The following is a 57,671-nucleotide window of genomic DNA, read 5'->3' as shown; positions in this document are numbered from 1 at the left end:
GGCCGCCTTGCAGGCCGCTCTGGTCAAGCACGCGGCCACCACCGGGGTGCGGTCGCTGATCAGCTTCCACCACCGCACCGCCGAGGCGATGGCGTTCGCCCGGGCCCTGCCCCAGACCGCGGCGCGGCTGCACGCGGAGGATCCGGCGCTGTATCCGCGGCGGGTGTGGGCCGACTGGTTGTGTGGGGAGCACGAGCCGGCCCATCGGCGGGCCGTGCTGGGCCGGTTCGCCGACGGCCTTGATGAGGACGGTTGGGAGACCGAGCTGGCGGTGCTGGCGAACGTCCGCGTCCTGGGCGAAGGCATCGACATCACCGGCCGGCGTGGTGTCGACGGCGTGGTCTTCGCGGACGTGCGCGGATCGGCGGTCGACATCGTCCAAGCCGTCGGCCGGGCCCTGCGACAGAAACCCGGCCAGGGCAAAGTGGCCCGGTTGGTGGTGCCGGTCTTCCTGGAGCCCGGGGAGGCGCCCGACGACATGCTCGCCTCCGCCTCCTACAAACCCCTGGTCGCCGTACTACAAGGACTGCGCAGCCACTCCGAGGCGCTCGTGGAACAGCTCACGGCTGCGTCCGCACCCAGCCGCACACCACGAGCGTCGGTGACCGACCTCGACCCCGCACGCGATGGCAGCGACGACGGCCAGAACGGAGGTACGGAGAGGGTGCCCCTGCTGCGGTTCTCCACCCCCCGCGACCCACAGCTCATCGCACAGTTCGTCCGCACCCGCGTCATCCGACCCGAATCCCACCTCTGGCTCACCGGACTCAACGCCCTCCGCAAATGGCACCAACAACAGGAGCAGGGCGGAGACGAGCACCAGAACCAAGACAAGGAACACGGCCAGGAGCACGGCGACGGAAACGAGGACGAGCGCCAGGACCAGGAGCAGGGTGGTAAGGAGCGTGGTAAGAGGGCGGTGGCGGTGCCGTTGGACGCCCGCGTCGGCCCCTTCCCCCTCGGTCAGTGGGTCAGTGAGCAGCGGCGTGCCTACCGGGCCGGAACGCTGGCCGCGTGGCGGGTGGAGTTGCTGGAGGAGGCCGGGATGGTCTGGTCCGTGCCCGACGCCGCCTTCGAGGAGAACCTCGCCGCGGCGCGCTCCTACTTCGCGGTTCACGGCACGCTGTGCGCGCCCCGAACGGCGGTGGCCGAGGGGCGGCCGGTGGGTCAGTGGTTGACCAACTGCCGCCGCCCCGGCGGGCTGGGCAAAGACTCGCAGCGGGCGGCGGAGCGGGCCGCCCGGTTGGCGGAGATCGACCCCGACTGGAACCCGGCCGCCCAGGGCTGGACCGTCGACTGGCAACGCCACTACGCCAAGCTGCGGGCCTGTATCGAGGGCGGGGCGACGCCGGCCGAGATCCGGCCGGGGGTGACCGTCGGTGGGGAGGACGTCGGGCTCTGGCTGGCCAGGCAGCGCACCGGGTGGGAGCGGTTGGCCGATGGGCAGCGCGAACGCCTGGAAGCGCTGGGCGTCCAGCCCACCACCCCGGCGCCGGGTCGTGAAGCCGGCGCCGCAGACCAGGCGGCGGAGGCGGTGGTAGTGCCCGCCAGCGCCACCGCCTGGGAACGCGCCCTGGCCGCGCTGCGCCAGTACCAGGCACGGGAGGGACACGTGAAAGTGCCCCGCAAGTGGGTCGAAGCCGTCCACGACGAGACCGGGCAGGAGCACCCGATCCGGCTCGGGGTGTGGATCAGCAACCAGAAACAGCGGCGCGGCAGGCTCCCCCACGAGCGGGCCAAGGTGCTGGAAGAACTGGGAGCGCTGTGACCCGGCGAAGGCCCGGCCCCGGCGGGTCCGAACCCTTCACCTTGGGTGGTTTGTCGACACGCGGCGCGTCCAGCGGACGCGGGGTCCTCCCAGGTCCCCAGCTCGCCTCCCAGGAGCGCAGTTACCTGGGGTTCTCGCCGTCAACCTCCCAGGTGAGCTGGGAGCCTGGGAGGTCTTCGCGGGCTCTGCCCCACCGATACTGGCCGGTCGGCCAACCGCAGCCACCGGCCACGGTCGGGGGACGTCGCCGCACCAGTCCCACCGGTCGGGGTCGCCCGGGCGGGGCTCACAGTCGGCGCGGCCACCGGGCCCGAACGCGCCAGCCTCGGCCATCAGCATCGCGCCTCCGGCCAACTCGTCCGCGCTCCAGCCGCTGGACGTCCGGCAACCGGCCGTCCAGCGGGCCGCCCACCAGCTCCCGGTAGACGTGGCCGGGCCGAAGGGGCCGGGGTCGGGATCGCCCGAGCCGGGGCCGTAGACCCGGGCGTGCAGGAGCTCGTGCGCGTCCATGTCCGGCAGCCTCCCGGCCCTCACCGCCGCGGGCCTCGGGTATGGTCGGGTCCGGCCTCCGGCGGGCGGTACGGGTCCTGGCGGTGGGCACGCGGTTTGTCATCGGCGGCCGGGCGCGGGCGTTGGTGTGTCCGTCGCCGTGCGGCGATGCCGGTCGCGGTGAACGCCTCGGTCATCCGACGCAGTTCGTCGACGGTGAACTGGAGGGCGTCCAGGCCGGTACGCAGCGCCTCCAGATCGACCGGGCGGCGGTCCGCGCCCGCGGACGGGCCGCCGGGGCCGACTTCGAAGAGAGCAAGTTGTTCGAGCCCGGCGGCCGCTCAACAGCCTTCAAGGGCCCATCCGGGTACGGATGGGGCCTTCTATATCCCCGTCATCACCCCAGTGGTGACCAGCAAAGGAGGCCCCTGCGCACCGATCTCGTCATCGACGCCCTGGCCGCCGCCGAACTCACCCGCGGCAGCCTCGCCGGGGCGGTCCTGCACACCGATCACGGCACCCAGTACACCAGCGCCGCCTTCGCCGACGCCTGCCGCGCAGCGGGCGTCCGCCAGTCCATGAGCGCGGTCGGCAGCTCGGCGGACAACGCACTCGCCGAGTCCTTCAACGCGACGTTCAAACGCGAGACCCTCCAGGGCCGCAAGCACTGGTCCGGCGAGCGCGAGGCCCGCCTCGACGCGTTCCGCCGGCTGCACCGCTACACCACCCGACACCGCCACTCCCGCCTCGGGCACCGCAGCCCGATCGCCTACGAAGCAGCGTTCCGAGCAACACCAACTACGCTGACCCAAGTCGCACAACCAGTATCCAGGATTCCGGGGTCAAGGCCCCCAGCGTTTCCGGTGTCATCGCTCTCCGGCCGCCGCACAGCAGCAGGCACTACACCGTGCAGCGGCCATCCACGCCAAACCCGACCAGCCCAGCACAGCACCGCCTGTTCCCGACGTCCGCGCCCTCACCGCTCTCCCCTGCTCCGTCACCCCAGGGTCGGGCCAGACATCTGGGCCCTTACGGGCGGATGGGGTCTGCGGTCACCGCCTCCTTGACGTAGGAAGGCAGCACCAGGCTGGCGCGCAGGGCCTCCGCGACCACGGCGTGCAAGTCCTCGCCCCCGACCCCACACTACGCGCCGTCTGGGCCCGGGAGCGACACAACGTCTTCCACTGACTCCGCACAACCGACCACCAGCCCTACTACGGCGCCCTCAAGCCACTGCTCAAAGACCACGCCGAGTACCTGGCCAAGGCGATCGGCCACCGGCAGTGACGGCATGCACAATGCGTTCATGAGTCGCGACTACAGGCCCGGTGACGTGCTGTTGCTGAAGTGCCCGTTCACTGAGACTGTCGTCACCGGGGTCACCCGTTACCACGTGTCCTTGCGGTGGCCGTGGCTGGAAGTGGACCCGCAGGCCGAGAACATCAGATGGAACGGTCAAAGGGCGCTTCCAACGCCCGTGGCCCGCGAGTGGGAGATCTTCCGAACGGAACCGGCGGAGGCCACACTGAAGCCGGGCGATACCTGCCTGGTGGGAATCCCCGCGACCGTGGTGCACGTCCAAGCGGTCCACCGCTTCGTTCCGCCCCTGGTCACCGGCATGCTGCCCCGGCCCGCGTCCTACCTCGAGGTCCTGCAGCAAGGTGAGACTCACGACCCTTCCCTTGAGGACCAGGGCTACACGATCGATCCGGCCGGCGGCGAACCCATACACATCGAGCTGTTCTTCCGTCCGTACGCCTTCCTCGAACTGGGTGATGAGATTGCCGACCGGAAGGGGCGCGCCTGGCGGTTCGGTGCGGCCTGGAGCTGGCACCCCTTCGACGGCGAGCAGTCGGGCACTCCGACCTGGCCGCTGAAGTTGATCACCCGCCATGGTGAGCCGACACCGAAGGAAGCCGAAGAGGTCGCCCGGGCAACAGCGGCCGGCAGCCACGCGGACGAACTGGAGCGGTGGAGCGGACTCACTCACGCGCGACCAGCCACCCAGCAGCAGTAGCCTCTCGGGCTCTACTGGCTGCGCTTCGACAGGACGGTCGAGAAGGAGCATGTGTGACTGAGCACGGTTGTTGGTGCTTCGGGCCAAGTGGGTGCTCAGATCCGTTGCCTGCGGGTCAGCCACCGTGGAGGGCCCACTCGTCGAGGCCGCTGTAGATGTGCGCTTCGAGGCATTGCGGGGCGTCAAGGCCCACGGCCTCACCTCGGTACACGGCGATGAGGGAGTTCTTGCCCCGCCACCAGGAGTCGGTCACACCTTGCACTTCGGGCACCGGTTCGAATTCGCCGAGATCCAGTGCGTCGACGGCCTTGCGCGTGATCCTTGTGACGGTCGTGGCCCAGCGGCGGGCGTGAGCGGCGAGCGCCAGGGATTCCACCCACCCGTCAATGCTGGCATGCAGGGGCGTCCAACGGTAGGCGTCGATACCGAACGCACCGTCAGGGCCGATCATGAAGTTGTAGGCCATAGACACCCGGCAGTCCCCTGCCGGGAACGACCAGCCATCTGCGGCCATCTCCTCGGGGCAGTCGGCGTCCAGGATGCGCGGACCGCCCTCGTAGAACGGGGCCGGCGGCAGGGCGAGGCCGCCCCAGCGGTCCTGGAAGGCAGTGGCCCGTTCGATCTCCGCAGCGGGGATCCCATGCTCGATCCACGCGCCACGGTGTCGCCGGATGTCCTGCCGGCGAACGCGGATGCCTTCCGTCTCGATGAACCGCTGGGCCCTGCGGCTCAGGCCGACAGGCGCGACCGGGACGGGCGATACGGGCTGGTCAGCCATTACTGCTGCTCGCCGTCACCGGCGTGGAGCACGGCCGACGTGATCTCCCGCACGCGCTCCAGGCTGATCCCTGTGTGTTGCTCGATGGCGAGGGGGTGGTCGGTGGGCTCCAGTTCGACGAAGGGGCGCTCGCCGACCGGACGAGTATGGACGCGCGTCTTCAGGTTGAGTGTCGTCGCCGGGTACACCGGAAGGTCTGTGGTGAGCCAGCCGAAGTACGGCTTCTCAGCCTCGCGGCCCGGTCTGTCCCACAGATCTGAGGCCCGGGAAAAGCTCTCTCGACTGAGCGAGACCCAGACGCCCCACGAGAACACCTCGTCACTGCCGATGACCGGTATCTCGATCAGCCCCTTGACAAAGTAGTGCTGCCCGCGGACCACGCACTGATCCGTGGAAAGCAAGCAGTCATCGGCGTTGGCGAAGGCCGGATCCCACACGGCGGGCGCCTCGGCTGTGTAGTTCATCGGCAGCTCAGGGTGGTGGGCTCCGCAGCATGCGCAGGTGAACCCGAGATCACTGGTCATGATGCTGGAGCCTAACGAGCTCGTGCACGGTAGGCGGCGAGGACGTCGAAGGCTTCGGCGGAACTCGGTGCTCACGTCTGCTGTGCCGAGGCGAGGCCCGCGGTTTGTTGGTGGGACAGCAGGCTGGCGACGGCCTGGGCGATGTCACTCATGTGCTCGCGGCGGCCGAGGTGGCGGGCCGGCGCTCGCCAGTTCTTCAGGTGGGCGATGTCGTGCTCGACCCGGATGCGTCGTGAGGAGTGCGCCGTGCGCTGCCGCTCATACATCTCCTCGTACCAGTTGGGGGCGTTCTTTGTGAGCTTGCGATGCGGTGGTGTCACCACGCGTCCACCGGTCTGGGCACCCAGGCCCTGGTAGCCGGCATCCGCGAGGATCTCCACCGCGGATCCGTCGGCCGGGAGCTGAACCAGCCCCAACTGACGGGCGTGGGTGATGTCCGCGGACCGTCGGTGCCCTGGACCCCGACGGCGACGGCCGGACCGAACCACTGGTCGGCGCACCCGGCAACGCGGCCGGTACGGTCACCGTGCTCAAGGTTCGCCCCGGCAACCTGGAATCGGCCACCGCTTTGGCCGAGGCCGATCTGGGCCACCCCACCGGCAGCGACGGAGACGCCTTCGGTATCACCCTGCCGAACGGTCGCTGACCCGCAGCCCGCGCCCTCCCAGACCACGCGAGCCGTGCCTCGACGCGGCCCTGCCGACAAAGTCGGGTACTCTTCCGCCTGCGGATGCCCCTTGGCCAAGGCCGGAAAGTTACTGAGCCCTTTCAGTCTGGACCCCGTGTGGGTGATGGACGGGTTGGCCGCAACGTACAAAGCTCCCGTGCCGTTGAGTGAGGTGTTCAACGCCTCAACTCATCAGCACAGGAGCCTCGTTGGTTCCCCATCCTGCCGTACTCGACCTGCCTCACGCCCTGGTCGAGTGGGTCACCATACCCATCGTCACCCGCGAGGGTGACCGCCGTTGCAAGCTCCCGCCTCACCAGCGTGCTCTCGTCGCCCCGGTCTACCTGCGCCGGCACGACACCCTCGCCCAGACCGCCGCCGGGTTCGGCATATCCGTCGGTGCCACCCACGCCTACGTCACCGCCGCCGTCGACCACCTGTCCCAGCGGGCACCCGGCCTGCTGCGCGTCCTGCGGGAGACCGGCCCCGAGCACATCCTCCTGGACGGAACACTCGCCGAGTGCGGCCGGGTGGGCGACAGCCGGGGCGACTTCTCCCACAAGCACCGCCGCCACGGCGTGAACGTGCAGGCCGTGGCCGATCCCGCGGGCAAGCTGCTGTGGATCTCGCACGCCTTGCCCGGCCGCACCCACCGGATCATCCGAATCCGTGAACACCAAGGCGTGCCCGTCCTCGCCGACCGCGCCTACATCGGAGCCAACCCCTGGGTGACCACGCCGGTCCGACGCCCACCCTCGGAGAGCTCACTCCCACACAGCGGACGATCAACCGGGCCCTGTCAGCAGCCCGGGCACCGGTCGAACGAAGTGTCGCAAGGCTGAAGTCCTGGCGGATCTTCCGCTGAGCCCGATGCAGCCCGAACCGCCTGTCGTCAATCGCTGCCGCCGTCCTCACCCTGGAGCAGCACCGCTGAAAAAGCTCAGTCGAAGCGCCTGCTGTTCATCTGGGTGAGGTGGGCGCTCGGAGACTGTTGCACCTCTATCTCCCTGACCAGCGGAGGGTCTTGGACGAGGGGGCGGATGCTGGGGGACTTGTCATGAGGGTGTGCCGGCCGGCTGCGGGGATGGGGCCGTCGCGGTGCGCCGATACGCGCTGGGGCTGATGCCGCGGGTTCGTTTGAACGCCGCGCTGAACGCGAACGCGTCGGAGTAGCCCACGGCGCGGGCGATCTCCGCGACAGTCGCCGTCTCGCGCTCGGTCAGCAGGTCCGCCGCGAGCGTCATGCGCCAGTGGGTGAGGTAGGTCAGGGGCGGCTCGCCGACCAGATCGGTGAACCGCTTCGCCAGCGTGGCCCGCGACACCCCGGTCCGGCTGGCCAGCGAGGCAACCGTCCACGGCGCTGCCGGTTCCCCGTGCAGTAGGCGCAGCGCGTCGCCCACCACCGGGTCGCGCCCGGCGGAGTACCAGCCCGGCGGAGTACCGCCGGGCCGGTCGAAGTACTCGCGCAGCGCGCACACCAGCATCCAGTCCAGCAGCCGGTCGAGGACGATCTGCTGGCCCGGGGTGTCGGCGGCGACTTCGGCGGCGAGATGATCCCACACGGGGTCGGGCCCGCCGCCGGACCCCACGCGCAGTACGACGGGCAGCGCGTCCAGCAGCCTGCGACTGATCTCCCCACGCACCGGATAGGCGCCGACGACCAGGGTCGTCGTGTCCTCCCCGCCGGTACCGGCATCGTGCCAGCCAAGCCGGTAGCGGGTCCCGCCCTGCTCGGGCGTCGAGCAGAACGCGCCGCACTCGACGGGTTCGGCCCGAGTGCCCACCTCGTCGACGAAGAGGAACGGCGCGGGGCCCCGCACGATCACTGTCTCGCCGACGCCCAGACGCTCGGGAGGGCGGCGCTCCGGCACGATCCAGCCGCCTCCGGAGAGGACGGTGCACAAGGTCAGCGGCGCGCCGTCCACGAAGTGCAGCGACCAGGGCGGGGTCAGGGTCGAGCTGCCGAACAACGAGCCCTGGGCCCGCACTCCGCGCAGTAGGTCGCCGAAAGCATCCACCCGCCAAGGCTAAACGATTCAGACGATTACCCAGGTGATCTGGCGTATCACCTATGGAACCGTCCGGGCGCGTGCCGTTGACTCGCTGCCATGAGCAACGACATCACTCTTGTCCTCGGCGCGACGGGCAACACCGGCCGGCGGGTGACCGCCCGGTTGCGGCTACGCGACACGCCCGTGCGCGCCACCTCCCGTTCCAGTCGGATCCCGTTCGACTGGTTCCACCCCGCCGGCTGGGATCAGGTCCTGCGGGGCGTCACCACCGCCTACGTGGTGCCTGTGCCCGTGCCCGGTCCGGTGCACGACTTCGTGGCGCGGACCGAGGCCGCCGGTGTGCGGCGCCTGGTCCTGCTCTCCGGTCACGGCGCCGACGATTGGGGCGACTCCGCGTTCGGTCTGGACATGCGCTCGGCCGAGGACGCCGTGCGCGGCTCGGCGCTGGAACGGACCATCCTGCGTGCCTCGAACTTCGCCCAGAACTTCGACGGGCGCCCCTTCCGCGCCCCGTTGGCCGCCGGCGAGCCGGCGCTTCCGGCGGGTGCGGTCCCCGGGCCGTTCATCGACCTTGAGGACGTTGCCGACGTAGCGGCCGCAGTGCTGTCCGAGCCCGGACAGCACGCCGGTCGGGTCCATGAGCTGACCGGGCCGCGCGGGCCGCCCCAGGCGGAGGCAGTCGAGCCGATCTCCCGGGCGTCCGGGCAGCCCATCGTCCATCGGCGCATCTCCCCGGCCGAGTACACCGCGACGTTGGTCCAGGAGGGCTGGGGCGAGGACGAGGCCCGGCACCTCACCGAGATGTTCGTGCTGTTTGAACGCGGGACCGCCGCCTGGACGTCGGACGCCGTCGCCACCGTGCTGAGGTGCGCGCCGCGGACCTTCGAGGGCTTCGTCCTGCGGGCCACGGCAGCGGAAGCCTGGCGGTGCTGAGTCCCGCGGGCCTTGGCCTGGCGTACTGGGCTCCGGGAAGCGGAGCACCGCACGCCATCCCGCACATCCACACCACTTGTCTACGTCCGTATCTTCACGTAACCGGAGCCATCGATGCATGCCCTGCTGGTCGCCGCCAACCCCGACCCCCGGTCCCTGACGCATCATGTGCTGGGAAAACTTCAGGCAGCGCTTCAACCCGGTTCGGTCGAGATCGCCGACCTGGCCAAGGAGCGGTTCGACCCCCGGTTCACTCCGGCGGATCGTCGGGCGTACCACGACGGCGGCAACTATCCGGCTGACGTCACGGCTGAACACCGTCGTCTTGAGCGCGCCACCGATCTCGTGCTGATCTTCCCCGTGTACTGGTGGTCGATGCCTGCACTGTTGAAGGGGTGGATCGACCGTGTCTTCGTCAACGGCTGGGCCTTCGAATACTCCCCCGCTTCGGGTCTGCAGCCGAAACTGCAGGGCCTCACCACACATCTTCTCCCCATCGCCGGCGACGACTGCGGTGCATACGAGCGCCACGGATACGAGAGCGCACTGCGGACGCAGATCGAGCACGGCATCATCGACTACTGCGGCAGCCGGCGCGGCTCCACAGCGTTCATCTACGAATCCGAACAGCTCACTCCCGAGGCCACAGTGCGAGATGTTGACCGTGCGGTGCGGACCATCAGCGAAGCCATCCATGCCCGCCTGAAGGAATGAGGCAGGTCAGACAGTCTTTCAACCGGTGAGATGCTGCTGAAGAACCCGCCTGCTGAGGGCCGCCGGGCCGGCCCTTGTATCCCTCCGGACGCAGTCGGCGTGCCCTGCCGCCGCTTGGGGCGGCAGGGGTTCGTGGGGCGCTGCCCGGCGGCCGATGGTGCGGACAGGCGACCGGTATCGCGTATGGACGCCGCCTTCGCCGCCAGGATGCGCGCAGTGCGGCGGCGAGCTGCCCGACTGCGTTCGTGCGGGTCCTGCTGCCCCGCCTCGGCCGACCGGTACCAGGGGCAGGGGGTCGAGGGCCGTGTCCAGCTGTCGAGATGGACGGCCTCGCGCTGGTCCACGGCCTCGGCGGCTGGTTCGCCCTGCGCGACAGGCGACACCCTCGTACGGTCCCTGCCGGACGGCCTGGAGACGGTGGTCGGCGAACGCGGCTGCCGCCTCTCCAGCGGCGAGCGCCGGCGCACGACCATGCCCGGCTGCTGCCGGCCCGCCGGCACGTGGCCATCCTCGACGAGGCCACCACCCACCTCGACAACACCTCGGAGCCCGCCGTTCAGGAGGCCCTGACTGAGGCCCTGGTCGACCGCACCGCCCTCGTCATCGCCCACCGCCTGTCCACCGTCCGCGCGGCCGACCTCCTGGTGATCGAGAGCGGCCGGACCGTAGCACGCGGCGCCCACGACGAGCTCCTGGCGGCCGACGGCCGCTACACCGAGCTGTACCGGACACAGTTCGAGCAGCGGGAGAGCGGGGAGCCGGGGCCCGTCGCGGCCGCGGGGGGCGTGGCGTAGGGGAGGGCGGTCGTTTCGGAAGGTCCTTGCGCGCGGGGCGGGCCCACCGGGGGCGGTGCGGCCCGTGCCGCGCGGTGACCGGACCTGGCCCAACCCCCTACTCGGGTATCACCGCGCCTTGGCTCCCTGGTGTGACGCCCCGGCGCCCACCGCGTCTCTACCCTCTCGTCTTCCCACGGACGAGACAGAGGAAGACGGATGGATGCGCCGCTTCAGGACGTTGCCGACCACCGCCGTAGTGACCACGCGTGCCAGCAGCACACGGCGAAGCTCGCCTTCGCCGCACCGCGAGAACGCCACCGCGCGACAAGCTCCACCGGACGCGGGCAGCGAGTTCACGCCGCTGCTGCGTGACGTCGAGGGACAGGGGCTGCTCGACCGGCGCCCCGGCTGGTACGCGCGCACCATCGCGACCAACGCGCTGGGACTTGCCGCCATCGTCACCGGCACGGCGCTCATGGGCGGCTCCTGGTGGGTCGTCGCGCTGGCCTCCGTCCTAGCCGTCCTGTGTGCCCGCACGGCGTTCATCGGCCACGACGCGGGCCATGCCCAGGTCAGCGGCGACCGGGCCGTGAACCGCCGGATCGGCCTCGTCCACGGCGACCTGCTGCTCGGCGTGAGCCACGGGTGGTGGGACGACAAGCACGACCGCCACCACGCCAACCCCAACCACATCGGCAAGGACCCTGACGTCGCCCCCGACGCCCTCGTCTTCACCAGTGAGCAGGCTGCCACCCGCACGGGCTTCCGCGGCCTGCTCACCCGCCACCAGGCCCGGCTCTTCTTCCCGCTCGCCCTCCTCGGGGGTCTCGCCCTGAAGCCCTACGGCTTCCAGGACCTGTACCGTCGGACCGGCCGCGAACGGCCGGTGGAGGGCACGCTCCTCCTGACGACCATGCCGCTCACGCACGCACTCGTCTTCGTGGCGCTCCACCAGGCGCTGTCCGAGCTGCATCTGGGCATGGCCTTCGCGCCCGACCACAAGGGGATGGACATGCCCGACCTCGACGGCGAGAAAGGGGGACACCTGCGGCTCCAGGCCATCGCGTCCCGCGACGTCAGGGGCAGCTTCCTCACCGACTGGTTCCTCGGGGGCCTCAACTACCAGGCCGAGCACCACCTGTTCCCCAGCATGCCCCGCCCGTACCCGAGGCTCGCCCGGTCCATGGTGAAGGCCCGCTGCCGCGACCTCGGCAGCCCCTACGCGGAGACCGACCTCGTCGACTCCCACCGTCAGGCCCTGCGGCACATGGACGAAGTGGGAGAACCGCTGCGTGCCGACATGTGAGGAGCCGACGCCTTGCGCCACTCCGGACGCCGTCGCGGCGCACATAGGCTGGTGCGCATGACCTCAGTGGAGGAGGAACGCCCGCGCGCACTGCTCGCGGGGGCTTCGCGGCGATGGGTGCGGCTGCTGCCGTGGGCCGTGGCATTCGTGCTGTGCGTCGCCCTGCTGCCCACGACCATCGTGGTCCTCAGCGCCGACTACGGCCTGACCGGAGGCGTCGCCGGCGGGTTGGCCGTCGCGCAGGCCGCGCCGCTGCTGCTCGCCGTCGTACGGCCGCTGCAGGCCTGGTACGTGGTCTTCGTCGCGGACGTTGCCGGGGCGCTCGCCCTGCTCACCGTCGACTTCCAGGAGCGGCTGCTGTGGCCGTTCCCGCCCATGGAGATCGTCGGGTACGTCGGCCTCTGCCTCGCCCTGGGGCTGCGCGAGCGGCGCCGGACACTGCTGCTGGTGTGGCTGGCCACGGCCGCCGCGAACGTGGCCCTGGGGCTCGTCGCGCCCCATGGCTTCGGCGCCGTGGGCCTGCTGTTCACCATCCTCGGGGGCGTCGCGCTCCTGCTGGGCGGTGCGCTGCGCGAGCGGTCCGAGGTGCAGCGCAGGCTGGTCGAGCAGGAGACGATCAGCGAGGCCGAACGTGGCCGGCGGACGCTGCTGGAGGAGCGCGCCCGGATCGCCCGCGAGCTGCACGACGTGGTGGCACACCACATGTCCGTCATCACGGTGCAGGCGGACACCGCGGAGTACCGCCTCGACAGGCTGCCGCCGGACGTGCGGGAGGAGTTCACGTCCATTGCGGCGACCGCGCGTGAGTCGCTCGGCGAAATGCGACGGCTCCTCGGCGTGCTGCGCAACGAGGAGGCGCACGGCGAGCTCGTGCCCCAGCCGGGCCTGGCACAGATCGGGCAGCTGGTGGAAGTGACGGCGAGGGCCCGCGGGCCGGTGGAGTTCACCCCCTGCGACGTCGAGGTGCCCGAGGCGGTCGGTCTGTCCGCGTACCGGATTGTCCAGGAGGCTCTCTCGAACGTCGTGCGGCACGCACCGGGTGCCCGCACGCAGGTGTCGCTGTCGGTGACGGAGTCCGATCCGCAGGACGGTGCGCGGCTCACCGTCCTGGTCGTCAACGGACCGCCGCCCCAGCCGCCCGACCGGCCGCTCGAGGTGGGCGGCACCGGGCACGGCCTCGTCGGCATGCGCGAGCGGGTGCGGCTGGTCGGCGGCAGCCTCGACACGGGGCCGCTGCCGGACGGCGGCTTCCGGGTCGCCGCCCAACTTCCCCTGAACTTCCCCGACTGAAAAGGACTTCACGTGACGACGCGCGTCATCATCGTCGACGACCAGGCCATGGTGCGGGCCGGCTTCGCCGCCCTGCTGGCCGCCCAGAGCGACATCGACGTGGTGGGCGAGGCCCCCGACGGCGCGCAGGGCGTCGAGCTGAGCCGGCGTACCCACCCGGACGTCGTGCTGATGGACGTGCGGATGCCCGAGATGGACGGGCTGGAGGCCGCACGCCGCCTCCTGGAGTCGGCACCCGGTGTGACACACCGGCCGCGCGTCCTGATGCTCACCACCTTCGACGTCGACGACTACGTCTACGAGGCGCTCCGGGCGGGCGCGAGCGGCTTCCTCCTCAAGGATGCGCCGCCGGCCGACCTCATCGCGGCGGTCCGCGTCGTGGCCTCGGGTGACGCGCTGCTCGCCCCTTCCGTGACGCGCCGCCTCATCGCGGACTTCGCCAAGCAGCGTTCCGCCGTCCGGGGCAAGTCCGCGCTGCGGCTCAAAGGCCTGACGGAACGCGAGACCGAGGTCCTCACGCTGGTGGCCCGCGGGCAGTCGAACGGGGAGATCGCGCAGACGCTGGTGCTGGCCGAGCAGACGGTGAAGACGCACGTCAGCCGCGTCCTGACCAAGCTTGACCTGCGCGACCGCGCCCAGGCGGTGGTCTTCGCCTACGAGTCGGGGCTGGTCGTTCCGGGCGAGTAGGACCGCCCCCGCCCCTCCTCCACCCCCTACCGCGGTAGCACCCCCACATTGGCTCCCCGGTATGACGCCCGGCGCTCAGCCGTCCCCGCACTCTTCACCCGTCACAGAAAGTGCGCGTGAGAGGGAGACGGGACATGAGGCTACGCAGGGGCAAGCGGCAGAAGGCGGACAACCGGCCCGAGGTCCCGGCCGCCACGCCCGGTCTCGCCGTCGAACTGCGCGACGTCCGGCGGCAGTACGGCCGCGGGCCGGGCACGGTGCACGCCCTCGCGGGCATCGACCTCGCCCTGCCGCGCGGCACGTTCACCGCGGTCATGGGCCCGTCCGGGTCCGGCAAGTCCACCTTCCTGCAGTGCGCTGCCGGGCTCGACCGGCCGACGGCGGGATCCGTGCGCCTCGGCGGCACGGAGATCACCGGCATGAGCGAGAACGAGCTCACCGAGCTGCGCCGCAGCCGCCTCGGCTTCGTCTTCCAGGCGTTCAACCTGCTGCCGTCGCTGACCGTGGAGCAGAACGTGCTGCTGCCCATGCGCCTGGCCGGGCAGCGCCAGGACCGGCGCCAGGCGCAGGCGGTGCTCGCCCAGGTCGGACTCGCCGACAAGGCGAAGAGCCGGCCCGGAGAGCTCTCCGGCGGTCAGCAGCAACGCGTGGCCGTCGCCCGCGCCCTGGTCACCGGCCCCGACGTGATCTTCGCGGACGAACCCACCGGCGCCCTCGACACCGGCACCGCCGCCGAGGTCCTCGGCCTGCTGCGCAATGCGGTGGACGCTCTGGGCGCCACCGTTGTCATGGTCACCCACGACCCGGCCGCGGCCGCCTGGGCCGACCGTGTGCTGTTCCTCGCCGACGGCGCCTTCGTCGACCGCCTCGAGCGCGGTTCGGTGGAGCAGATCGCGGCACGGATGGCCGTGCTCACCTCGCGCGCCTCCCGCTCCGGTGCGATGACGGGGGTGGCGGCATGAGGCGCCCCAACGGACTCGCCCGTGAGGCTGTCCGCTTCAAGCCCGCGTCCTTCGCGGGGACCTTCCTCGCGCTGCTGATGTCCGCACTGATCGTCTCGGCCTGCGGAATCCTCCTCGAGACCAGCCTGCGCGCCTCCGTGCCGCCGCAACGGTACGCGAACGCGCCGGTCGTCGCGGCGGCGGACCAGAACAAGTACGTCGTCACCGGCAGCGGCGAGGACCGCGAGAAGGAGGCGACGCCCCTGCCGGACACGGCACGGATGGACGCCGGGCTGGCCGCGAAGGCCGCCGGGGCGCCGGGGGCAGCCACCGCCGTCGCGGACTTCACCTTCCCGGTGCGCGCGGTGGACGCCGGCGCCCGTGCACCGACTGTTCCGGGAGGTGTGCTCACCGCGCACGGATGGGGCTCGCACACCTTCACCGGCACCTCGTTGACCACCGGCTCCGCACCCCGCGAGGGGGAAGTCGTCCTCGACGCGGGAACGGCCCGCGCCGCGCACGCCGCGGTCGGCGACACCGTCGTACTGGAGACCGCCGCCGGCCGGCAGGACTTCCGCGTCGCCGGCGTCGCCGAGGCCGGCCCCGCGGAGACCGCCCGCGACTTTGGCGACGCGGGTGCCCTGACCTGGTTCGCCGACACCCAGGCCCCCCTGCTCGCCGGGCATCCCGGCAAGGCCGACGCCATCGTCGTGCTGGCGGAGGACGGCACCGACGCCGACGCCCTCGCCGGCGCCGTGAAGCAGGCCCTGGCCGGCTCCGGCGTCCAGGTCCACACCGGCGACGACCGCGGTGCCGTCGAGGACCCGGGCCTCGGGTACGCCAAGGTGACGCTCTTCGGAATCGGCGGCTCCTTCGGCGGCATCGCCGCCATCGTCGCGGTCTTCACGGCCGCCGGAACCGTCGCGCTCTCGGTCGGTCAGCGGGCCCGCGAGTTCGCCCTGCTGCGCGCCGTCGGCGCCACCCCGCGGCAGGTCCGCCGCGCGGTCGCCTCCGAAGCACTGCTCGTCGCGCCGCTCGCCGGGATCATCGGCTGCCTGCCCGGCATCGGGCTCGCCCACTGGTGGTTCGGGCAGCTCCAGGACCGGGACGCCATCCCGCGCGCCGTGGACCTGCACGTCTCCGGGCTTCCGCTGCTCGCCGCCGTCGTCATGGGACTGCTCACCGCGCTCGGCGCAGGCTGGATGGCCGGGCGCCGGCCCGCGAAGATCAAGCCCGGACAGGCGCTGTCGGACGCGTCGGTGGAGCGGCTGCGGCCCGGTCTGGTCCGTACCCTCCTCGGCGTCGGCGCCCTCGTCGGAGGCACGATCCTCACCGGCGTGTCCGCCCGCTCCGCCGGGGACGACGCGGCCGGCGCCGCCCTCGGCGTCGTCATGCTCTTCATGCTCGCCGTCGGGCTGCTCGGCCCGTTGGTGGCACGGCTGTGCGCCGGCCTGTTCGGCCTCCCGCTGCGCGGCGCGGGCCCGTCCGCCGAACTCGCGGCCGCCAACTCCCGTACCAACGCCCGCCGCCTCGCCTCCGCGATCACCCCGATCGTACTCGCCGTGGCCTTCTCCTCGACCCTCGTGTTCATGCACACGAGCGAGACCCACGCCGCCGACAAGCAGCTGCGCGCGGGCATCACCGCGGACCATGTGGTGACGGACCCGGCCGGGCTCCCGGTGGACGCGGCGGCACGCGCCGCCCGCGCGCCGGGCGTGGAGGCGGCCGTCGGGCTGCTGAACACGCAGGTGCTGGTGCCGACCGGCTCCGGCGAGTTCACGTCGCTCCAGGGCGCGACCACCCAGGGCGTCACCGGCTCTGGCGCCGAGCTGGCGAAGGTGCAGGACCTGGACGTACGCGACGGCAGCCTCGACCGGCTCGGCGAGGGGCGTATCGCCATCGACAAGGCCCTGGCGACCTCGGCGGACGCCGGTGTCGGCGACCGGCTCCCGCTCTACCTCCCCGACGGGACGGAGGTCAGCCCCGAGATCGTCGCGGTCTACGGCCGCGGCCTCGGCCTGGCCACGGTGACCATGGACCGGGCGTCCCTGGCCGGGCACGTCACCTCGAGCTTCGACAGCACGCTCCTGGTACGGGGCGGCTCAAAGAAGTCGCTCACCGCCCTGGGCGAGGTCACCGACGCCTCCGGCTACGCCACCGAGCAGAACCGCGACGCGAAGCTGGGCGCCTGGATGAACAACACCATGGCCGCGGTCCTCGGCGGGTTCGCCGCCGTCGCCGCGGTCAACACCCTGGTGATGACGGTCCTGGGCCGCCGCCGCGAGCTGGGCATGCTGCGCCTCGTCGGCTCCACCCGGCGTCAGGTGATGACGATGCTCCGCTGGGAAGGCCTGCTGGTCGCCGTGGTGGGCCTGGTCCTCGGCTCCGCGATCGCCGCGGCCACGCTGATCCCGATGATGAGCGGCGTGACCGGTGACATGCCGTACGTGCCCCCGCTGGTGTACGGATGCTTCGCGGTCGCCGCCGGCGGCCTGGCCCTGCCGGCGGTCACGCTGCCGGCCCGGGCCACGCTGCGCCGCTGGTCCTAGCCCATCCGGGGCGGCAGCGCCACATGCCGTGCGCGCCCCCCGTTGCCCCCTTCCTCACCCGGCAATGACGGAAAGGACACTCATGACCACAACCCTGGATCCCCCGGTCCCCATCGGGAAGGCCGCTGTCGGAGCCCTCGGTTTACTGGCACTGTCCACCGGCGCTCTGGAGTCGGTGGTGTCACCGACGATCCCGCTCCTGGAACGCGAACTGGACATGAGCCAGTCCGAAGGGGCACTGCTCAGCATCGTGCTCCTCGTCACCGGGGCACTCATCACGCCGTTGGCAGGCAAGTTCGGCGACCGCTACGGCGGGAAACGAGTCCTGATCCGGCTGATGGCGGTCGTCGCGGTCGGCGGCACGGTGTCCGCCCTGGCCCCGAACCTGCCCGTGCTGCTGCTCGGGCAGGTGCTGCAGGGGGCGATGGTGGGCGCGCTGCCCCTGTCGTTCATCGTCGTGCGCAAAAACCTGCCCCCGGGAGAGTCGAGGGTCGCCATCGGGGTGGTCAGCGGACTCTTCGTCGGAGGAGGGATGGTCGGCATGCTGTCGGCCGGGCCGGTGGCGGAAGAGCTCTCCCGGCACTGGATGTTCGCGTTGCCCACGATCGCGGTCATCGGGGCCACCCTGCTGGTGAACAGGCTCATGCCGTCCGACCAGCCGGGCGGGTCGGACGACGCCGGCATCGACTGGCCCGGCCTGCTGCTCCTGAGCGGGGTGCTGGTCACGCTCATGCTCGTACTCGCGCTGGCGCCCGAAGCGGCCTCGCAACCACTCGTGCTCGGCGCCCTCGTCGTGTTTCTGGCCGTCTTCGTCACCGGTTGGGTGTCCGTCGAACGGCGTGCGGCCTCTCCGGTGATCAATCTGCACATGCTGGCACGGCCCGCGATCTGGAAGGCGTGTGCGCTGACATTCGTGATCTGCCTCGGCACCTCGATGGCGGCCTATCTCGTTCCGCAACTGCTCGACGAGCGCGGCGACGGGTACGGATTCAGCGCCGGCGCCACCGAGATCGGCTTCCTCCTGCTGCCCGGCGCCGTCGCCGCGACGCTGGCCGGGCCGCTCGGCGGGATCGGGGACCGGCGTTTCGGCTCGCGTGCCGTGGTCAACACCGGGGTCGTCATGATGGCCGTCTCCCTGGTCGTCCTGGCGTCCGTGCACACCGAGGTCTGGCACGTCGTCGTCGGCAAGGCGCTGATCGCGCTGGCCAACGGCTTGTGCGTCACGGCGATGATGACCAGCACCGCCACGGCCGTCGATGCCAAGGACACCGGCATCGCCACCAGCCTGATCCTGGTGAGCCGCGTACTCGGCTACGCCGTGGGCGGGCAGCTCGGTGGTGCGCTCCTCACCGCCGCAACCCCTTCCGGGTCGGAGGTCGCGGCCGAATCGGCCTACGTCACCGGCTTCGTCGCAGCCGGCGTCGTCACGTCGCTGGCCCTGTTCGTCACTCGCACCATGCCCAAAGGAGTCAAGGAATGACCCTCACCGATCAGCTGACGGATGTCCGTGGCACGCCGAGGCGCAAGGTCCTGATATCCGGGGCCAGCATCGCGGGGCCCGCCCTCGCGTTCTGGCTGAACCGCTACGGATACGCGGTCACGGTCGTGGAGAAGGCGCCCACCCTGCGTGGCGGTGGCTATCCCATCGACGTGCGCGGCACCGCACTGGAAGTCGTCCGGAGAATGGGGATCCTGCCGCGGCTACGGGACGCGCACATCGACCTGCGGCGGCTGACCTTCCTTGACTCGGACGGCAGCGAGGTGACCTCCCTGCACCCGCACGCCGTCACCGGCGGCGTCGCGGGACGGGACCTGGAGGTACGGCGTGGGGATCTGACGGAAGCGCTGTACACGGCGGTCCGTGACGACGTGGAGTTCCTGTTCGGCGACTCCATCGACACCCTCGACCAGAGCGACCACGGGGTCGACGTCACCTTCCGCGGGGGTGGCAGCCGTACGTTCGACATGGTGTTCGGTGCGGACGGCATGCACTCGCGCACCCGGGAGATGCTGTTCGGCCCTGAAGAGCAGTTCCGCCGCTACCTCGGCTACTGCTTCGCTGTGTTCACCATGCGCAACACCTTCGGGCTCTCCCACGAGACCGTGATGTGGAACGCCCCGGGCAGGGCCGCGGCACTCTACTCCGTGGGGGACGACGACGAGGTGCACGCCTTTTTGAACTTCGCCCGGCCGGAGCCGCCCATGGACGCGTTCCGGGACCCGCAAGCCCAACGCGACCTGGTCACCAAGGTCTTCGCCGACGCGGGATGGGAGGTCCCGGGCATGCTGGCCGCCCTGCGCGAGGCGGAGGACCTGTTCTTTGACGGGGTCGGCCAGATCCACATGCCCCGCTGGTCCAACGGCAGGGTCGCGCTGGTCGGCGACGCCGCGTACGCGCCCTCGTTCCTCACCGGACAGGGCACCAGCCTCGCGCTCGTCGGCGCGTACATGCTCGCCGGCTGCCTCGCGGACCGGGGTCACGGCGCGGGCTTCGCCGCCTACGAACGCGACACCCAGCAGTTCGTGACCGCGAACCAAGAGCTGGTCGGCCAGGGCGGCGCCGTCCTCTTCCCCACCACCGCCCAGGCCCTGGAGCAGCGCAACGAACGGCTGCGCAGCCTCAGCGCCATGCCCCCAGCGGAGGGAAAACCGGCTCATTCGGCGCTCACTCTGCTCGAGCCCCTGCGCCGGCATGACCGCCGAGCCGGGTCGGGCCCTGCCGGCTGATGGAACTCCATCTGGAACAAGTCGAGCCGTTCCGTAAAGAACGGAGCACGGTCACGGCAGACGACCTCGCTCCCCGGGCGTTCGGCCGGCCAGGCCGCGACCGTGCCCGCCCGCAGTCCTGGCACGGCAGGGCCTGATGGACCGCTTCGGCGGCGGCCGCGGCCGCACGTTCGCGCTCCGCCTGCTCCTGGGCAGCCGCATGGGCGGCATCGCGGCGGGCCTGCTCCGCGCGGGCCGGCTCACGGCGCCGCACGAGGTCCTCCGCCTCGATGGCCGTCTGCTCGCGCAGCCGGTCCTCGAGGACGCGCCAACGCTCGCGGTCGGTGAGGCCGGGCAGCTCCCGGTCGACCTGGGCTGCGATCTTCGCTCGCCGGGCCCGCCGGATGTGGAGGAGGCCGGGCAGGTCCTGAGGCGCTTCACCCACGGCGGCCCCAAGTACCCCACCTGCCAGGCCCTCGAAGAACTCGGCCGCGCCGTGCGTACCATCTTCGCCTGCGGCTATCTCGCCAGCCCCGACCTGCGCCGGGAGATCCATGGCGGCCTCCAGGTCGTCGAGAACTGGAACAGCGCGAACACCGTGCTCCACTACGGCACGGGCGGCGCCCTGACCGGTCCGGGCAAGGAGCACGCCGAGGCGTCGATGCTCGTGCTTCATCTGCTCCAGTCCGCGCTCGTGCATGTCAACACGCTGCTGGTGCAGCAGGTCCTGGCCGAGCCGGCCTGGGTGAAGAATCTGAGGGACGAGGACCGGCGCGGCCTGACCGCACTGTTCTGGTTCAACGTCAACCCGTACGGCACCTTCCGCCTGGACATGGACAAGCGGCTCGACCTGGGGCTGACCGCTGCCGTGCCCCGCCCCCGCAACCCGGCGGATGTCGCCGACCGATCGAGTGCGGGGACACATCGAAGGGCTTCGTTGATCTCACCGGCCCCGGATGAACGAGACCGTGTGGCCGGACGTTCGACCCGGTGGCCTTCGGTTTCGAGGTGGTGTCTTGGCCGGATGACGGCCGGTGCGGTCAGGCGTCGTTGGTGTCGGTCGGTGTCGCCTCGCCGAGCATAGCGAGGGTGAGCACGTTACCGGCGATGCCCCAGCCGCCGTCGGCGACCTCTTCGACCAGAACCATGGTGTTGTTGCGGGCGCGCTCGCCGTAGATTTCGACGTACAGCTCGGTGGTGCGGGTGACGATCTCCTCCTTCTGCTTCGGGGTGAGGGTCTTCTCGGGGACCTTGAAGTTCGCAAAAGGCATGGCTGGTTGTTCCTTCTCTCAGTGGGGTGTTACAGGGAGCTGCCTGCGGTGAGCAGGCTGTCCAGTCCGATGCGGCGGAAGAAGTCGGCGCGGAGGCGGTCGGCGACCGCGGAGACGACTTCGCTGCCATCCCGGCTGGGGTCTATGTGGGTGCGCGGAGGCCGGGTGCCGTGCTTCATCGCGACCAGTCGCGCGACGGCTTCAGCGACCTCGGTCACATCGGCGTCCGAAGGGATGAGCGCGGCCAGGCGCTTGCCCAGGTCGTTCATAAGGGATTGGTGACGCTGGTCGTAGGCTTCCGCACGGTCGATGTCGGCGGGGGTGCCTGCGTTGGCGAAGTGGTTGGTGCCGGTGGTGAACGCACCAGGCACCACGATCGCGGTGTCGATGCCGAACGGAAGCACCTCGGCGGCGTAGCTGACGGCCAGGGCGTCCATCGCGGCCTTGGCGGCGAAGTACGGGGCCAGGAAAGGGGGCAACCGCCGCGGGTGCTGGAGCTGCCGATCCACACCAGCAGCCCCGAGCCCTGCTCCCGCAACTTCGGCAGGGCGGCGCGGTTGACGCGCTGGGTGCCCAGGACGTTCACGTCGTACAGATCCGCGAACTGCTCGGCGGTGAACGCCTCGGCGGCGCCCAGGACCATGTGCCCGGCGTTGTGCACGACCACGTCGAGTCGGCTGTGCTCAGTGACGATCCGGTCGATTGCGCCGTCGGCGGAGTCCTGGGAGGTGACGTCCGGCTCGACGGCGTGCACGTCGACCCGGTGGTCGGTGCCGTAGCGCACCAGGTCGGCCACCGCGGTCGCGTTACGGGTCGCCATCTGGCGGATGCCCGCGTACACGGTGTGACCGGCGAGGGCCAGAGCACGCACGGACAGCGCCCCGATGCCGCTGGAGGCCCCGGTGACCGGGATGGTCTTTCCGGTGCCGTCGTTCCTCATGACAGGGTCTTTCGTTGATCGATGGGGTGGCTGGGCGGGCGGTTCAGATGATTCCGCCGTTGGCGCGGACGACCTGTCCGTTGATCCAGTGGCCGACCGGGGAGGCCAGGAACGCGACGACCTCGGCGATGTCCGACGGGGTACCGAGTCGCTCCAGCGGGGGCTGGGCGGCCAGGCGGGCGATGGTCTCCTCGTCCTTGCCGTCCAGGAAGAGGTCGGTGGCCGTGGGGCCGGGCGCGACGGCGTTGGCGGTGACGTCCCGGCCCCGCAACTCCCGGGCCAGGATCAGCGTCAGCGCCTCGACCGCGCCCTTGCTGGCGGAGTATGCGCCGTAGCCCGGGAAGGCCAGCCCCACCACGGACGTGGAGAACGTCACGATCGCCCCGCCGGGGCGCACCCGACGGGCGGCCTGCTGGACGACGACGAACGTGCCGCGGATGTTGGTGCGGTGCAGGTCGTCCAGGACGGCCAGGTCCAGCTCGGCGATCGGCGCCAGGTGTGCCCGCCCGGCCGCGTGTACGACGACGTCGACACCGCCGAACTCTGCTTCGGCCGCGTCGAACAGGGCAGCGACGGCGTGTTCGTCGGCGACGTCGGCACGCACCGCGATCGCCCGGGGACCGTCGTTGACGGCCTCCTTCACGGCTGCTTCGGCCTCGTCCTGGTTGCCGGCGTAGCCGACCACGACGGCGTATCCGTCGGCGGCCAGCCGCCCGACGGTCCGGCGGCCGATGCCGCGCGATCCGCCGGTGACGATCGCGACACGGGGTGAGGCGGAGGGCTGAGCCGGGGCAGCGGTCCTGTCGAGGGAAGTGGGGATGGGCATTACTGACTCCTGTGGTGAATGCGGGTCGGGCCGCGGTCTCGCCGTCGCCCTGCTGCGTCATCCACGATCGGCCGGTCCCCCACCCCTAGCCAGGGGTGCGTTTACCCAGGGGATGCCACCCCCTGGCTATGGCTCGGTGCGCGCGCGACCATGAAGGGGTGAACCTTCCAGAACTCGGCGCCTTCCTCAGGACACGCCGCGACCGCATCCGCCCCGCCGAGGTCGGTCTCCCCCAAGGCCCGCGCCGGCGCGTCCCCGGGCTGCGCCGCGAGGAAGTCGCCCAGCTGGCAGGGCTGTCAGCCGACTACTACACCGAGCTGGAACGCGGCAGCGCAAAGAACGGCGTGCAGCCTTCGGCCCAGACCCTGGCCGCCCTCGCCCGAGCCCTGCGCCTGAACGGCGATGAGCGCGACCACCTGTTCCACCTCGCCGAACGGCCGGGCCCTCCGTCAGCGCACGGACCGTCGGCACACGTGCAGCCCGCGCTTCTCGGACTGCTGGACCGGCTGTCCAACACCCCCGCGCGCGTCATCACCGACCTGCACGAAACCCTGGTGGAAAACGACCTGGCCAGGAACCTGCTCGGCAGGTCCCCGGCACACCGCGGCCCGGCGGCGAGCTTCGTGTACCGCTGGTTCACCGACCCGCAGGCGCGCGAGAGGTACCCGCCCGAGGATCACCCACACCACTCCCGGGTGTTCGTGGCCGACCTCCAAGCAGCGGCCGCCAAGCGCGGTCGGGACGCGGAGGTCACGAAGATGATCGCCGTGCTACGCCGCCGCAGCCAGGAGTTCGCAGCCCTCTGGGACACCCACGACGTCGCGGTGCGCCGCATGGACCACAAAAAAATCGTCCACCCCACGCTCGGCATCATCGAACTCGACTGCTACAACCTCCTCAGCGAAGACGGACGCCAACGCCTGCTGTGGTTCACCGCCCCGCCCGGAAGCCCGGGAGCCGAGCAACTGGAACTGCTGTCCGTCATAGGGACCCAGGACCTGGGCATCACGGAGGGCACGGCACCGGAGGGGTTGTCCGCGGCGGAATCCGGATCGCAGCCCTGACCCGCGCCGCCGAGGGGGGCCGCCTTCCCGGCAAGGCGTGGCGGTCCCCACCCCCACAGAGATACGTTCTCCGGCCCGGGGCTCACGATGACCCCCTTGATTCCCGTTTTCCTCACGCTCACGGGATGGTCTCCGCAGCGGCAGGTTGACCGGGCGCGGCAGCGCCGGTGTTTCATAGGTGGTCGGTCATGGCGTAGCCGACGACCTCGTGGGTGGCCAGGTTCGGTCGGCAGGCGAGGGAGAACCGACCTCTGCGGTGGGCAGATAGGCGATGTCGCAGATCAGCTCGGTCCCGAGGCGCTCGGCATGGAGGTCGCGGCCGATCAGGTCCGGGGCGGGTTTGGTCGTCGTACAGGCCGGGTCAGCGAACACCGCCTGCGCCGGGTGACGCCGCGCTCACGCATCGCGCGGGCGACGTGTTTACGGTTCACCCGCCGGTACCAGCCGTGCAGAGACTCGAAGCTGATGCCGGGTTCCCGGGCGACGGCGGTGACCGTCTTGCCCGAGGAATCGGCGAGTGCGATCGCGTCCCGCTTGAACTCCTCGGTGTACCGCTTCGTGTACTTGTTTCCCACCTGGTGCTACTTCCTCCAGAACCTCAAGATCTCAGTTTCCAGGTGTCCAGCATCAAGGGGAAGCTTCAGCCATTCGTTGATGGCTGCGACCAAGCACCGTCGCTTCGTAGCGGACAGCGAGTTTGTCGTACCGCGTGGCCACGGCCCGGTGGCGCTTGAGCCGGTTGATCCCGCACTCGGCCGCGTGCCGCTGCTTGTAATCGGTCGTGTCGGACTTCGGTGGCCGACCGCCACGCGAGCCGCGCTTGATGCGGTTGCGGACCCGGTCCGCCGGGACCGGGATCGTCACCTTGATCCCGCGTCGGCGCAGGTAGGAACGGTTGCTGCGAGAGTCGTACGCCTTGTCGGCCCGCACCCGGTCCGGGCGCGTGCGCGGTCTGCCGAGTCCCAGCCTCGGAACCCGGATGGCTTCCAGGACCGCTTCGAACTGCGGGGAGTCGCCCTGCTGCCCGGCCGTGATCACGACCGACAAGGGCTTCTTTCTGCCCCTGCTCGACCGCGAGATGGATCTTGTTGGTCAGTCCGCCGCGGGAGCGTCCGAGGCCGTGGTCGGCCGGCTCGACGAAGATCCCGCCGGGCGGTTCCTTTCTGGAGGTCCCCCTTTTCACCGCTCCCGCGGCGTGCTGGTGGGCCCGGCAGACGGTGGAGTCGACGTTGACCTCCCAAGTGATCAGGCCCTTCGCGTCCGCCTCCGCCTGGAGCTGGGTCAGGATCCTCGCCCAGGTGCCGTCCCGCTGCCGGCGCCGGAACAGGTCGTAGACCCGGTCCCACGGCCCATAACGTTCGGGCACGTCCCGCCAGGGAGCACCGGTCCGGGTCCGCCACCGTATGCCGTCTATCAGCTGCCGCCGCATCCACAGTGCGGCCGGCCCGGCTCGATGCCCCGCGTCAGCAGCGGCTCAAGCCGGGCCCACTGGCCGTTCGTCAGATCCCCACGTCCCGCAGCAGGGGATCAACAACGAACAAGATCCACTTATGCAACAGCCCCTGGACGAGAGGGGCGAAGCCTCAACCGTAAGACAGTCCCTGCTCGCCCTGGTGCGTCCCCTCAGGAACGAGACGTTCGCCCGGCTCGGTGTCGGACTCGGCGTCTCGGAGGCAACCGCCTGGCACTATGCCGACAGGGCTCCGACCGGACTGGGCGAGGGCGATGTCGTCATCGTGGACGGCATCCTGATTCCCAACGGCCGTGTCGCGGCGGACGAGCCGTACGGACATGAGCGGTGGCGATCCTGCCGTACTCGCCGGGACCGGTGATGCCACGGACGCCTCCCTGGGGCGCTGCCCGGTCCGGTCGATACATCCGGTACCGCTCCAGAAGCACGGGCAGCGGCTCACGCCCTGTGCTGCCTCTCTGCGGGGAGGGGTGGGCTCATCTCTCCGGCGCCTCACCCGCATCCTTGATGCGTGCGGCCGTGCGCCGACGGCGCACACCGTCTGACCGCGAAGGGACTGAACGCATGGCAGGGGGACGTAGGCTGTCGACCGGGGAGCGACGGGTCGGAAGGATACGGGCCGGAGGTCTGGCCGTGCTCCCGGTCGGTCTTGTGCTCGTACTGGCGGGCCTCGGCCTGCTGGTGGGAGTGCTGCCGGCGAGGATGGCCGAGGAGGCGGCGTTCCTCTCGGCGCGCTCGTGCCCGGCGGAAGTGCGCTCGGGGGTGACTCCGGTCAGGACTGTCTGGAGTCACGGGAGTTCGTCGTCGAGGACATCCGGGTCCGGAAGGGGCGCGGCACGGTCAGCACGGTGCGGCTCGCCGATCCGGCCGGCGGCGGACTGACAGTGCGTTTCGGCAGCCCGGACCCCTTGCCGGAGCGGTTGCGCACGGGCGCGGTGGTAACCGCCGAGTTGTGGCGCGGCGAGGTGGTGTCGGTGAGCCGGCAGGGTGCGACCCAGGAGACGACCGGGCATCCCCTGGGCGGGGGAGCGATGGTGGCCGGGCTCGGGCTGCTCTTCGCCATGACGGGCGCGCTCGCGCTGTACGCGTCGTGGTGGTGGTTGATGCGGCCGGGTGCGTGCGTACGGGCCTCCCCACCGGCGTTGGCCGCCGTCGGACTGGCCGTACTGTGGATGGGCGTCGGAACCGTCCCCGTGATGTGTGTACTGTACGCGGCGGATGCGCCCGGCCTGCTGGTTCCGGTGCTGTGGACGGTGGCGGCGGTGCCGTCGGCGGTCGCGGCGGTACGCCGGGCGCGACGAGGGAACACCGCCGCGTCGCCGTCCTGACCAAAGGTGCCGACACCCAACGCGCCACCGTATGTCCTCGTGCTCTCCCCACCCGGGTGCGGGGCGGCGCCACAGAACGCGGGTGTGTTCGCCGGTTCGAAGGAACCGGAGGCTGAAGAGCACTCGCCGCCCTGGCTTCCGTGCTCACCGAAGCGCCGGAAGCCGTCGGGAGGGACGACACCTGCTGGACGGCATCCCGTTCCCCGACGGGATCCTGACAGGCCCGGAGCGGACGAAGCAGCGATCGCCGCAGCCGAGGAGCGGCTAGGGCTGCGACTGCCACCCTCATACCAGAGGTTCCTGGCCGCGAGCGACGGGTGGCACGTCGACCGGACGGCCGGGATCCATCAGCTCGGCGGCACCTCGGACATCGACTGGTTCCGGGATCCCTGCGGCATGGCCCCGCTGTACGAGCAGAACCTGGACGACACCCCGCGCAAGGAGGACGTCCCGCCGGCCGGGATGCGGCAACGAGCACTGCGGCTGGAGACGGACTCCGACATGTCCCACGCCCCGCTCGATCCAGGCGACAGCGACCAGGCCGGCGAGTGGGCGCTCTACGTCCACAAGGGCTGGAGCGGTGAACTGCCGGACCGATACCCGTTGTTCCGCGCATACACGGAGGCCGTGTACCGCGGCTTCCACGCCGACCGCGCGGAGAGGCCCGACTCCGTGAACGCGACCACACGCGCCCAGGACGCCCACGTGAAGCAGGCCCGCCTGCCGGCCCTGCGTGGACGGTACGAGGAGGCACTGTCCTTCGGAAGACCCCGAAGCGCCGTTCTGTTGGACCAGCTCCGACATCTACCGGCCCCGCGCGGCTCCTTCGACTACGGCAATCTGGCGGCGGACCCTCGACCGGTAGGGCTGGGGCGCAGCGCTTACTCCTTCAACGGCTTACTACCTGCCTTTGCGCCAGTATTTGAAGAACACAATGACGCCAACAAGGAAAACCGCAGCGAAGACGATAAAGTTCAAACCGTTCACCCAAAACCTCCAGGCCAGGGGATCCGGCTCAAGGTCCGGATCCCTGATGAATCAGAAGTACTGCTTTACTTTATTTTCCTCAAGCTGCCTGGGCCCCTGAGAAACCATGTCCCACAGCTCCCAGTGCAGCACCTCCGGCACACGCGAGTACGCTGTCTCCCAGATCTCCCCCTGTCCATGTTGCTTCCACCGCTCCCCCCGCGCAGCCGCCGACAATCGCTCCTCCGAGAGGCCCGATAACGGGAGTTAGAGCAGCAGTGACAGTTACTCCTAGAGTTCCTGCCGCGATCGAATTCAAGCCGTCCGACAAAGAAAAGAGACCGGTGGGGTCGGTGCGGTTGACGGGGTCGCCGGTGGCATAGAGGTAGGAGTTGGTCTCCCGGCCCGAAGGGTCGGACTGGGGGAAGCGGCCCAGGTGGGGGTCGTAGTAGCGCGCCCCCATCTTGTACGATCCCGTCGGATCGAGATAGGCGCCGGTGAAACGGTAGGGCTGGGGCACCGACTCGGTCGGAGAAGTTACCGTTATCCGATCGGTGCAAGATCGGAAGAACTCACTCCCTATACTCCCCCAGACGGCCAAGGGAGCCGGTGGATCAGATGTCTGGAAATGAGAAAAATCAATCCGCTATCAGCACTCCAACCAGCACGCCAGCTACAATGAAAACAAACCAAAAAATTACTTGCGACTTGCTCACCGCGCCTCCCGCGCCAATATATTCACTGATGACGTAAATTTGGTCATGCCTTCCGGGAGGTTCAGCGCTGCCACCATCGTGGATCTCCGAATGGCAACGCCGAACTTCTGACGGAAGTTAATTTCCAACAAAACCACTAAACGGGTTCGCGCACTCCCCTAGAGGTTGTCCCGTAACTGCTGGTCAGGGGTGGGATGATCTTGCCGTGGCTGGTGTGATCACGGCGTCGGAGCCGTCCTGGACAGCCCCGTTCACCGGACTGAGCCCGCGGCAGTTCACCAAGCTCATCACCGCGCTGCGGCGCGAGGGCGCCGATCCGGTCCGCCGGGGCCGGCCGTGGTCGCTGCCGCTTCAGGACCGGGTGCTGTTGGTGGCCGCGTACTGGCGCACCAACCTCACCCTGCGCCGGCTCGCCCCGCTGTTCGGCGTCTCGAAATCGGCGGCTGACCGGATCGTCGACCACCTCGGACCGGTTCTCGCGCTCCAGCCCCGGCGGCGGTTCCGCAAGGAGACCGTGCTGATCGTGGACGGCACGCTGGTCCCCACCCGCGACCGGACCGTGGCCGCCTCCGGCAAGAACTACCGCCACTCCACCAACCACCAGGTCGTCATCGACGCCGACACCCTCCCCCAGACTCCGTCCGGGGGCACCCCCATGGTCGTCGCCGTCGGCAAACCGCTGCCCGGCAACCGCAACCTCGCGTCCCAGGATGAAAGAGGTTCACTCAGCTTCTTTACTTCTGTCTACGTAGGCTGAGAACGTGTCCCTCGGCAGGCATTGTCGTCATACACGTCGCAAGCTACTGCCGCTACAGAGCTGGCCTGAGCGACTATCGGGCCTACTGTCCGGTCCGAATCGTCGCATTAGGATTGAGTCTTCCGACGCCCCAGGAAAACGAAGACCGCCAGAATTACTCCGCTGACCGAGGCGATCACTCCGAGCGCGATCGGCACAGCATCTCCAGTAGCCATTCCAGCAATGCACGCGCATATCCCTCCTATGATCAAAATCGCAGAAAAGGTTCGCACTCTCTTTATCGCGTCATCCATCGATGCACTCTTTCGTCGTTTTTCACGCGGCTCCCCACATACGCAGGGAGGCCGTGGGTCGGAAAGGAGTTCCCGACCCACGGGATCCGTGGTTTCCTGTACAGTTATTCTTCGTGTGTCATCCGTAGGTGATGATGTCCGCTCCGTAGTATCCTGCGGCGCCTCCGAGCGCACAGCTGCCGACTACGGCAGCACCGGCGCCTATAGCGCTGCCAACTCCGGCGCCGACCACGCCTCCGACCGCGGAGGCGTATGTAATGACGCCGGTCTCTGCCGCAGCCCCAATCCCCGCCACACAGCCTGTGACGACTCCGAAAATGTCACTGCCCGTGTCGAGGACGTCGGAGAAGCTGAACAGTCCGGTGGGGTCGGTGCGGTTGACGGGGTCGCCGGTGGCGTAGAGGTAGGGGTTGGTCTCTTGCCCGCTGGGGTCGGGCTGGGTGAAGCGGCCCAGGTGGGGGTCGTAGTAGCGCGCCCCCATCTTGTACAGGCCCGTGGGGTCGAGGTAGGTGCCGGTGAACCGGTAGGGCTGGGGCACCGTCTCGGTGGGGGTGGTGCGGGGCAGGCCGGTGGGCCCGTAGTCGTAGGTGTGGGTGCGCTCGCCGCTCGCGTCGACCAGGCCCATGACCGAGCCGAGTGCGTCGGTGAGGTAGTAGTGGCTCTTGCCCCCAGTGGTCATGGAGTTGAGGGTGCCCGTCGGTTCGCGGACGAATCCGGTGTCGGCGCCGGCGGTGGTCTGGGCGGCCAGGCCCAGGGGCCCGTGGTGGAAGGTGGTGGCGCCGAGCTTGACGCGTTCGGCATTGGTGGTGCCGGCGTACTGGGCGGTGTACTGGGTGCCGTTGACGGTCAGCAGCTTCAGCTGGGAGAAGGCGTTCCACTGCTCCTTGGTGCGAACGGCGGTGGAGGCGGCCACCGCCGAGGTCTCGTGCCCGGCCTTGTCGTGCGACCAGCCCGAGGAGTCGCCGTTGCGGGCGGTGAGTTGGTTGGCGTCGTTGTAGATGAAGCGGTCGCCGGCCGGGCAGGTGGAGTCGTTGCCGGACTGGGCGGTGAGGTTTCCGGCCGCGTCGAAGCAGTACAGCCAGGAGGCGGTGCGCTCGCCGTTCCGGGTTTCTTGGGCGTAGGACAGGCGGGCGGCGGAGTCGTAGGAGTAGGCGATCCTCTTGCCCGAGACGTGGTCGGTGCGGGAGCGGATCTTGGTGCCGTCGGTGATCCGGTCTGAGCCGGATCCGGTGGGAACACCGTAGAGGTAGGAGTAGGACAGGTCGATCAGGGTGGTGTCGCCGGAGGTGGCGGTGATGCGGGTGGGGCGGCCGGAGCCGTCCAGTTTCACCGACTGGGTGGTGCCGCCGGGGTAGACGGTCTTGGTGCGCTCGCCGTTGTTGTTGTACTCGTAGGTGGTCTTCCTGCCCGCCGGGTCGGTCAGCTCGGTCAGGCGGCCGGCAGCGTCCCAGCCGTAGTCCACGGTCCCGGTGGGATCGGTGTAGGTGTCCACGCTGCCGTCGGCGGTGTAGGCCAGCACCGTGGCCGAGCCGTCGGCCAGGGTGCGGATCGTCTCCCGTCCCAGGGCGTCGTAGAGCCAGCCGGTGGTGCCGGTGGCATCGGTGCGGGTGGTGCGGTTGCCGTCGCCGTCGTAGGTGAAGGTGACGGTGTCGTAGACCCCGTCGTCGACCTTCACCACCCGGTCGCGGTCGTCGTAGGTGTAGTGCAGGGTCCGGCCGCGGCCGTCGGTGACCTGGATCGGGCGGCCGAGAGCGTCGTAACGGTAGGTGGTGGCGCCCATCGGCGCGGGCGGGGCGGCCTTGATCAGGTTGCCCGCCTCGTCGTAGGTGAAGTGGGTGGTGTTGCCGCGCTGGTCGGTGGCGGTGCAGCGCTGGCCCTCGAAGCCGCCGCAGTCGGTGTCCTCGCTCTGGTAGGTGAACTTCCGGGTGCCGCCGGCGTCCCCGGTGACCGCGACGGAGAGGGTGTTGCCCTTGGTGTCGTAGGTGTAGTCGGTCTTGTGGCTGTCGAACGTGGTGAGGGTGCCGGGCAGGTCGGTGCCGGCGATGGTCTGGTAGCCGGTCAGCGATGCCGTCGCCCCGGTGGGCAGCTTGACGGAGGTGGGGTTGTTGCGGGCGTCCCAGCCGTAGGCGGTGGTGTTGCCCGGGTCGGTGCCCGTGCCCATCGCGTCGGTGGCCGAGACGACATTGTGGGCGTCGTAGGTGCGGGACCGCTCGTTGCCCAGCGGATCGGTGACCTTGGTGACCTCGCCGTCGTCGTTGTGGTGGTAGACGGTCTCGTCTCCGTCGGGGTCGGTCACCGTCGTGGTGCCCGCCCGCCAGGGATAGTCCGCGGAGTAGCTGTAGGTCCAGGTCGGGCCGCCGGGGCCGCCGCGGGTGAGGGAGGTGACCTCGTCGTGCTCACCGTAGGTGAAGGACACCACCCGCCCCTCGGGGGTGGTCACCTCGGTGATGCGGCCGTCGGCGTCGTAACCGAACGCCGTGGCCTTGCCTCCGGTGTCCACCGTGCGGACCAGGTTGCCGTCCGTGTCGAGGTGGTACTCCACCGTGCGGCCGGCCGAGTCCGTCGCCTCCCAGTGGTCTTCGTCGACCTCGGTCAGGTCGATCCACCGGCCGGAGCGGGTCTCGGTCAGCTTGAAGCCGGCATTCCGGCCGTCGGCCGTTTTGTGATGGTCGACGGTGATCGTGCCGCCGTTGCGATCGACCACCTTCGTCAGCTCACCGACGGCGGAGAAGTGATCCTTCGACCCGGTCTTGCGATCGGTGAGGGTGTAGGTGCCGTCGCCGTTCTTCCGGAAGTCCAGCGAGTAGCCGTCCGGGGTGGCGAAGGTGCCGTCTTCGTTCTTGTCGAAGCGGATGGTGCCGGCGGTGTCGTCGTAGACGACCATCATGTTGGTGAACTCGTCCAGCCGGCGCTCGTAGCCGGCCCACCACCGGTAGGGAAGCTGGCCGTAGGGCGGGCCGAAGGAGTTGTAGGTACGGGTCAGCTGAAGGTTCTGGCCCACGCCCGCGACGTCGAAGTCGGTGGCGGCCAGCATCAGGTTGCCGTTGGAGTAGTTGATCCGCGCCACCAGGGAGTCGGTCAGGCGCAGATCGGAGATCTCGTGCCAGGGCACCTCGCCCTGGCCGTCCGGCACCCACCGCAGTGGGGCCACCTCGTTGTCCTCGGCGTCCGGGCCATCGGAGCGGCGGGTCTCCTGGGCCTTGGCCCAGGCCCGTTCCTCCTCGGTCGGCTTCGCGGAGCGGACCGATGTCGGCGGCCGGTTCTTGCCCTCCTGCACCGGCGGGACCTTGGGCTTGCCGTCTCGGCCCCATGCGGAGGAGGCCGGCCTCTCCTCCCCCGGCGCGGCGGTGGCCGGGACCGCCGTCGCGGTGACCGCCAATGCGGCGGCCGCTGTCACCAGGAAGGTTCTGACCGGTCCGAGCGGTCTGCGGGCACGCCGATTCGGCGTGCCCCAGGCACGCGTGCGCAGCATCTTTCCCCCCTTGGAAAGAAGTCGCCCGGCGGCCCCCTGCCGCCGCGGCACGCACACGCTGTCACAGCAGCCTCACGAATCGCACACCTGTGCCCGCAAAGTCGATGTCCATGGGAGCCTGAACCGGACAGTCTCCAGCTGCATCCGCGACCGGATGAACAGCGGCAACGCCAAGACTTGCAGCAGCCGCTCCACAGGCACCGCCTCGGCCCCAGCCCTGCACATGGCCTGAAACCCCACCCCGGAACCACACCCTCCAGCCACCCGGCGGCAAGCTCGTCCGAGCGGTGGGACCGGTAGCGGTCGAAGCGTGATGCGCGCGGCTTCGCTCCGTCCCACCGCAGACGTGGTCCTCTGCCACGGGCAAGGACACACGTTCGTCACAGCACTCGGACGTTCCCTCACTCGCGACAGAGAACCGACGGGCGGGCCCGTGATGCCGCGCGGGGGCCATGCGGGCGCCGAGCCGGGTGGCACGCCGAGGTGCTCGCGCGGCCGCATCCGGGAACGGGCCGTGCGCGACGCTCCCCGCGCCGGTCCCGTTCGGCCTGCGGCTGCCTTTGCGCCCCGTGCGAGGTTCTTACGGTGCAGCGCTGCCGCGTACTGCCGGGCGTATGCGCGGATCGGCGGCACGGTCGTCGGCCACGCTGTTGAAGCGCTGTGCGGATTCCGCATGGTCCCCCGGGACGGAGGCCACGACAGCTGCGGCGGCACTCCCCAAAGACACCACCGGCCAGGCCCTGATCCTGCCTGGGCGTTCCACCGGTCCCAGGCGCCGTACCCCAGGTGCACATCGTGTGGGCAGCCTCCCCGGCAGGTCCCGGTCGGATCGGTTCGCGGCGTGGACGCAGATGCCGTGGAGCCAGGTCACGAGCACTGATGCCTCACCGAACCGCACCAGATGGGCGTCGTCTCCGTGCACGTGCTTCGGCCAGGGCGCGCAGAAGGTTCTGCGCCTGCGGGGTCTGGGGTCAGGACCGGTCCCACGTGTTCGGTGGCCAGACCGGTGAGCACGTCGATGTGGGGTTCGTACTCGTGCGGGTGGCCGCCGATCAGGGCCGGGAGCACGTCCGCGGCGTCGGTCTTACCGCTGCCGGCGGCAACGGAGCGGAGCCGGGAGGTGCCCATCACACTCCCGGGACGGGCGCGGGCGAAGGGGCCGGGTCGAAGGCGGCGTCGTTCAGGGCCTGCGGCACGGTGCGCTGCACGCAGGCCCGGTTCACCGAGCTTTTCGTGGTAGGCGTCGTTCTGCCCGAGTGAGAAGAGGCCCTCGCCCAGTGCCTCGAAGCCGCCTGGCAGCGGTGTCCTGGCCGGCGCTGTCATACCGAACCGGCCGATTTCGACCGGGCCGATCTCCTCGGCTCGGCGACGTGCGTCGCAACAGAGCAGGTGGAACGCCGTCTTGAAGTGGTGGCCGTCCCGGTCGTCCCGGACCAGGAAGGCTCCCCCCGGGCGCGAGGAAGCGGGCCGCGCATGGGCAGGCAGGACGGTGAACTGCACGGTTCTTCCGGAGGGCGCCTGGGCGCGCGGCCGGGCGCATCGGCGCAAGAGCCGGGGCCTCCGCACGGCCGGTGCTGTTCCCGGCGCCCCGGGGAGCGGCGCCGGGGCCGTGGGCGTCAGGTGGCGGTGGGCCAGGTCCGCAGCAGGGCGGCGATCTTCCCGGCGGTGCAGGCCGGGTCGAGGAGCAGGTCCTTGAGGGCGACGGCGTCCTCGCGGGCGGGCTTGACGGTGATCCCGGCGGCCTCCAGGTACATCACGCCGGTGGCGGCGGCGACGGCGAGGTTGGAGCGCTCCAGCCAGCGGCAGCGGCCCAGGGTGTGCACCAGGGCGGCGGCCTTGGCGTAGGGGCCGTCGTAGACGGGCTGCTCGAACAGCTCGGCCCGGTGGCGGGCGACGGCCGAGACCGGCACGCCGTAGTCGTCGGGGGCCGGGTCGTTCGCTCCGGCGGCCTCGGCGACCTGCAGGATCCAGGGGACGTCGATGTGCAGGTCCATCAGGCCGCGCGTGCTCCCCGGGGGGTGTGCCGGTCGTGTTCGGCTTCGTCGAAGACCGTCTGGTGCTCGGCCAGGAAGCGGGCGGCCGCGTCCACCGCGCGGGCGCGCAGCCCGCTGGTGTCGTCCTGCACCAGCCGGGCGAGGTAGTCGCCGACGCTCAGTCCCAGGTCGGCGGCTCGTTTCCTGGCGAGTTCCGCGACGTCCTCGTCCACGCGCGCGCCCAGTTGCGTCTTTGCCATACCAGAATGGTAACAGCTGTTACCCGACGGTGGGGGCAACACGATCCGGCGCGGTGCCGGCCGCGGTCCGATCGGGGGCCTGCCGGCCGGCGGTGGGTGTCGGGTGTCGGGTCAGGACGTGTTCCAGTGCCCGGGGAACGTGTCGGCCCGCCGGCTGCGCGGACTACCGAAGGCCTTCCGCCCGGCGGTCAGCGGGAGCAGCCAGTGCGCGCCGGTCGTCCGCATCCGGCCGACCGTGTGGCCTCGGTCGTCGCCGATGACGCCCGGGCCTCTCGGATGGCGGTCTCGATGGAACCGCGGCAGTACTCGCCTCCTGAGGTGTTCGTCTCGGCTTCGTGCGAGGTGACGGTCTTCCTTGTCGCGCGGCCGTGCGGGTGACGCGGGCGAGGCGGGTGGGTGCCCGTGGTGTCGGGCGGCTCGGCCGGACTCTACCCGCCGTGGTCGTTGCGCCAGATGGCCAAAATGGCCTGCGTCTGGGCCGAGGTGCGGCCGTGCTCGTCGGGGCCGGCCCACAGGAAGTCGTCGTGCTCGGTGAGGGTGACGGTGTTCCCTTCCGCATGGGCGGTGAAGTTCAGTTGCCGGGTGGGCTTGCCGCTCTTGGAGCGGTAGTCGAAGTGGCCGAGGTAGGTGGCGTCGCCGGTGATCCTCAGGCCGGTCTCCTCGGTCACTTCCCGGTGGAGTGCCACAAGGAGGTCCTCGGTCCCCTCGACGCCGCCGGAGGGGAGTTCCCACAGCCCGCCGAGGAAGTCGTCGCTGCGGCGGTGCAGCAGCAGGACTCTGCCGTCCGGGCGGGGAACGACGGCGCCGACGACGAGTTTGACGATCCCGTCGCGTCGCGCATCGCGCCGCAGCCGGTCGAGGAGGGCCATGTCGGCGGCAGGCGTCATGCGGGCGGCTCCTTGTGCGTGGTGGGTGACGGCCTCGGTGAGGGTGATGGCGTGCGCGTCGGCTGTGTGGTGTTCGCCGTCGCGGTGTTGCGCGGGGAGTGTCGGCGTCCTGGCACGGTGGGCAGGGCGACACAGGGCTCGGCCCGCGCCGAGGTGGTGCCGGCCGGGGGTCGGCTCACGCGGGTCGGCGTGGGGTGCGGCTGTTGGGACGGGCGGCCCGGGCGGCCCGCTGTGCCGGGGGCTTTCCCACGGGCCGAAGCCTAGCGGGACCACCCGGCGGGGCGGCACCGTAGCGCGGCCTGCTCACGCCGGCGACGACGCGGGCGGACCGGTGGGAGCCGAGCCATTCGGCATGGATCGTGTCGAAGGCGTGCCCATCACTGAGCGATGTCGGTGGCGTAGACGGTCACGGAGCTCAGGTGGTCGCGGTCCGCGCCGGCTGCGTCAGGCGGTCGTCGAGGTTGCGCAGGACCATCCGCACCTGTGTGTCGAACGGCTCGTCCGCTGTGGGGGTGCCGTCCGCGTAGGGCGGAGCCGGCCGGATACGTGGGCGACGCCGTTGTGGACCGCGACGTGCGATCAGTGGCCGAGTGGGGCGACCACGGTGGCGTTGTCGGCCGGCCGGATGGTGCCGGAGGCGGTCGTCCGGTGGGTCGGGGAGTTGGTCGTGGCGCTCCTCGTGATGGGGCATATCGCGGCCGGTTCCGAGGGCGCTCACAGGTCCGGCTGCTTCGCGTAGTTGTAGACGGTTGCCCGGGAGATACCGAGTTGGTCGGCAATGAGTTGTGCGGAGTTCCGGGTCTCGAAGAAACCCTCGCTGTGCAGCCGACGTACCAGCTCGCGTTTCTGGTCACGGTTGAGGCCGCGCGGGGTACTGGAGCGCCGCGCCGCGAAGGAGTCGATGACCGAGCGGAGTTCGCGTCCGCTGCGGTCGCGCAGCGTCTCCAGAGCCTCGCCCTGGTGTTCGACATCCGTCGCGACGAGGTTGGCGAGGGTCAGGGCCAGCGGGGACAGCGTGCTGACGTCCAGGTTCAGGCACAGGGCCGCGACGTAACGCCCCTCGGCGTTCCTGATGCCGATCGAGGTGCTCTTGGCCGGGCGTCCGTCGGGGAACTGGTTGCTGTAGTTCTGGATGACACTGGGGTAGTTGGGGTCCGCGATGCGGCGCAGGCCCAGTTCGGTGGCGGAGTCGCCGACCCGCCGTCCGGACAGGTTGTTCTCGATGACGCGAATGGCGCTGTCAGGCCGGCGCAGATCGTGCAGGACGACCTCGCACAGACCCGGGAACATGCGCCCGACGGCGACAGCGATGCGCTCGGCTTCGCGTACGAGATGCTCGTCTTCCGGTACGGCGGGCTGATCGGCGCGTTCCCCATCCGGTCGACCGGTGGAACGGGTCATCGAGCGCTGCTCGATTCCCGAGCTCCGTCACCGTGCCCGGCGAACACCGCGGCCATCTTCTCGGCGGATTTCAGCCCCGCACCGGTGAGCACGACCACGGTCGTCTCGTCCGGAGCGATCTCCCCGGTCGCGATGAAGTGATCGAGGGTCGCCGCGGCGACGCTGCTGGTCGGCTCGGCGTACAAGCCGCGCGCGCCCAGGGCGCGGACCGCGGCGTGGATCTCTGCCTCGGGGACGGCGTAGGCGGCGCCGTCGGAGCGGCGGATGGCCTCCACCGCCTCGGGCAGTCGGACCGGGTGGGCGATGGACGCGCCCTCGGCGATCGTCGGCATCCGCTTGCCGCGGCCTGCCGGGTCAATGCCGTTGAACGTGTCGGCGATGGTCGCCCAGTGCTCGGGCTGCCCGACGAACAGGCGCGGGCGCCTGTCGATCTGGCCGGCGTCGAGCAGTTCGCCGAACGCGATGTCGCACCCGATGATGTTGCTGCCGGCCCCGGCCACGAGGACGACGTTGTCGGGCGCGGCGAAACCGAGGGACTCCCACATTTCGTAGGCGATGGTCTTGGTGCCCTGGATGAACATGGGGTGCCAGTTGTGGCTGGCGTAGGGAATCTGCTCCGCCTGCCGGATCGCCTCGTCCGAGACCTCGTCGCGGGTGCCGCCCACGAGCTCGATCTCGGCTCCGTAGGCGCGGACCTGGAGGATCTTGGCCGCCGAGGTGGCGGCGGGGACGACGATCTTGGCGCGGATACCGGCAGCGGCGGCATAGGCGGCCACCGCGGAACCGCCGTTGCCCGAACTGTCCTCGAGCACGCGGTCGGCGCCGTGCGCCGCGAGGTGGGACATCATCACCGATACGCCCCGGTCCTTGAAGCTGGAGGTCGGGTTGAACCACTCCAGCTTGAAGTGGACGCGTTGGCCGGCCCAGTCGACCGGAACCATCGGCGTGCATCCTTCGCCCAGGCTCACCCGGCGGGCGGCCGGGACGGGCAGGGCCGCGCGGTAGCGCCACAGGGACCGTTCGGCGGTGTCGATCTGCTCGGGACGCAGGCCCGGCAGCGCACTGACGGCGAGGGGGCTGCCGTCCTCGCCCCGCCAGCGGGGGTCGTCCAGGGAGTAGCGCTGTCCGGACCGGTCGTACAGGTCGGGGGTGGCGACGGCTGAGTGCCGTTCGGCGTTCATGGGCGGTTCCGGCTTCCACTCACTCGACGTGTTGTCGTGCCTGCCGGGTCTCGCGTCCCGGCAGGCACCCTGGCATCCCAGCCTAGACTTCTTATCCAGATGTGAACAGCAGGTCCAAATATTCGTCGGTTCGCCGCACTGCGCACGGTTGGGAGCCGACCGATCCGACGAGGTCCGGCAGAGCGATCCGGGCCGGGACGGGAACAGCTCCGACTGCGCTGACTGCGGGCCTCCCGTTGGGAATCGGCCGCCGGCATCAGCTCGACCGACGGCGTCAGTGCGCAGCCCGAGGGCTTGAAGCGGACCGTCGAAGCCACCGTCGTCGGCGAGTCGCCATGATCATCGAATCCCGGTCCGTGGAAGCAGCCTCCACCGTCCCCCTGACAGGCCACCCTCCCCTCCGTGACCGCACCGGTGTCTTCGAGCGTGGAAACCACCGCCGCCACGGACGGGTGTCCGCGTTGTTGCAGGAGAAGAGGACAACCCACTGCCCTATCGAGGGGACTACACGGACCGGATTCGTTCCGCCCCCGGCGACGACCCGCACCGCACAGAAATCACCGAACGGGGCCTCACCACGGTCTGGCCGAACTGCGCGTCCCCGGCCGGCACCGACTCGTCTACGCCAACACGGTGAGCATCCTGGGACAATGGTCGGCCGGACCGGGGTCGGCGGCGATCAGCCCTCCGGAGCCTCCTCGAAGGCCCCGTACGGCTCCAGCCGCTTTGCCGGCTCACCCAGCCACGCACCGGTATCCGGTTCGAAGGCGATCGGCACCTCGCTCTCGGTCTCGGCGATGATGTGCAACTCGATCGTGTCGTGGACGAACTCGCGCAGGAAATCCGCGAACCCGCCCGCGAAATACCCCAGGTCACTGCCCCGGCCGGGGCGCCCGGCCACCGTCCAACGGTCCGGATCCGCACCCGACGTCACCCAGTACAAGACGTCACCGCCGGTGGTGAACGCGAACGGCAACCACCCGCCCGGCTCCGGAAAGAGCGGAAACGGCGGCTTGTACCGGCGGTTGATCTGCGCCCTCCGTCGCCGCCCCTGGTGCTCCCTGGCCAGCTGAGCCCCCAGCTCCACGCCACCGTTCTCCACGCCGGGAACGCACACGTGCAGGTAGTCGTCGAAGGCTCCCGGACCGAACCAGTACACATACTCCCGGTAATCCGCCGGCAGCCGGGTACCGAGCGACGCCTCGACGCGTTGCCAGTCCACGCGGTAGCGGCGCGGCCCGCTCAGCCCGGCATCGCGCGCCACTTCCGGAACACCCATTCCTCGTCCTCGCTCTCCCCCTGCCTGCCGACCCCCGCGGCCCGCCCCTCAGCCGACGGGCACGCTCGGCGCCAACCCGGGGAGGTCGGGCGGCAGACTGTACGGCTTGGCAATCCCCGCGATCAAACCGGTCGGGTACTCGGTGAGGCCGCCGTCGAACTCGTACCAGTCGTCGTTCCGGCCGCTCACCATCGCGGTCCGGAACTCGGGCACCTCGGGGGCGTACGCCAGTGCGGCACATCACCGTCGACGGAGTCCGCCCAGGGAAGTTCCGGAAGTCGGCGTGTCGGCCGGTGCCGTCAGCTGTTGCAGAACCAGCCGTTCTGGACGTAACCCCGGGCGTTGACGTTGCCCCAGGCGAAGCCGTAGACCCACTCACTGCCGAACTCCAGATCGACGTGCTCGACGGTGAAGGTCTGCCCGCTCGTCAGGTGGGCGAAGGGCGTCCCTCCCTTCGAGTGCCTGACCCCGAGATCCTGGGCACAGATCGTCAGCCGCTTGCCGATACTGCCGGCCGGGGCCCAGACGTAAGGCCCTCCGGCGTGGGCGGGCGTGGAGAGGCCCAGGAGCAGCACGGTGACCGAGGCCAGGACGGAACCGACGACGGCCCGCCGGGTGAGGCGCCCGCGGCGGCGCCGACCATCGCGGGACAAGGGCCGTGACGCGAGCCGTACCGCCGGTGTGGCCATGTTCTCCTCCTGCTGGTCATGACCGGCTCCCCGCCGGCCCTGTGGCGCCGTCCCCGCAACCACGGGGCGGGAACGGGCGTGCCGCCTCCGAGGCGACACGGGGACAGACTGCCCCGTCCTGCCGGACGGGGACAGTCGGAAACACGGCGAAATTCTTGGCTCCACGGGGGTCGGCGCGGCTTCGCCGACACGATCGTCACCCCGCCCCGTGACAGTCGGCCGGAACGTCCTCGCCGTCCTCGGCACGGCCGCCGGCTATGCCGTCGCGTTCACCTGCGCGGGCCACGTCCCGGCCGGCAGAGGCGCCCCGCCATCTCGCCCTGCCGCCCGGCGATGGGCGCCGGTATGCCACGGTGGAAGGGGATGACGCCCGTCTCCCCGCCCGGCTGGTTCGCCGTCCTGCTCACCGGACGGAGCCGCCGTCGGCCGGGAAGGGGAGAGTCGGTCCTCCGCCGTGTCGTTTCCGCCGGTTCAGCCGCGCAGAGCCCGGAACGCCCGGTCCACCGGGGCCGGCAGGTCTTCGGCGCCCTGGCCGTCCACCCACAGGGCGAGAGCGGTGTTCAGTGCGGCCGGTGCGGCCGCGGACAGGACACGGACGCGCAGGGCGTCGACTTCCGGCCGGCGGGCGGCGAGGGCTTCCGCGAACAGTCGCTCGGTGGCGTACCGGTTCTCCCAGACCCGGGCGAGGAGGGCCGGTGTGGTCGGGATGAGCCGGGCGCGGACCAGGAGGGCGTCCTTGTCGCCGGCACTCTTGTCCGCGGAACTTCAAGATCCTCGACAGAGTCGCTCAGTGGGTGACGCCCGGCGTCGGGCCCCCGGAGGGCCGGCACGGGTCAGACCCGAGGGCGGTCGGCCACGGGGGCGGCACCCGCCTGTGCGGGAAGACGCACCTCACCGTTGCGGGCGGGCAGCAGGCGTCCGAGCCGACCGGGCAGCCACCAGTTGGCGCGCCCCATGAGCCGCATCAGGGCGGGCGCCAGCACCATGCGGACGACGGTGGCGTCCAGCACGACGGCGGTCATCACCACGAAGCCGATCTGACGCAGGTCTTGGCGGTGGGTGCCGAGGAGGCCGGTGAGGCTCACCACGAGTACCCCCGCGGCCAGGCTGATGGGCAACGCGGTCCGACGCAGGCCGTGCAGGACGGCCGCGGCGTTGTCGCCGTGGATCCGGTAGTGCTCGGCGATGCGGTGGACGAGGAAGACCTCGTAGTCCATGGACAGGCCGAACACCAGGGTGAGCACGATCAGCGGGAGCAGCGGGTTGACCGCGGGGTATCCGAGTACAGGAGCCGCCAGGGCGAGCATCCCGAAGGCGGCGGCGATACAGAGCAGGTTCATGGCGATCGCCTTGAGCGGCACGACGATCGACCGGAAGGCCAGGAAGGTCAGCACGAAGGTGCCGCAGCAGATCACCACCAGTACCAGGCCCACCTGGTCGTCGACCTCGGACGTCAGGTCGTGGACGGTCGCGGCCGGGCCGGCGATCCGCACGGACTGCCCGGCCGGCAGCAGGCGTGGCACCAAGTCCTCGCGCAAGTGACGCTGGAGGGCCGCCGCTGCGGCGGTGTCCGGCGCCTGGCTCTCGCCGATCAGCAGCAGCGTCAGGTCGCGGCCGTTGTCGAGCGCGATGGCGATGGACACCCGCGGGTCTTCACGCAGTTCGGTGATCAGGGGCTGGGTGTCGACCGGCCCGGCGCCCTTCGGGTGCGGCAGCGCGACCAGCGTAAGGCTCGCGATCCGGTCGTCCTCCATCCGGGCCAGCCCGTCACCGAGTGTGGTCCCGGACAGGACCGCCCGGTCGAAGTGCAGCACCGTACGCAGCCCGAGCACCGGGGTCGCGGCAAGCAGCAGGAGCAGCACCGCGGCCGTGGCGTAGCGTCCCGGGTACCGCAGTAGGTGGCCGGTCCAGCGCTCCCAGGCGGTGGGGCCGGGCTTCGGACGGCGCCGTCCCGGCCGTGCCCAGGGCATCGGCCCCCATTCCAGGACCCGGTCGCAGGAGGCGAGCAACGCCGGCATGAGGGTGAGCGCGGCAAGTGTCGCGGTCGACGCGGCCAGCACGGCGGCGAGCGCCAGGGTCCGCATGTAGGCGATGTCCGTCAGCAACAGGCCGACGGCGGTCGTGACGACGGCCGTGCCCGCCAGGGCGACCGTGGCCCCGGCGGTGACGGTGGCCCGCTCGGCGGCCGGACCCGGGGGCAGGCCCACTGCCCGGCGCCGACGGTGGCGCAGCGTCACCAGCAGGGCGTAGTCCAGGCCCACGCCGAGGCCGACGGTGGCGACCACGGCCACCGCGGTCGCGTCCACGCCGTGGGAGAACAGCCCGGTCAGCGTCAACACGCCGAGGCTGATGACGATCGCGGTGCCGGCGAGCAGCAGGACCAGCGCGGCGGCCCCCGCGGAGCCGAGTCCCACGGCCAGCAGGAGGGCCGCCGCGGGCACGGCGTACGTCTCGGCTGACCGCAGGTCCTCTGTGGTGGTACGGGCCAACTCGGACAGGACCGGGTCCAGGCCGACCAGGGCGACGGACACCGCGCCGCCCGAGCGGTCGTGGGCGATCTCTTCCGCCTGTGCGCCCAGTTCCGGCAGCACCTGGCGGACGGTGTCCGTCGCACCGGTCACGCCGAGCATCACGTACGCGTGGCGAGGGTGTCGGCCTTCGGTGCGGGGAACCGGCAGGGCGGCTCCCACCCGCGCGTGCTGCGACATCGCGGAGGTGACGGCCCGGGTGGTGTGCCGGTACACCGGGTCGTCGGCCCGCAGCGAGCGGGACGTGAACGCCAGCATCACCTGCCGGGTGCCGATGTCCGGGAACCGCTCGGCGATCAACTCGGACGCGGCGGCCGAGGCGGACCGGTCGACTGTGATGTCCGGTGGTTGCAGCATCCGGGGCAGGGAGGTGAGGACGGCCAGGCTCGCGACGACCAGCACCAGCCACACGGTCATCACGGCGTACCGGTACCGCACCACGATGGCTCCGATTCGGCGCACCCGCGCCTCCCCTCTCCGTCGCTGTCGAGGGCCCTTGGCTACCACAGGCGAACAGGGACGTTCCGGGCGCTTGGACGTCCGTCTCGCGGCGGGGGCCGCCACCGGCCGGGCGGCACAAGCCCTTCGGCCCGTCGGGGGGCTCCACGACGACGACTCGAAGGGGTGATACGGGAAACAGGTGCGTTGACGACGGATCCGGGGCGCGACCGTCGGTTCGGGGCGGACGGAGGAGCCCGCGGGCATCCGTCCGAGCCCGGGAAGTCCAGTGGCCACCGAAGAACGTCGCCGTTGGCGGTGACACCTGCCGGTGTGCCGGTGTGAGAGGTCGCCCCGGAGGGTGAACACCTCCGTCGGGCATCACGGCGTGCAGCCGATCGGCTACGGTCCGACGCGTGATGCGTGCGATGTCCTTCCCGGCATCCCGTTCGCGTCCGGCGCGGACGCCGGCGGTCGGGTGCGTTCCCGTCACCGGCCGGACGGATGCCGGAGCACGGGAGCGTGCGTGCTGACAGCGATCACCGGTGCCACCGGGCTCCTCGGCCTGCACCTGGTGCGAGAAGCGCTGGCGCGTGGGAGGCGGCTGCTGCTGCTCGCACGTCGGCACCCGCTGCCGGCGCCCGTGCGCGTGGAGCGGTTCCTGCGGGCGTGCGGCGCGGGCGCGGAGGAACTGCGGGTGGCGCGTACGCGCGTGGAGACGCTGGAGATCGTGTTGGAGGACGGTTTCCTGGGGTTGGGACGCGAGCGCTTCCTGCGGCTGGCGGACCGGATCGACGTCCTGTGGCACTGTGCCGGCGACATCTCCTTCGCTTCGGACCTTCCGCGGGCGCGGCGCACGAACGTCGACGGGACACGGCATGTGCTGCGTCTTCTGACGGCCGGTGAGCGGGCACCGCTGCTGTGCCACGTCAGCACGGTCGCCGTGGCAGGAGCCCGGCCCGACGGGGTCGTCGAGGAGAAGGAGTTGGACGCCTCCTTCGGCTTCAACACCCCTTACGAACAGTCGAAGTTCGAGGGTGAGAGACTCGTGCACCGCTGGGTGTCCGAACACGGTGGCCGGGCACTGGTCTTCCGCCCGAGCTGCCTGGCCACCCGCCGTCCCGCGCACCCCGACCGCCCCCGCCATCCCCTCCAACTGCTGGCGGAGCAGGTGGGCGCCGTGCTCCGCCGGCATCCGGGGCCGGTGACGCTGCCGGTGCCCGAGGGCGCCCGCACGAACGTCCTGCCGGTCGAGCACGCCGCGTACGTGATGACGGAGGCCGCCGCGCGGCAGGGCGGGGACCGGCCGCGCGTCTGCCACGTCGTCAATTCCCGCGACCTGCCCGTGGACGAGGTGATCGCGGCCCTCGGCGACCACTTCGGCGTCCCCGTGGACACCACCTGGCGTTCCTCGCCCGGCTCGATCGACGTGCGCCTCGCGCTGCCGGCGTACGCGTGCTGGCTGTCCTTCTCCCGCACCTACGAGGACGACAACCTGGCCCGGCTCGGCCTCGCCTGCCCCGACCGGCCCGTCGTCGACCGGGACTACCTCGCGGCAGCCCTGGGCTGACCGGCCCGTTGCCTGAGGCGCCCCCGCTCCCCCACCACCCCAAGGAGACCGTTTTGCCCATGCCGCCTTCCCCCGGGCACGACATGCCGATCGCCCTCGTCGGGGCCGCCTGTCGCCTTCCCGGGGGCATCACCTCCCTGAACGGTCTGTGGACGGCCCTGAGCGAGGGCCGGGACCTGATCACCGAGGCCCCTCCGGACCGCTTCGACGCCTCCCGGTACCTCGACCGGGACCCCCGCCGGCCCGGCAAGACGTACACCGTCGCCGGCGGGTTCCTCCAGGACTACGACCGGTTCGACGCCTCCTACTTCGGCATTTCGCCTCGCGAGGCCGCCCACATGGACCCGCAGCAGCGACTGCTGCTGGAAATGGCGGTCGAGGCGCTGGACGACGCCGGGCTGGACACCGACCGGATCGCGGGGACGGACACCGCCGTGTTCGTCGGCTGCGCGGGTTCGTCCGCGCTGGCTCTGATGGGTACCGTGCCGGACGAGACGGGCCCCTACACCATGACCGGTGGAGCCAACTCCATCGTCTCCAACCGGTTGTCGCACGTCTTCGACCTGCGGGGCCCGAGCATGACCGTCGACACCGCGTGCTCGTCGGCCCTCACGGCGGTGCACCAGGCGTGCGAGGCGCTGCGCACCGGTCGCAGCCGCATGGCCTTCGCGGGCGGCATCGGCCTGCTGCTCGACCCCCACCCCTACGTCGGGTTCGCCAAGGCGTCGATGCTGTCCCCGACCGGCCGGTGCCGGACCTTCTCCGCCGACGCCGACGGTTTCGTACGGGCGGAGGGCGGGGCACTGGTCGTCCTCAAACCGCTCGCCGACGCGCTCGCCGACGGCGACCGGGTGCACGCGGTGATCCGGGCGACCGGCGTCAACAGTGACGGACACACCCAGGGGATGGCCCTGCCCAGCAGTGAGGCGCAGGAAGAACTGCTGCGCACGCTCTACCGGGACGCCGGGGTGTCTCCGGACGAACTGGTGTACTTCGAGGCTCACGGCACCGGCACGCGGGCCGGGGACCGCGCCGAGTGCCGGGCCGTCGGACGGGCCCTCGCCACGGCCCGCACCCGGGGGCCGCTGCCCATCGGCTCGGTCAAGAGCAACCTGGGGCACCTGGAGGCGGCGTCGGGCATGCCCGGCCTGCTCAAAGCGTGCCTGGTGCTGCGCCATGGACGCGTCCCCGCAAGCCTGCACGCCGAACCGCCGGCCACCGACATCGACTTCGCCGGGCTCGGGCTGGAGCCGGCCGTCACCGCCAGGCCGGTCCCGTCCTGTGCGGGCCGCGGCGTGGTGGGGGTCAGCTCCGCCGGCTTCGGTGGCGCGAACGCGCACGTCCTGCTGGAAGCGGCGCCCGATCCCCTCCCGACGCGGACCGCGGCCGCCCGGCCGGAGAGCTCGGTGCTGCCCGTGCTGGTCTCGGCCCGCACCGAGGACGCCCTGACGACCGCCGTGCACCGGATGGCGGACCATCTGGAGACCGTCGGACCGGACTCCTTCTACGACACCGCCTGGACCGCCTGCCGCCGACGGCATCTGCACCCGCACCGCGCGGTGGTGCTGGCCCGCACCCCGGAACAGGCCGCCGACAGGCTCCGGGACCGGGCGGCCTCCCCGGCCGTACCGCCCCCGCCCGTCACCGACCGGTCCGCGAGCAGCAAGGTGGTGTTCGCCTTCTCGGGCAACGGGTCGCAGTGGCACGGCATGGGCGCCGACCTCATGGCCGCGGTGCCCGCCTTCCGCGCCGCCGTGACGGAGGTGGACGCCGCGCTGGCCCCGCTGCTCGGCTGGTCGGTGGCCCGGGAGTTGGCCGCGCCGGGCGGGAACTCGCGCATGGAGCGCACAGAGATCGCGCAACCGGCTCTGTTCGCCCTGCAGATGGGCCTCGTGGCCGCGCTGGCCGAACAGGGGGTGCGCCCGGACGTGGTCCTCGGGCACAGCGTCGGCGAGATCGCCGCCGCCTGCGTCGCGGGGGCGCTGGACCTGCCCGCCGCCGCACGGGTGGTCGCCGAGCGCAGCCGGCTGCAGGGCACCACCGCCGGCAGCGGCCGCATGGCAGTACTGGGCATGCCCGAGCGGGAGGCCCGCGCCCTGCTCCTGCCGTACGGCGGGAAGCTGGAGATCGCCGCCGTCAACAGCGTGCGCGACGTCACCGTCAGCGGTGACGAGACGGCCCTGACGGAACTGGGTCACCACCTCGCCGACCGTGACGTGTTCTTCCGGCCGCTGGACCTGGACTACGCCTTCCACAGTCGGCACATGGACCCGCTCGCCCAGCCCGTGAAGGCGGCGCTGGCCGATCTGCGCCCGGGCGCGCTGCGGCTGCCGTTCGCCTCCACCGTCACCGGCCGGCTCCAGCACGCGCAGGACGGCACGGGCCTGGACGCCGGATACTGGTGGCGCAACCTGCGGCGACCCGTACTGTTCGCCGACGCCGTCGCCGCCGCGGTGGAGGGAGGCTGCGGGGCACTGGTCGAGGTCGGCCCCCACCCGGTGCTGACGGCCTATCTGCGCCGGGCCGCGGAGACGGCGCGGGTGCCGGCCGCGGTCCTGCCCACCCTGCGTCGCCACGGGCCGGGCCCGGAGGCGCTGGAGGAGACCGTGGGCGGCGTCCTGGCCGCAGGGGCCGGGGACTGGTCTGCGTTCTTCCCCGTGCCCGGAAGGGTCACCGAGTTGCCACCGTACGCCTGGCAACGCGAGAGGCACCCGTTGCCGTCGGCCGCGTCATGGACCCGTACCTGCGGGAGCGGAGTCCTCGACCACCCCCTGCTCGGCGAGCGGGCCGCGGCCCTGGAACCGGGCTGGCACCAGCGTCTCGACCCGGTCCGGCTGCCGTGGCTGGCCGACCACAAGGTGTCCGGCGCGGTGCTGATGCCGGCCGCCGGGTACGTCGAGGCGGTCCTGGCGGCCGGCAGGCGGGTCCTCGACGGGCCGCTGGAGGTCACCGCGCTGGCCTTCCAGCCGCTCACTCTGCCCTGGGACGACCCGGACCTGAACGTCTGGTTGCACACCTCCGTGTCCGACGAGGACGGGGTGGTGCGCGTGGCGAGCCGGGCCGGCGGACCCGGGCAGCCCTGGCGGCCCCACGCCCGCGGCCGGGTCCGGCGTCTGCTCGGTCGCGCCCCCGAAGGACTCGGTGACGCGCCGCACCGGAACTTCCCGCGGAGCGCCGCGGCGGACGAGGTGTACCGCCGGGCCCGCCGCAGCGGGCTGGACTACGGGCCCTGCTTCCGCGTCCTCGAGTACGTCCGCACCGACGGCCGGGAGTCGGTGGCCCGCTACCGGGCCGACCACCTCGACACCGCGGACTACCTGGCGCACCCCGCGCTCCTCGACGGTGCTCTCCAGGCGGGCGCCGTGCTGCTGGACGGGATGGACGGGGCGGCCTTCCTGCCGGCGGCCGTCGACACCGTCCGCCTCTGGCGGCCGCCGGCCGCCACCGGCCGTGTCCGGGTGCGTGGGCGGTCCGCCACCGCCGCCGAAGTCGTCTGGGATGTCACCGTCGCCGACGAGGACGGCACCGTGTGCCTGGAACTCCTCGGCTGCCGGCTGCGCCGCTTCGACACCGGCGCCGAGCCGTCGGTCAGCGAGTGCGTCACCGAACTGCGCGCCGCCCCGCGTCCGGGCCACGTCGCGGCCGCCGCCCCGCTGCCCCACCCGCGGGCCGGCGGGGCGGCGGCCGCGGCCCCGGTCGAGGTGCTCCTCTCCGAAGCCGAGACGAGCCGGGGGCTGGAACTCACGGACGCGCTCAAGCGCGTGACAGCGCACTTCGCGGTCCGCGCCGTCGAGGAGGTGCTGCCGGGCAGGACACGCCTCACGTGGGCCGAGCTGAGCGGCGCCGGTGTCCTGCCCGAGTACGAACCCCTGCTCGGCGTCCTGCTGGAGGTGGCCGAGGAGTACGGTCTCGTGGCGGGCACCGACGCCTTCCGCGCCGGGGGCGCCTGCCGGGTCCTCTCCCCCGGCCGCCCCGAGGAGACCGTGCGCGCCCTGGCGACCGGCCCCTTGCGGCGCGGTCCCGAGCTGGCCGCGTACGGCATGTGCGGTCAGCGGCTGCCGGACGTCCTGACGGGACGCTGTGATCCGCTGGAGCTGCTGTTCTCCGAGTCCGGCCGGTACCTGACCGAGGAGCTGTACACCTCCTCGTTCCAATCCGAGGCCGCCCACCGCGCCATGCGGTCCGAAGTGCGCGCCCTGGTCGGGGCGTGGCCCGCCGACCGCCCGCTGCGTGTGCTGGAGGTGGGTGCCGGCACCGGCGCCACCACGCGGGCGGTGGTGCCTCACTTGCCGCGCGAGCGCACCCGGTACGTCTTCACCGACGTCTCCGAATCCTTCTTCCCCCGGGCACGGGGACGGCTCGCCGCCCACGACTTCGTCGAGTACCGGGTGCTGGACCTCAACCGCGACCCGCAGGAGCAGGGCTGCGCGGAGGGCTCTTTCGACGTCGTCATCGCCTCCAACGTCCTGCACGCCACCGAGGACGTGCGGAGCACCCTGGGCAGGTTGTCGTTCCTCCTCGCGGACGACGGCCACCTGTTGGTGCAGGAGACGCACGACACGGCGGCCTGCGCCCTGGTGTTCGGAGTCCTGAAGAGCTTCTGGACCCGCACCGACCTCACCGAACGCCCCCGCACCCCGCTGCTGCCGCGGGAGCGCTGGCGTGAGTTGCTCAAGGAGACCGGCTTCGGCGACGTGACACACGCCGACGTCGGTGGCGGGCTGGAGCGGGTGGCCTCCGTGCTCAGCGCGCGGCGCGCGCCCCGCCCCGGTGCCATCGGGGCGGAGCCGCTGCCGCGGGTGCCCGAGGACTCCGCCTGGATCGTCGTCGGGGAACCGGGGTGCGACGTGTCGGCCGGGCTGGCCGCGCTCTTGGAGGTGGCCGGTGGCAGGGTGTGCCGGATCGGGCCGGACGCCGGCCCCGGAATCCGGGCGGGCCTGCTGCCCGGCGGCGGCCCGGACGCGTCCGCGGTCACCGTCGTCCTGGTCACCGACTCGGGCACCCCGCGCCCGGGTACCGCGGCGCCCACCGCCCGCGAGGTCACCGCCCGCTCCGTGCGGTACACGGCGATGCTGCGGAACGCGTCGGCCCTGCTGTCCCGCCTGCCCTCGGACGTCTCCCGCTCGCTGTGGCTGGTGGCGCCGGCGGCCGGTGCCACGCCCGCGCCCGAGCCCGCGGCCGTCCCCGCCGCCGCGGCCTGGGGCGCGGCACGCTCCCTCGCCAACGAACACGCCCGGATCACGGTGCGGCGACTCGCCGCGGACTACGCCGGCGGCGCGGAGGCCGTGCGGCGCATCGCGGCCGAACTGCTGGACCCCGGAGACGAGGACGAGATCGTCACCACTCGGCACGGCCGGTTCGTGGCGCGCGTGACCGACCGCCCGGCCGCGCCCGCGCCCGCGCCGTGCGCCCCGCCGGAGCCGGGCGGCTACGCCCTCCACGTCCGAAGGCCGGGCCCGGCCTTCGACCTGGTGTGGCGGCCCGCCCCGCCGCCCGCGCCGCCCGGCCCCGGCGAGGTGTCCCTCGAAGTCCGTGCGGCCGGTCTCAACTACCGCGACGTCCTCCAGGCACAGGCCGTGCTCCCGCCGCAGCCCACCGCCGACGGCAGCCGCGAACACCCCGTCGGCTACGAGTGCGCCGGAATCGTCACCGCTGTCGGCGACCAGGTGTCCTCCTTCGCCCCCGGCGACCGCGTCTGCGCCCTGTTCCGCGGCGCCCTGCGCTCGCACCTGACCGTCGACGCGCGGGCCGTGTGCCGGGTCCCCGAGGGGATGGACCTCACCGCGGCGGCCACGATCCCGCTCGCCTTCCTCACCGCCCAGTACGGCCTCGGTCACGTCGCCCGGCTGAGCCGGGGGCAGACCGTCCTCGTCCACGCGGCCGCCGGCGGCGTGGGTCTCGCCGCCGTCCAGTACGCCCAGCGGGTCGGTGCCCGCGTCATCGCGACCGCGGGCACGGAACACAAGAGGAACCTGCTGCGGCTGCTCGGCGTCGGCCTCGTCGCCGACTCGCGCACCCTGGATTTCGCCGAGCAGGTTCTCGAGGCCACCGGCGGGCGCGGTGTGGACGTGGTCCTGAACTCGCTCAGCGGAGAGGCCGTCACCCGCAGCCTGGAACTGCTCAAGCCCGGCGGTCACTTCGTGGAACTCGGCAAACGGGACCTCGCCGCCAACGAGCGCCTGCTGCTGGGACCGTTCCAGCGGGCCTTGACCTTCTCCGCCGTGGACCTCAACGAGATGGTCCTGCAGGATCCGGACGGGGCAGGGCACCACGTCGGCCGGCTCGCCGAGGGCATCGCCGACGGCACGCTCCGGCCGGTGCCGCACTGGGTGCGGCCCGCCGACGAGGCCGCGGAGGCGTTCCGGCTGCTTCGGCACTCGCACCACATCGGCAAGCTCGTCCTCACCTTCGACGAGCCCCCGTCCCTCACCCCGCACCCCGCGCAGCACTCGCCCGATCCGGAGGGCACCTACCTGGTGACCGGCGGACTCGGGGGATTCGGCGCGGCCACCGCGTGCTGGCTGGCCGAGCGCGGCGCCCGCCACCTCGCCCTGGTCGGACGTCGGGGAGAGCGGACGCCGGGGGCTCCCGAGATGCTGCGGAAGCTGCGCGACCGGGGGGTGCGGGTCACGGCGTACGCCGCTGACGCGGCCGACGTCGAGGCGATGCGCACCGTCTTCGCCGACGCCGACGGCCACGGGCATCCGGTGCGCGGTGTCGTGCACGCCGCGATGCACCTGGACGATGCCCCTCTCACCGACTTGGACGACGCACGTCTGGCGGCGGTGTTGGCCCCGAAGGTCGGCGGGGCGCTGGTTCTCGACGAGCTGACCCGTGGCAGGCAGCTGGACCTGTTCGTCATGTACTCCTCGGCCGCCGCGCTCATCGGCAACCCCCACCAGGCCCCGTACGTCGGTGCCAACGTTGCTTTGGAGTCCCTCGCCCGGGCTCGCCGTCGGCGGGGGGAGGCCGCGCTGGTCGTGCAGTGGGGCGGCATCGACGAGGCCGGTTACGTGGCGCGGCTGGAACTGACCGGGATGCTGGAGAGCAAGGGCATGGGCCTGCTGACGCCTCGTGAGGCGCACGCACGCCTGGGCCGGCTCCTCACGGAACCGGCCGAGGTCGTCGCCGTGGGCCGCATGACGTGGGAGGCGCTGCGCTCGTTCTGCCCGGCCGCGGACTCTCCCAGGCTGAGCCTGGTCCTGGCGCCGGCGCAGGATGTGGCCGGGCACAGCGGCGACGACCTGCGCCGGCAGCTGGCCGTCCTGGCGCCGCGGGAGGCCCGCGACCTGGCGCTGCGGGCACTGGCCGAGCTGGCCGCCACCGTCCTGCAGACCGCTCCGGAACGGGTGCCGATGGAACGGCCGCTGGGCGACCTGGGGATGGACTCCCTGATGGCCGCCGAGCTCGCGGTCCTGGTGCAGCGCCACTTCGACTGCGAGATTCCTGCCATCGAGGCGATGGCCAACCCCAGTCTCACGGCACTGGCCGATCTGGTCCTCAGGCAGCAGTCCGCCCGGAGCGCCGTCGGCTCGTTGCCGGCCCAGCAGGCAGGCCCCCGGCAGGCCGCGGCACCGTCCGCACGGCCGTGACCGAGGCCCGGTGCCCGCGCCGACACAGGCGGCCGCGGGCACCGGGCCGGGCCTTCACCCCGAGGGGCCGGCCCCCTCTCACCGATCACGAGGACAGTCCCGGTGACCCCATACGACGGCACCCGGCCCGCCACGGCCCTCTCCCCCTGGACCGCGGCTGCCGTACGCCGCCCCGGCGCCGAGGTACGCCTGTACTGCCTGCCCTTCCTGGGTGGGTCCGCCGACTTCTTCCTGCCCCTGGTACCCGAACTGCCCGACTGGGTGGAGCCGTGCCCCGTCGAGCTGCCCGGACACGGACGGCGCCTGCGCGAACCCGCGGTGCGCGACGTGCCGGAGCTGGCCCGCCGGCTGGCGGAGGAGGTCGACCGGGACGCGGCCGGCCGGCCATTCGCCTTCTTCGGCCACTGTGGCGGAGGGTTGCTCGCCTTCGAGGCGACCCGTCACCTCAGACGCCGGGGCCTGCCCCGGCCGGTGCTGCTCGGGGTCTCCGCCACCCCGCCACCGCACGAGTGGCACCTGTTGACCGCCGAGCTGAGGACGCGTCCGCTCCACCGTCTGATGCCCCTGCTCCGGGAGCTGGCCGGTCAGCGGGCGCTGCACGCGTCCGGCGCGAACGCGGTTCTCAAGCGCGAGGTGAGCGTCTACCTGCGTTACCGGTACCGGGAGGAGGCCCCGCTGGACTGCCCGATCAGCGTGTTCGGCGGCCGCCAGGATCCCGTCGTTCCGCAGGAGGCGACCCGTACCTGGTCCGAGCTGAGCGGCGGCCGCGTCCGCCACCGTGTCTATCCCGGGCGGCACTTCTACATCGACGACCGATGGCCGGAGGTCGCGCAGAACCTCGCCCGGGATCTGCGCGGTGCGCTCGGTCCGGCCCGCCTCCCCTGAGCGGTCGCTGCCGGTTCGGGGACGGCGGGCACCGGGTGGGAAAGCCGGTCAGGCGTCGACGGCGCCGTCCGGGTTCATCCGCGCGAAGACCGAGCGGAACCGGGCGGCGTTCCGCTGCACCTGCTCCAGGTGCAGCCCGATGCGTTCGCGTGCCTGGTCGCCCGTGGCGGTGAGGTCGGTGCGCCCCCAGACGCCGAGGGTGCGCAGCAAGGGCAGCAGGACGTGCTCGCGGTGGACGTCGAGGTTGTAGATGCCGGCCGCGGCGATCCGCAGGGACCGTTCCCGGAACCCGGGCAGTGTGGCCCCGGGCATGCGGAAGTCGCAGATGACGTCGGCCAGGGCGGTGATCGCGGCGTCCGGGTCGAGGTCGATCGCCGCCCGGTACAGGTCGCGGTAGAACAGCATGTGCAGGTTCTCGTCTGCTGCGATACGGGCGGTCAGCTGCTCGCCGAGAGGATCCCCGCAGGCCTTGCCGGTATTGCGGTGGGCCTCCCGGGTGGCCATCTCCTGGACGGTGACGTAGGCCAGGCTGTGCAGCACACCGGGCCGGCCGCTGTCGAAGCCACGCGACAGGTGCTCCATGCGCTGCTCCTCCAGGCGGACCGGGTCGAGGGCGCGGCGGGCGTGCAGGTAGCTGCGCAGGGCGTAGGCGTGCCGGTCCTCCTCCGCCGTCCAGCGGTGCACCCACGTTCCCCAGGCGCCGTCCCGACCGAAGACGGTGGCGATCTCGTGGTGGTAGCTGGGGAGGTTGTCCTCCGTCAGCAGACTGACGGTGAAGGAGTCCCGCACGGCCGCCGACATCGTGGACTGGCCGAGTCGCCACGGCTCGCCATCCAGGGGGCCGTCGTAGTCGGTGGCTTCGCTCCACGGCACGTAGGCGTGCGGAAACCAGGGTTTGGCAGCGGCGAGGTGACGGTCGAGCAGGCGTGCAACGACCGGTTCGAGGGCCGCGAGGAGACCGATCCTCGCGGGGGTGCGATCATCGGACACAGGGACCTCACAGAGCGGTGTCCGCCGGGCGACGGAGCGCAGGCCGGGCCGGACGAAGGCGGTGAGTGCCTGAGCCGGCCCGGCCGCGTGGGCGCGACGGTGGGGCGGGACGTGTGCCGCTGGTGGGGAGGGCGCGTTACCAGCCGGCCTTCACGCTGCCGTACGCCCGCCGGCAGGTGGCGTTGGTGGCTTCGACGGAGAGCGTCCGCATGGCGTTGCCCCACACCTTTTTGGCCACGGTCTCCAGGCCCCGGGTCTCCGCCGGGATGGTCGGCGCGTACTTCTTGAGCGCTCCGATAGCCGCGGTGGTGAACTTCGTGCACGCCAGGCCGTCGGTGTTCTGGTAGCGGGTGTCCAGATTCCGGGCCACGGCCGCCCCGTTCGTGGTGGCCCACTTGTTCCACGCCGCGCACGCTGTCTCGGTGAGCGCCTTCTGGTCGGTCTCGCCGAGCGCGGCCAGCTCGTCGAGGATGGCGGTCTTGGCCTTGTCGGGGACCGTGAACTGCTGGGCGGGGAACTTGTCCTGGGCCTCCGTGAGGGCCGCCTGGCACGCGGGAGGCAGTTCCACCGCCTGGGCGGGAGAGTGCCCCACCAGCAGTGTGGCGGGGATCACGGCGGCGGCGACGACAAAGCGCCGGAGAGCACGATGAACGGTCATGACAGGAGCTGCTCTCTGTGAGGGGATGTTCGAAGCGGGCCCGGACAGCAGCCCACACGGGTAAACGATCAATGCCCTCGCGGGTCACGTCCCCGCTCTCCGGGCGAAACGCCTCGCCGGCCGGACGTGGAGAAGGATCAACCGGCGAAGGCCCGGCCGTCCTCGGGGGAATTCCGTGCGCGTTGCGGTGGACGGCGAGTCCGCGGAACTCACCCACCCCGGGGTGGGAACGAGCGGTCAGGGGCGAGAGCGAGCGCCGCCCCCCAGACCGAACGCCGATAACGCGTTGGGCACCGCGCCGCCGATCGGGTGGCACCCCTCGTCGGGATGTCCCTCGGTGACCGACTCGCTCGTGAACGATCTGCGCCCAGCCGCCGTCATGACTCCTGCCCGCCGAGCCGAGCGGTGACGAGCCAGCCCCGGCCGGTGCCCTCGATCGTCGGGTCGAAGGCCGGCGGCGTCGGGCGCCCGAATGTCCCGACGACCACTCGGATGTCGTGCACCGTTGCCTCCCAACCGTGGCCTTCGAGCCACGTGTCCAGGTCGCCGGTGGGCCCGCCCCGCCAGAGCTCCACCAACTCCGGCGAGATCGCACCCCGCGCGGCACGCAGCACGTCGGAGTCCTCGATGTGGTCGCCGGCCAGCTCGCTGCCCGGCGCGGACAACTCGGTCACCCGCTCCAGCAGCAGATCCGCGGCCTCCTGCGGCAACCCGTACAGAATGCCCTCGACCAGCCACGCGGTGGGTACGTCCGGCTGGAAACCGGCCTCCCGCAGGGCCTGCGGCCAATCCTCGCGCAGGTCCGCCGCCACCTCCACGTGCTCGCAGCGTGGCACGGCTCCGCTGCCGACGAGCGCATGCCGTTTGAAGCCCAACACGTCGGCGAAGTCGAGTTCGAACACTCGCGTTCCGATCGGCCAGTCCAGCCGGTACGGGCGTGCGTCCATCCCCGAGGCAAGCAGCACGACCTGACCGCACGGCCCCCCGGCGGCGTCCAGCAACGACTCGTCCAGGAACCGCGTCCGCACCGCGACCTGATCGGCCACCAGCTCGAGGAACCCCGTCCCCGTCGCCGGCCCGACCGACCACTTGGCCGGATCGACACCGGCCGCGGCGAGGAACCTCCCCGCGTACGGGTCCTCGAAGAGCCGGTCGGGACGGTCGTTCTCCTTCGCCCGCAACGCCGCCACACCCAGCGACGTCTCACCGATCCCGCTCAACGAACGAGAACCCTCCGGCTGCTGCGATGCTGCCTTGCCCACTGCTACCTCCTGCGAAAAGAACGAACATTCAAGTCGTGCTGAACTGTCGAACACCATCGAGTGCTTCCCTGCGGGCCACCCGCGCGAGTGCGCAGGGGCGCCGCGGAAGCGGCGATTCCTTAACCTCCCGGCGCACGCCTGCTCAAGGCCGTGCGCCGGCAGCTCGCCCCCGACAGTCCGCTACAGCTGCCGGGGGCGAGGTCTTGGGTGCCGGAGCGAAGCCGGCCGCTTGGTCGGTCCGACGGCACGGGCCGGTCACGACCGCCAGGGCGGTGAGCGGCGTGAAGACGTCCGGCGCCGGCCGGACCGCGACGGCCCGGGGCAGCGCGGAGGCGCCACCGAAGGCGGGTCCGGAGGCAACGGCAACGGCGTAGGCGATGTTCCGCGCCTGCGGCGAGGCGGCGGTCGTCAGGAGCGCGGTGCCGAGGCCGTTCATGGCTGCTTCCTTCCGGCGGTGACTGGTTCCCGGGCTGCGAAGGTGTGTGGCCGGTCAGCGTCCGCGGGGCGTTGGCCCCGGCCGGTGTCCGTGGTCGCGGTGCCGGGCGGGCACCCGGAGCCCGGTCGGCCTCAGGCGACGCTCGAGGCGGGCCGTACTCCACCGGCGGGCTCGGGCCCGCCGGTGGTGCGGCGGCGCTTGACCGGCTCACCGAGCCGGATCAGGGACAGCCCGAGCAGGGCCCAGACGCCGAGGGTGAGCAGAGGTCCGCCGACGGCGTTGCCGTCGAAGTAGGCGACCGAACGGAGCAGCTGTCCGCCGGCTCCGGGCGGCAGCAACTGGCCGAGGGTGGCGGCCGGCTCGGGCAGGAGTTCCGGAGCG

The 57,671-nt window shown here is 71.4% G+C and carries 41 protein-coding genes and 9 pseudogenes (2 of these 50 cut by a window edge); 23 read left to right on the top strand and 27 right to left on the bottom strand.

From position 1 onward, the window contains the following. Positions 1-1,768: the 3' portion of a Helicase associated domain protein gene (locus F0L17_RS25990; RefSeq protein ID WP_162465601.1), read on the top strand. The gene continues 929 nt to the left of window position 1, outside the view; the window shows 1,768 of its 2,697 coding nt (coding positions 930-2,697); the start codon falls outside the window, past its left edge; its stop codon occupies positions 1,766-1,768. Positions 1,769-2,008: 240 nt separating this feature from the next. Here the strand turns inward: F0L17_RS25990 and F0L17_RS27915 are convergent. Beyond that, positions 2,009-2,278, bottom strand: a pseudogene (locus F0L17_RS27915) (hypothetical protein); the annotation flags it as partial. Positions 2,279-2,319: 41 nt separating this feature from the next. Between F0L17_RS27915 and F0L17_RS28580 the strand changes: the two are divergent. Next, the gene (locus tag F0L17_RS28580; RefSeq protein WP_155072951.1) at positions 2,320-3,324 is read left to right on the top strand and encodes an integrase core domain-containing protein; all 1,005 of its coding nucleotides are present in this window, start codon (positions 2,320-2,322) and stop codon (positions 3,322-3,324) included. Positions 3,325-3,563: 239 nt separating this feature from the next. Continuing rightward, positions 3,564-4,274 (top strand): hypothetical protein, encoded by a 711-nt coding sequence (locus tag F0L17_RS25980; RefSeq protein ID WP_155072950.1) that lies wholly within the window; start codon positions 3,564-3,566, stop codon positions 4,272-4,274. Between the two features lie 115 nt (positions 4,275-4,389). On the opposite strand, the gene F0L17_RS25975 is transcribed toward F0L17_RS25980, so the two are convergent. From F0L17_RS25975 to F0L17_RS25965, 3 genes are all read right to left on the bottom strand, one after another. Next, positions 4,390-5,052 carry a hypothetical protein gene (locus F0L17_RS25975; protein WP_155072949.1) on the bottom strand — a complete coding sequence of 221 codons (663 nt, stop codon included), beginning with the start codon at positions 5,050-5,052 and terminating at the stop codon, positions 4,390-4,392. Further along, complete coding sequence (locus F0L17_RS25970) at positions 5,052-5,516, bottom strand: DUF2199 domain-containing protein (RefSeq protein ID WP_238420971.1); 465 nt, start codon at positions 5,514-5,516, stop codon at positions 5,052-5,054. The genes F0L17_RS25975 and F0L17_RS25970 overlap by 1 nt, the downstream gene beginning before the upstream one ends. Positions 5,517-5,647: 131 nt before the next feature. After that, a complete protein-coding gene (locus F0L17_RS25965; RefSeq protein WP_238419619.1) occupies positions 5,648-5,992 on the bottom strand; it encodes a transposase family protein in 345 nt (114 codons plus the stop codon). Between the two features lie 460 nt (positions 5,993-6,452). Here F0L17_RS25965 and F0L17_RS25960 point away from each other — a divergent pair. After that, a pseudogene (locus F0L17_RS25960) lies at positions 6,453-7,177 on the top strand (transposase). A gap of 121 nt (positions 7,178-7,298) precedes the next feature. On the opposite strand, the gene F0L17_RS25955 reads toward F0L17_RS25960, so the two are convergent. After that, entirely contained in the window at positions 7,299-8,261 is a 963-nt protein-coding gene (locus F0L17_RS25955) for a cupin domain-containing protein (RefSeq protein WP_162466700.1), read from the bottom strand. 90 nt (positions 8,262-8,351) lie between these two features. Between F0L17_RS25955 and F0L17_RS25950 the strand changes: the two genes are divergently transcribed. The 11 genes and pseudogenes from F0L17_RS25950 to F0L17_RS27910 all read left to right on the top strand — a co-directional run bounded on the left by F0L17_RS25950 (position 8,352) and on the right by F0L17_RS27910 (position 21,241). Further along, positions 8,352-9,188, top strand: coding sequence for an NAD(P)H-binding protein (locus F0L17_RS25950; protein WP_155072947.1), 837 nt, complete (start codon positions 8,352-8,354; stop codon positions 9,186-9,188). Positions 9,189-9,302: 114 nt separating this feature from the next. Next, positions 9,303-9,902, top strand: a complete 600-nt coding sequence (locus tag F0L17_RS25945) for an NAD(P)H-dependent oxidoreductase (RefSeq protein WP_155072946.1) — start codon at positions 9,303-9,305, stop codon at positions 9,900-9,902. Positions 9,903-10,280: 378 nt separating this feature from the next. Then, positions 10,281-10,696: pseudogene (locus F0L17_RS25940) on the top strand (ABC transporter ATP-binding protein); the annotation flags it as partial. A 202-nt stretch (positions 10,697-10,898) separates the two neighbouring features. After that, on the top strand, positions 10,899-11,984 hold the full coding sequence (locus tag F0L17_RS25935) for an acyl-CoA desaturase (RefSeq protein ID WP_155072945.1): 1,086 nt from the start codon (positions 10,899-10,901) through the stop codon (positions 11,982-11,984). Positions 11,985-12,041: 57 nt separating this feature from the next. After that, positions 12,042-13,274, top strand: coding sequence for a sensor histidine kinase (locus tag F0L17_RS25930; RefSeq protein ID WP_155072944.1), 1,233 nt, complete (start codon positions 12,042-12,044; stop codon positions 13,272-13,274). A 12-nt stretch (positions 13,275-13,286) separates the two neighbouring features. After that, positions 13,287-13,961 (top strand): response regulator, encoded by a 675-nt coding sequence (locus F0L17_RS25925; protein ID WP_162466699.1) that lies wholly within the window; start codon positions 13,287-13,289, stop codon positions 13,959-13,961. Between the two features lie 134 nt (positions 13,962-14,095). Beyond that, positions 14,096-14,923 (top strand): ABC transporter ATP-binding protein, encoded by an 828-nt coding sequence (locus F0L17_RS25920; protein ID WP_155072943.1) that lies wholly within the window; start codon positions 14,096-14,098, stop codon positions 14,921-14,923. Further along, positions 14,920-17,451, top strand: a complete 2,532-nt coding sequence (locus F0L17_RS25915) for an FtsX-like permease family protein (RefSeq protein ID WP_155072942.1) — start codon at positions 14,920-14,922, stop codon at positions 17,449-17,451. Before F0L17_RS25920 ends, F0L17_RS25915 begins: the two co-directional genes overlap by 4 nt. A gap of 82 nt (positions 17,452-17,533) precedes the next feature. Further along, complete coding sequence (locus tag F0L17_RS25910) at positions 17,534-18,931, top strand: MFS transporter (protein ID WP_155072941.1); 1,398 nt, start codon at positions 17,534-17,536, stop codon at positions 18,929-18,931. Then, positions 18,928-20,178 carry an FAD-dependent monooxygenase gene (locus F0L17_RS25905; RefSeq protein WP_155072940.1) on the top strand — a complete coding sequence of 417 codons (1,251 nt, stop codon included), beginning with the start codon at positions 18,928-18,930 and terminating at the stop codon, positions 20,176-20,178. Before F0L17_RS25910 ends, F0L17_RS25905 begins: the two co-directional genes overlap by 4 nt. A gap of 136 nt (positions 20,179-20,314) precedes the next feature. Continuing rightward, the gene (locus F0L17_RS27910) at positions 20,315-21,241 is read left to right on the top strand and encodes a transposase (protein WP_238419617.1); all 927 of its coding nucleotides are present in this window, start codon (positions 20,315-20,317) and stop codon (positions 21,239-21,241) included. Here the strand turns inward: F0L17_RS27910 and F0L17_RS25895 are convergent. The 3 genes and pseudogenes from F0L17_RS25895 to F0L17_RS25880 all read right to left on the bottom strand — a co-directional run bounded on the left by F0L17_RS25895 (position 21,198) and on the right by F0L17_RS25880 (position 23,194). Continuing rightward, on the bottom strand, positions 21,198-21,428 hold the full coding sequence (locus F0L17_RS25895; RefSeq protein WP_155072939.1) for a tautomerase family protein: 231 nt from the start codon (positions 21,426-21,428) through the stop codon (positions 21,198-21,200). The two genes, F0L17_RS27910 and F0L17_RS25895, sit on opposite strands and share 44 nt — an antisense overlap. 29 nt (positions 21,429-21,457) lie before the next feature. Continuing rightward, positions 21,458-22,368, bottom strand: a pseudogene (locus F0L17_RS25885) (SDR family NAD(P)-dependent oxidoreductase). A 43-nt stretch (positions 22,369-22,411) separates the two neighbouring features. Next, positions 22,412-23,194, bottom strand: coding sequence for an SDR family oxidoreductase (locus tag F0L17_RS25880; protein WP_155072937.1), 783 nt, complete (start codon positions 23,192-23,194; stop codon positions 22,412-22,414). Between the two features lie 158 nt (positions 23,195-23,352). Here F0L17_RS25880 and F0L17_RS25875 point away from each other — a divergent pair, with 158 nt between their 5' ends. Beyond that, positions 23,353-24,258, top strand: coding sequence for an MmyB family transcriptional regulator (locus tag F0L17_RS25875; RefSeq protein ID WP_162466698.1), 906 nt, complete (start codon positions 23,353-23,355; stop codon positions 24,256-24,258). A gap of 323 nt (positions 24,259-24,581) precedes the next feature. Here the strand turns inward: F0L17_RS25875 and F0L17_RS25870 are convergent, their stop codons facing one another. Together F0L17_RS25870 and F0L17_RS25865 are read right to left on the bottom strand one after the other, a co-directional pair. Beyond that, positions 24,582-24,833: a transposase gene (locus F0L17_RS25870; RefSeq protein WP_162466697.1), complete on the bottom strand. Its 252-nt coding sequence runs from the start codon at positions 24,831-24,833 to the stop codon at positions 24,582-24,584. A 6-nt stretch (positions 24,834-24,839) separates the two neighbouring features. Beyond that, a pseudogene (locus F0L17_RS25865) lies at positions 24,840-25,761 on the bottom strand (IS5 family transposase). 92 nt (positions 25,762-25,853) lie between these two features. Here F0L17_RS25865 and F0L17_RS25860 point away from each other — a divergent pair. The 3 genes and pseudogenes from F0L17_RS25860 to F0L17_RS27905 form a co-directional block, all read left to right on the top strand. Continuing rightward, positions 25,854-26,063 (top strand): annotated as a pseudogene (locus F0L17_RS25860) (helix-turn-helix domain-containing protein); the annotation flags it as partial. Between the two features lie 403 nt (positions 26,064-26,466). Beyond that, the gene (locus tag F0L17_RS25855) at positions 26,467-27,057 is read left to right on the top strand and encodes a hypothetical protein (protein WP_155072934.1); all 591 of its coding nucleotides are present in this window, start codon (positions 26,467-26,469) and stop codon (positions 27,055-27,057) included. Between the two features lie 219 nt (positions 27,058-27,276). Continuing rightward, positions 27,277-27,915 (top strand): annotated as a pseudogene (locus F0L17_RS27905) (SMI1/KNR4 family protein); the annotation flags it as partial. A 208-nt stretch (positions 27,916-28,123) separates the two neighbouring features. On the opposite strand, the gene F0L17_RS27900 reads toward F0L17_RS27905, so the two are convergent. Continuing rightward, positions 28,124-28,543, bottom strand: coding sequence for an RHS repeat-associated core domain-containing protein (locus F0L17_RS27900; protein WP_420802456.1), 420 nt, complete (start codon positions 28,541-28,543; stop codon positions 28,124-28,126). A gap of 401 nt (positions 28,544-28,944) precedes the next feature. On the opposite strand from F0L17_RS27900, the pseudogene F0L17_RS25845 reads away from it, so the two are divergent. Next, positions 28,945-29,436 (top strand): annotated as a pseudogene (locus F0L17_RS25845) (transposase family protein); the annotation flags it as partial. A 471-nt stretch (positions 29,437-29,907) separates the two neighbouring features. Here F0L17_RS25845 and F0L17_RS25840 read toward each other — a convergent pair. The 12 genes and pseudogenes from F0L17_RS25840 to F0L17_RS25790 all read right to left on the bottom strand — a co-directional run bounded on the left by F0L17_RS25840 (position 29,908) and on the right by F0L17_RS25790 (position 43,921). Further along, positions 29,908-33,186 carry an RHS repeat-associated core domain-containing protein gene (locus F0L17_RS25840; RefSeq protein WP_338018225.1) on the bottom strand — a complete coding sequence of 1,093 codons (3,279 nt, stop codon included), beginning with the start codon at positions 33,184-33,186 and terminating at the stop codon, positions 29,908-29,910. A gap of 942 nt (positions 33,187-34,128) precedes the next feature. Then, complete coding sequence (locus tag F0L17_RS25835; protein ID WP_155072932.1) at positions 34,129-34,761, bottom strand: hypothetical protein; 633 nt, start codon at positions 34,759-34,761, stop codon at positions 34,129-34,131. A gap of 116 nt (positions 34,762-34,877) precedes the next feature. After that, positions 34,878-35,255: a fic family toxin-antitoxin system, toxin component gene (locus tag F0L17_RS25830; protein ID WP_155072931.1), complete on the bottom strand. Its 378-nt coding sequence runs from the start codon at positions 35,253-35,255 to the stop codon at positions 34,878-34,880. Continuing rightward, positions 35,255-35,494, bottom strand: coding sequence for a hypothetical protein (locus F0L17_RS25825; protein ID WP_155072930.1), 240 nt, complete (start codon positions 35,492-35,494; stop codon positions 35,255-35,257). The genes F0L17_RS25830 and F0L17_RS25825 overlap by 1 nt, the downstream gene beginning before the upstream one ends. Positions 35,495-35,922: 428 nt before the next feature. Beyond that, positions 35,923-36,381: an NUDIX hydrolase gene (locus F0L17_RS25820; protein ID WP_238419615.1), complete on the bottom strand. Its 459-nt coding sequence runs from the start codon at positions 36,379-36,381 to the stop codon at positions 35,923-35,925. A gap of 714 nt (positions 36,382-37,095) precedes the next feature. Next, the gene (locus F0L17_RS25815; protein WP_155072929.1) at positions 37,096-37,782 is read right to left on the bottom strand and encodes a helix-turn-helix transcriptional regulator; all 687 of its coding nucleotides are present in this window, start codon (positions 37,780-37,782) and stop codon (positions 37,096-37,098) included. After that, positions 37,779-38,963 carry a threonine synthase gene (locus F0L17_RS25810; RefSeq protein ID WP_155072928.1) on the bottom strand — a complete coding sequence of 395 codons (1,185 nt, stop codon included), beginning with the start codon at positions 38,961-38,963 and terminating at the stop codon, positions 37,779-37,781. Before F0L17_RS25810 ends, F0L17_RS25815 begins: the two co-directional genes overlap by 4 nt. A gap of 679 nt (positions 38,964-39,642) precedes the next feature. Beyond that, positions 39,643-40,242: an SMI1/KNR4 family protein gene (locus F0L17_RS25805; protein ID WP_155072927.1), complete on the bottom strand. Its 600-nt coding sequence runs from the start codon at positions 40,240-40,242 to the stop codon at positions 39,643-39,645. A 48-nt stretch (positions 40,243-40,290) separates the two neighbouring features. Continuing rightward, positions 40,291-40,455, bottom strand: a complete 165-nt coding sequence (locus tag F0L17_RS25800; RefSeq protein ID WP_155072926.1) for a hypothetical protein — start codon at positions 40,453-40,455, stop codon at positions 40,291-40,293. An 86-nt stretch (positions 40,456-40,541) separates the two neighbouring features. Beyond that, positions 40,542-40,931: a hypothetical protein gene (locus tag F0L17_RS25795; protein WP_202917940.1), complete on the bottom strand. Its 390-nt coding sequence runs from the start codon at positions 40,929-40,931 to the stop codon at positions 40,542-40,544. 471 nt (positions 40,932-41,402) lie between these two features. Beyond that, positions 41,403-41,663: pseudogene (locus F0L17_RS26875) on the bottom strand (acyl-CoA-like ligand-binding transcription factor); the annotation flags it as partial. A 101-nt stretch (positions 41,664-41,764) separates the two neighbouring features. Beyond that, positions 41,765-43,921 (bottom strand): MMPL family transporter, encoded by a 2,157-nt coding sequence (locus F0L17_RS25790; protein WP_162466696.1) that lies wholly within the window; start codon positions 43,919-43,921, stop codon positions 41,765-41,767. A 502-nt stretch (positions 43,922-44,423) separates the two neighbouring features. Here F0L17_RS25790 and F0L17_RS25785 point away from each other — a divergent pair. From F0L17_RS25785 to F0L17_RS25775, 3 genes are all read left to right on the top strand, one after another. Then, positions 44,424-45,467, top strand: a complete 1,044-nt coding sequence (locus tag F0L17_RS25785; RefSeq protein WP_162466695.1) for an SDR family oxidoreductase — start codon at positions 44,424-44,426, stop codon at positions 45,465-45,467. Between the two features lie 59 nt (positions 45,468-45,526). Beyond that, positions 45,527-53,059 (top strand): type I polyketide synthase, encoded by a 7,533-nt coding sequence (locus F0L17_RS25780; protein ID WP_155072923.1) that lies wholly within the window; start codon positions 45,527-45,529, stop codon positions 53,057-53,059. Between the two features lie 102 nt (positions 53,060-53,161). Beyond that, entirely contained in the window at positions 53,162-53,944 is a 783-nt protein-coding gene (locus F0L17_RS25775; protein WP_155072922.1) for an alpha/beta fold hydrolase, read from the top strand. Between the two features lie 48 nt (positions 53,945-53,992). Here the strand turns inward: F0L17_RS25775 and F0L17_RS25770 are convergent, their stop codons facing one another. From F0L17_RS25770 to F0L17_RS25750, 4 genes are all read right to left on the bottom strand, one after another. After that, positions 53,993-54,934 (bottom strand): acyl-ACP desaturase, encoded by a 942-nt coding sequence (locus tag F0L17_RS25770; protein ID WP_162466694.1) that lies wholly within the window; start codon positions 54,932-54,934, stop codon positions 53,993-53,995. Positions 54,935-55,070: 136 nt separating this feature from the next. Next, positions 55,071-55,592, bottom strand: coding sequence for a hypothetical protein (locus F0L17_RS25765; protein WP_155072920.1), 522 nt, complete (start codon positions 55,590-55,592; stop codon positions 55,071-55,073). A 377-nt stretch (positions 55,593-55,969) separates the two neighbouring features. Next, positions 55,970-56,911 carry an SAM-dependent methyltransferase gene (locus F0L17_RS25755; protein ID WP_155072918.1) on the bottom strand — a complete coding sequence of 314 codons (942 nt, stop codon included), beginning with the start codon at positions 56,909-56,911 and terminating at the stop codon, positions 55,970-55,972. A 510-nt stretch (positions 56,912-57,421) separates the two neighbouring features. Further along, positions 57,422-57,671: the final stretch of an ABC transporter permease gene (locus F0L17_RS25750; protein WP_155072917.1), read on the bottom strand. Its footprint extends 737 nt past the window's final position; 250 of the gene's 987 nt are visible here — the last part of the coding sequence; the start codon falls outside the window, past its right edge; it ends in the stop codon at positions 57,422-57,424.

Origin of the sequence: Streptomyces taklimakanensis (assembly GCF_009709575.1) — a bacterium.
GTDB classification, from domain to species: Bacteria; Actinomycetota; Actinomycetes; order Streptomycetales; family Streptomycetaceae; genus Streptomyces; species Streptomyces taklimakanensis.
Note: the sequence above shows the minus strand (reverse complement) of the source record. Positions and strands in the feature narration are given on the sequence as shown.

Coding starts and splice junctions, on each gene's coding strand:
- F0L17_RS27910 (WP_238419617.1), top strand. CDS start 20,315: ATGGACCGCTTCGGCGGCGGCCGCGGCCGCACGTTCGCGCTCCGCCTG.
- F0L17_RS25935 (WP_155072945.1), top strand. CDS start 10,899: ATGCGCCGCTTCAGGACGTTGCCGACCACCGCCGTAGTGACCACGCGT.
- F0L17_RS25930 (WP_155072944.1), top strand. CDS start 12,042: ATGACCTCAGTGGAGGAGGAACGCCCGCGCGCACTGCTCGCGGGGGCT.
- F0L17_RS25830 (WP_155072931.1), bottom strand. CDS start 35,255: ATGGACCTGCACATCGACGTCCCCTGGATCCTGCAGGTCGCCGAGGCC.
- F0L17_RS25895 (WP_155072939.1), bottom strand. CDS start 21,428: ATGCCTTTTGCGAACTTCAAGGTCCCCGAGAAGACCCTCACCCCGAAG.
- F0L17_RS25920 (WP_155072943.1), top strand. CDS start 14,096: ATGAGGCTACGCAGGGGCAAGCGGCAGAAGGCGGACAACCGGCCCGAG.
- F0L17_RS25820 (WP_238419615.1), bottom strand. CDS start 36,381: ATGACGCCTGCCGCCGACATGGCCCTCCTCGACCGGCTGCGGCGCGAT.
- F0L17_RS25980 (WP_155072950.1), top strand. CDS start 3,564: ATGAGTCGCGACTACAGGCCCGGTGACGTGCTGTTGCTGAAGTGCCCG.
- F0L17_RS25915 (WP_155072942.1), top strand. CDS start 14,920: ATGAGGCGCCCCAACGGACTCGCCCGTGAGGCTGTCCGCTTCAAGCCC.
- F0L17_RS25825 (WP_155072930.1), bottom strand. CDS start 35,494: ATGGCAAAGACGCAACTGGGCGCGCGCGTGGACGAGGACGTCGCGGAA.
- F0L17_RS25880 (WP_155072937.1), bottom strand. CDS start 23,194: ATGCCCATCCCCACTTCCCTCGACAGGACCGCTGCCCCGGCTCAGCCC.
- F0L17_RS25970 (WP_238420971.1), bottom strand. CDS start 5,516: ATGAACTACACAGCCGAGGCGCCCGCCGTGTGGGATCCGGCCTTCGCC.
- F0L17_RS25905 (WP_155072940.1), top strand. CDS start 18,928: ATGACCCTCACCGATCAGCTGACGGATGTCCGTGGCACGCCGAGGCGC.
- F0L17_RS25945 (WP_155072946.1), top strand. CDS start 9,303: ATGCATGCCCTGCTGGTCGCCGCCAACCCCGACCCCCGGTCCCTGACG.
- F0L17_RS25765 (WP_155072920.1), bottom strand. CDS start 55,592: ATGACCGTTCATCGTGCTCTCCGGCGCTTTGTCGTCGCCGCCGCCGTG.
- F0L17_RS28580 (WP_155072951.1), top strand. CDS start 2,320: ATGGTCGGGTCCGGCCTCCGGCGGGCGGTACGGGTCCTGGCGGTGGGC.
- F0L17_RS25805 (WP_155072927.1), bottom strand. CDS start 40,242: ATGGGTGTTCCGGAAGTGGCGCGCGATGCCGGGCTGAGCGGGCCGCGC.
- F0L17_RS25795 (WP_202917940.1), bottom strand. CDS start 40,931: ATGGCCACACCGGCGGTACGGCTCGCGTCACGGCCCTTGTCCCGCGAT.
- F0L17_RS25815 (WP_155072929.1), bottom strand. CDS start 37,782: ATGACCCGTTCCACCGGTCGACCGGATGGGGAACGCGCCGATCAGCCC.
- F0L17_RS25755 (WP_155072918.1), bottom strand. CDS start 56,911: ATGGTGTTCGACAGTTCAGCACGACTTGAATGTTCGTTCTTTTCGCAG.
- F0L17_RS25910 (WP_155072941.1), top strand. CDS start 17,534: ATGACCACAACCCTGGATCCCCCGGTCCCCATCGGGAAGGCCGCTGTC.
- F0L17_RS25975 (WP_155072949.1), bottom strand. CDS start 5,052: ATGGCTGACCAGCCCGTATCGCCCGTCCCGGTCGCGCCTGTCGGCCTG.
- F0L17_RS25780 (WP_155072923.1), top strand. CDS start 45,527: ATGCCGCCTTCCCCCGGGCACGACATGCCGATCGCCCTCGTCGGGGCC.
- F0L17_RS25810 (WP_155072928.1), bottom strand. CDS start 38,963: ATGAACGCCGAACGGCACTCAGCCGTCGCCACCCCCGACCTGTACGAC.
- F0L17_RS25950 (WP_155072947.1), top strand. CDS start 8,352: ATGAGCAACGACATCACTCTTGTCCTCGGCGCGACGGGCAACACCGGC.